This window comes from Mycolicibacter kumamotonensis (assembly GCF_002086285.1).
Taxonomy (GTDB): domain Bacteria; phylum Actinomycetota; class Actinomycetes; order Mycobacteriales; family Mycobacteriaceae; genus Mycobacterium; species Mycobacterium kumamotonense.
The window spans coordinates 112,668-170,338 of the sequence record NZ_MVHU01000003.1 but is presented as its reverse complement, the minus strand read 5'-3'; the positions used below and the strand labels follow the sequence as shown (position 1 = coordinate 170,338).

Here is a 57,671-nt window from a genome sequence, read left to right as displayed (position 1 = left end):
TCAGCATCGCTGTCCGGGTCGCCTCGATGCCCGGGTTACTCGCCACCACAACGGTTTTCGGGACGCGAGAGGAGCTTCCTGACAACCCGGGGCCGGGCACCGTCGGGTTGCTGCTGGCCGAAGGCACGGTTTCGGGCGAATCGGCGATCGGGCCGGGATACTTCGCCGGCCATCAGCCCTCGGCGCTGCTGATGCTGCACCCGCCCTCGGAGACCATTCCCTCGCTGCCGGAGTGCCGCGGCGCGGCGTCGGGATGCGTACTCCTGCCCGGTCTGCCCCATCTGGGGCTCGAACACCGGGCCGCCTGGGTCGAAGCCGAATCCGACGGCACGGTCACTTCGCTGGTGAGCCGGGTGGGCGTCGACCCCGTCAGCCACCCTGATACCGCGGTCCTGGCCATGCTCCTTGCCGCATAGGGCAATTCGAATCGGCGAATCCCGTCACCGGATCATCGGATTCGGGTGGCCGAAAACCCCGCAACGCCTGGCGGGCGGGCCGCACAGTCACTAGCCTCGGCAGCTGACGAAAGGGCGTCTCGCATGCTCGCCGCCGCGCTGATCAGCCTGGGAGTGGTCTTCCTGGCTGAACTCGGCGACAAATCCCAGCTGATCACCATGACCTACGCGCTGCGGCACCGCTGGTGGGTGGTGCTAAGCGGGGTGGCCATCGCCGCGTTCGCGGTCCACGGCATCTCGGTGACGGTCGGGCATTTCCTGGGGCTGACGTTGCCCGCGCGCCCGATCGCGGCCGCGGCAGGGGTGGCGTTCATCTGTTTCGCCGCGTGGACGTGGCGGGAGGGCACCAACGCCGCCGTCGACGACGGGCCCGTTCGGGAGCCGCGGTTCGTGCTGCTCGCGGTGGTGTCCTCGGTGCTGCTGGCCGAACTCGGCGATAAGACCATGTTGGCGACGGTGGCACTGGCCAGTGACCGCAACTGGTTCGGGGTGTGGCTCGGCGCGACGGCCGGCATGGTGCTGGCCGACGCGGTGGCGATCGCGGTCGGGATGGTGCTGCACCGTCAACTACCCGAGCATCTGTTGCACGGGGCGGCCGGCCTGCTGTTCCTGGCGTTCGGGCTGTGGATGCTCATCGACGAGGCGCTGGGCTGGCGTCCGGCAGCCATTGCGTCGATCGCCGGATTGGTCTTGGTGGCGTCCGCGGCAGCGCTTCGACGGGTCGCGCTGCGGCGGTGCGAGCAGACCGCCGGAGACGGATCTGCCGCCCGTTAGCAAATACCACCGAGCGCGCTGCCCGCGGTGCGAACTTCACTTCGCCGGACCAGCGTCCAGACCGGAGGACCGCGACCACCTCCGGATGGTTACGCGCAACCGCCGCGGGCGAGGCAATTCTGCTTGCTACACCACGTATCTGCGGTTGCAACGGTCGGTCCGGGCGGCGTACGTACGACACGCAGGCACGCCGAACTTCAAGATCGAATTTGCTCTCGAATCACCCTTGGTTGTGTGGGTATCTATGGCTACGATGATCAGCAAATCATCAGACGTGACGGCTCCCCCCCTCGCCGAGCGCCTGTCAAATGCTTGCTGACCTTCGGGAGGTCCTATAGATGAGCGCGACTTTCGCTGTCCGCTTGAACCGTCTTTTCGATGTGGTATATCCGCCAGGACGCGGGCCACACACCTCCGCGGAGGTGATCGCGGCACTCAAAGCGGAGGGCATCACGATGTCGGCGCCCTACCTGTCCCAGCTCCGTTCGGGAAATCGGACGAATCCGTCCACGGCCACCATGGCCGCGCTGGCCAATTTCTTCCGGATCAAACCGGCGTTCTTCACCGACGACGACTACTACGCCAAGTTGGATGCCGAATTGACCTGGCTGGACAGCGTCCGCGACGCCGGGGTGCGCCGTATCGCGACCCAGGCCGTCGGGCTCTCCCCGGAGGCCCAGCAGGACATCCTGGACCGCATCGACGAGCTGCGCCGCAAGGAGCACCTCAGCGCCTGAGGCGCCGGCACCGCGATTAGGGTGGCTGGATCGGTTCCAGCGAGACACCGGGAGGCGGCCGCGAATGGGCCTGTTCAGTAAACGCAAGAGCCGCGCGACCCGGCGTGCCGAGGCGCGGGCGCTCAAGGCCGGGGCCAAACTTGAGGCGCGGTTGGCCGCCAAGGGCGAGGCGAAGCGCTTCAAGGCCGCGCAGCGCGCCGACGCCCGGGCCCTGAAAGCCCGGATCAAATCCGACCGCAACCGCGACCGCGCGGCGCTCAAGGCCGCCGAAAGTCAGCTCAAGGCGGCACGTGAGGGTCGGCTGCTGTCGCCGGCCCGGATCCGCCGGACCCTGGTGGTGTCGCGGATGCTGGCGCCCATCGTGGTGCCGCTGGCGTACCGGGCCGCCATGGCGATCCGCGGCCTGATCGATGAACAGCGAGCCGCCCGGCTCGGGGTGCCGCTGGCCCGCCTGGGCGAATTCTCCGGTACCGGCAAGAGCGGAGCCCAACTCTCCGCCCGGATCGCCGGGGCGGAGAAGTCGTTGCGGATGGTGGCCGAGCGCAAGCCCAAGGATTCCGAGACCCGGCAGTTCGTCGCGGCGATCACCGCACGGTTGAGCGACCTCGCCACCGCGGTGACCGCCATCGAGACCATGCCGGTGGATCGGCGCCGCTCCGCCGCCGCCGCGATCAGTGGGCAGCTTGACGGCATCGACGCCGATCTGATGGCCCGGCTGGGGCTGCCGTCATGAGCCGCATGAGCGGCGGGGCCCGCCTGGGCGCGCTGGCCGCGATGATCGCCGCCGCCGGCTGGATCGCCGGCACCGCACCGGCCTGGGCGCATGTGCACGCCAGCAGTCCCGGCGCGGTGCGCGGCGGCGTCGCGATGGTCACCTTCGAGGTACCGAACGAGTCGCCGACCGGTTCTGCCACAACCGAACTCACCGTGACGCTGCCCGACGTGGCGTCGGCGCGCACCGAGACCAAACCGGGTTGGACCGCCCGGCTGGACCGCGACGCCAAGACCGGAGCGGTGCACTCGGTGACCTGGACGGCCGAGGCCGGTGGCATCGGCGCCGACCAGTTCGGCCTGTTCCGGATCGCGATGAAGTTGCCCGACACCGAGACGGTGGACTTCCCGTCGGCGCAGCGCTACGCCGACGGGACCGTGGTGCGCTGGGATCAGCCGCCTCCCAGCGGTGGCGGCGAGGCGGAGCGCCCGGTGCCGTCGTTGCACCTGGCGGCCGGTCCGGCGTCGGCTCCTGAACACCACGCCCAACACCCGGCCCCGGCCGTCTCCGCCGGACCGGCGGAGACCGTCGAATCCGATGCCGGTGGTTCGCACCACGCCGACAATGCGGCCCGGCTGCTGGGCGGGGCCGCGCTGCTGGTCGCCGCGCTGGCCGCCACGATCGCCGTGGGCCGGCGGCGAGCATGACGAGGGCCGTGCGCGTCGCGCTGACCGGGATGTTCGCGCTGGCGGCGCTGTTTGCCCTGGTGGCCCCCGGGGTGGCTGGCGCGCACGCGGTGTTGGTGTCGGCGGATCCGGCCGGCGGTGCCGAGCTGACGCGCGGACCGGATCGTGTCAGTGCGACCTTCAACGAGCAGCTGCAGACCAGCTTCGCGGCCATGACGGTGGTCGGGCCGGACGGGCACCTGTGGTCCACCGGTGAGACACAGGTCCGGGGCGCGGTCGCCAGCGTCGCCGTCCGCCCGCTCGGTCCGGCCGGCACGTACACCGTCAACTACCGGGTCACCTCCGCCGACGGTCATGTGGTGTCCGGTTCGTGGCCGTTCCGGCTGACGGTGGCCGGCACCGGTGAGCCCGGCCCGGCGGTGACCGATCACGGCGAGGCGCCGCCCCCGATTCCGCGCCGGTACGCCGACCCGGAAGCTGACCTGCCGATTTGGCCGTTCGTGGCCGGTGCGGTGGCACTTGTCGGGGCCGGCCTGTGGCTGAATCGGCGCCGATCCTGATTGCTGCCCCACACCTGAGCGCAGGCGGATGCTGGCATGATGGGCAACGTTGCCGGTGTCGCCGCCGAGTTGATCTGAGACGAGAACCCGCCAGAGGAGCTGCCGTATGACCGACCCGCAGGACCAGCCCGCCCAGGAACCCGCCGCCGCACCCGGACCCGCCGAGCCGGCTGGAGCCGATCGGCCCGCCGAGCCACCCGCCACTCCCGCCGAGCCGGCCGTTCCGTCCGAGCCGGCCGGAGCCGATCAGCCCGCCGAGCCACCTGCCCAGAAGGCCGCCAAGAAGGCACCGGCGAAAGCCGCCAAGAAGGCCCCGGCTAAGGCGGCCAAGAAGGCGCCGGCCAAAAAGGCGCCCGCGAAGAAGGCCGCCAAGAAGGCGGCGGCTCCCGCGCCGTCGCCACGGCCCGCCGACACCAACGGTTCGGGCCGTCTCGCCGAGGGCGCCAAGGAGACAGCCGCCCAGGCGAAGTCGACGGTCGACACGGCTCGTAACCCGCTCACCCCGTCGGTGTCACCGGCGCGCCGGTCACCGGCTGCGATGCTGGCCGCCGGCTTGTTCGGCCTACTCGGACTGTTGCTGATCCGCCGGCTGTTCCGCGCGCGCCGCGGCTGAGCCCACCGGTGACCGCACCCTTCCGGCCCACCGCCGACCTGGTCGACGACATCGGCGCCGACGTGCGCAGTTGCGATCTGCAGTTCCGCCAGCTCGGCGGTCGCACCGAATTCGCCGGCCCGATCAGCACGGTCCGCTGTTTCGAAGACAACGCGCTGCTCAAGTCGGTGCTATCCGAGCCCGGCGACGGCGGGGTGCTGGTGATCGACGGCGCCGGATCGCTGCACACCGCGCTGGTCGGTGACGTCATCGCCGAGCTGGCCCGCTCCAACGGCTGGGTCGGACTGATCGTGCACGGCGCCGTGCGTGACGCCGCGACACTGCGCACGCTCGATATCGGCATCAAGGCCCTGGGCACCAATCCCCGCAAGAGCACCAAGACCGGCGCCGGCGAACGCGACGTCGTCGTCGAACTCGGCGGTGTCGCCTTCGTGCCCGGCGAGATCGCCTACAGCGACGACGACGGCATCGTCGTGGTGTAACTCCGATGAACGACACCCTGCGGGAACGCTGGGAACGGCTGCGGGAGCGGGTGGACGACGCCTGCCGCGCGGCCGGCCGTGATCCCGGCGAGGTCACCGTGTTGCCGGTGAGCAAGACGTTCGGCCCGGACGTGATCCAGCAGGCCGCCGAAGACCTGGGATGGCGCCGGTTCGGCGAGAACAAGGTCCAGGAGATCCGGGACAAGGCGATGGCTCTAGAGGAGACCCGCCCTGAAATCGACTGGGTGATGATCGGGCACCTGCAGACCAACAAGGCGGGCGTGGTGGCGCGGTTGGCCACCGAGGTGCAGTCGCTGGACCGGCCCAAGCTGGCCGCAGCGTTGGATCGGAACCTGCGCGCGCAGGGCCGTACCCTCGACGTGCTGGTCCAGGTCAAGACCTCCGACGAGCCGAGCAAGTACGGCCTGGACCCCGAGCAGCTACTACCGTTCCTCGAGGTACTGGCCGGCTACCCCACCCTGCGCGTGCGCGGCCTGATGACGCTGGCCATCAACACCTCCGAGGCCGACGCGGTCCGCGGCTGCTTTCGCCGGCTGCACCAACTGCGGGATGCCGCGGCCGCCCACGGCCACGACCTGCCGCGGCTGTCCATGGGCATGAGCGGGGACTTTCCGCTGGCGATCGCCGAAGGCGCCACCGAGGTGCGGATCGGAACCGCGATCTTCGGCGCCCGCCCCTACCCCGACTCCTATTACTGGCCTGAGGCCTCGGATGGGCGGGGCGGGACGCCGTGACCGGTCAGGCTGCGACCGCGGCCCGGTGCTTGGAGAAGCGCAGGACGTCGTCGTCGACCTTGCCGCGCCGGATCAGCTGGAGATCCAGTAGGTAGTTCTGCTTGAGCCGCCACGGCGCGCGTGATCCGGCCTTGGGCAGGTAGTCCAGCGCCCGGAGCACGTAGCCGGGGGTGAAGTCCATCAGCGGCCGGTCTTCGATATCGGCACCGGGGCGTCCCGGCACCACCGTGTCGAATCCGTGCTCGTCCATGTAGTTGAGCAGCCGGCAGACGAACTCCGACACCAGGTCGGCCTTCAGCGTCCAGGACGCATTGGTGTAGCCGATGGTGAAGGCCATGTTCGGCAGCCCGGTGAGCATCAGGCCCTTGTAGGCCATGGTGTCGTTGAGCGAGACCGGTTCGCCGTTGCGCCGCACCTCGGCCCCGCCGAACAACTGCAGGTTCAGTCCCGTCGCGGTGATGATGATGTCGGCGGGCAACTCCGCACCGGAGCTCAACTTGATACCGGTCTTGGTGAAGCGCTCGATGGTGTCTGTGACCACGTCGGCCTGTCCGCCGCGAATGGTCTTGAACAGATCCCCGTTGGGGGCCAGGCACAACCGCTGATCCCACGGCTTGTAGCTGGGCCCGAAGTGCTTCTCGACGTCGTAGCCCTTCGGCAACCGGCGCTGGGCCATGGTCAGCAGGGTCTTGCGCATGAAGTTCGGGAAGCGCCGCGACAGCTGGTACTGGAAGGTGCTGAATCCGATCGCCTTCCAGCGGTTGGCGACGTGCGCCACGTGCGCCGGCAGCAGCTTGTTGGCCCGCTCGGCGAAGGGATCGACCAGCGGGAGCGAGCCGATGTAGGTCGGCGAGCGCTGCAGCATGGTGACGTGTCCGGCTCCGGTGTTCACCAGGCTCGGGATCAGCGTCACCGCGGTGGCACCGGATCCGATCACCACGATGCGCTTGCCCGCGTAATCCAGGTCCTCCGGCCAGTGCTGCGGGTGCACGATGGTGCCCTCGAAGTCCTCGGCCCCTTCGAACTTGGGCGAGTAGCCCTCGTCGTAGTTGTAGTAGCCGCTGCAGGCGAACAGGAACGAGCAGGTGAGCTGGCTCTGCTTACCGTCGCTCTCGACGGTCACCGTCCAGCGGTTCTCCGCGTCGGACCAGTCGGCGGCCACCACGTGCTGCCGGTAGCGGATGTGGGAGTCGATGCCGTTCTCGGCGGCCGCCTCCTTGATGTAGGCCTTGATCGAGGCGCCGTCGGCGATCGAGTGTGCCGAGCGCCAGGGCTTGAACCGGAAACCGAGGGTGAACATGTCGGAGTCCGAGCGGATGCCCGGGTACTTGAACAGATCCCAGGTCCCACCGAGGTCATCGCGACGCTCCAGGATCGCGTAACTCTTGGTCGGGCAGCGGTCCTGCAGGTGCCACGCCGCACTGATGCCGGAAATGCCGGCACCGACGATCACAACATCGAGGTGTTCAGTCATGCCGCCAGATTATCAACGTGGTGTCGAGTCAGTCAACAGTCCGTTGAGTATTTCGACGGCATGTAGATAATGGTCGTTTTGAGACGGGGAAAGCCCCACACGCACGAGGCGTATGGGGCTTCCCGACTTGTGTTCTGCAGAACTATGGTGTGGTTCCGGGCGTGCCCGAGCTGCCGTCGGTGGCACCGGTACCGCCGGTGGCGCCGGCGCCACCGTTGATCGCACCGTCGTTGATGCCGATGGAACCCGGCCCGGTGGGCAGGTTCGGGGTGACCACGGTGCCGCCGGTGCCGCCTGCACCACCGGTGCCGTTCGCCGCGGCGCCGACGCCGCCGTTGCCGCCGTTGCCGCCGGCGCCGCCGGAGACGTTGTTGACCGGGCCCGACGTGCTGGGGGTGCCGTTGCTGATCGACGACGGAGGCGTGCCGGAGCCGGTCCAGCCCCAGCGGATGTCGCTGCCGTCGCCACCGTTGCCACCGGCACCGCCGTCGCCGCCGGTGCTGCCGTCGCCGACACCGTCGCCACCATTGCCACCGGCGCCGCCGCCGCCACCGTTGGAGCCTGCTGCGAAGTCGTCGCTGCCGCCGTTGCCGCCGGCGCCACCGTTACCGGCGACGTAGCCGTCGCCGCCGTCACCGCCCGCGCCGCCCGCGCCGATAATGTCGGCCGGGTTGCCCCGGCTGGTGTTCCCGGCGCTGTCGATGTAGCCGGTGCTCGTGAGGTCGCCCCCGCTGCCGCCGTTACCACCGCTGCCGCCTTGGCCACCGTTACCCGCGTTGCCTCCGGCACCGTTGGTCGTGCCGGCGCCGGCCGCGCCGCCGCTTCCGCCGTCACCGCCGTCACCGCCCTGGCCGCCGAGACCGATGTTGTGCACCTGCTCCGGGTGGCCCAAGTCGTCGGTGTGGGTGGTGTAGCCGCCGACGCCGCCGTCGGCGCCGTTGCCGCCGGCCGCACCGTTACCGCCGTTGCTGCCGACACCGTTCTCGCCGCCGCCGGCGCCACCGTTGCCACCGCTGCCACCCTGGCCGCCGCTGCCGCCGGCCTGGCCGTTGGACGCACCGTCGAAGGGAGCCGTCGTGGGAACACCGTCGGTGCCGGCCGCGCCGTCACCGCCGATGGCACCGTTACCGGCCACCCCACCGTCGCTGTCGGTGCCCGCCGTGCCGTTGGCCGACGAACCGCCGGCAGCGCCGTCACCGGCGTTACCGCCGCCACCGCCGTTGCCGCCGTTGCCGCCCGGGTCCACCGCGTTGGCACCGGCGCCGCCGTCGGCGCCATTGCCGGCCAGACCCGCGTTACCGGCGGTGTTGGCCGCCAGCTCACCGGAGTCACCGCCGTCGCCGGCGTTGCCGCCGTTGCCGCCGGAGGTGCCGTTGCCGCTACCGCCGCCCGCGAAGCTGCCGGCGGCACCCTGGACGCCGCTGCCGCCGGCCCCGCCGTCGCCGCCGTTGCCCCACTTGCCGCCGTTACCACCGGCGCCACCGTTGCCGCCGCTGGTACCGGCAGCCGCGCCGGTGTCGGCGGCCGCGTTGTAACCGGCACCGCCCTGGCCGCCGTTACCCGAGACGATCGGGGTGATGGTGCCATCGGCGCCGGCCTGGCCATCCGCACTGTCACCGGCGCCCTGGCCGCCCGCGCCGCCGAGGCCCGCGGTGTCACCGGGGTCACCGCCGTTACCGGCGTCGCCGCCATCGGGGTTGGCCGCGGTGCCGGCCGCGCCATTGCCGCCGTCGCCACCGAGGCCGACGTCGCCACCGGCACCGCCGTTGCCACCGACGCCCCCGGCACCGTCGGCGCCGCTGCCGTCGTGGTCCGCAGTACCGGCAGCGCCACCGGTGCCACCGACTCCACCGTTTCCGCCGGCACCGCCGTTGCCGCCGTCGGTCCCGTTGCCGTTGTTGACTGCCCAATCGCCGTCGACGCCGTCCGCGCCGGTACCACCGGTGCCGCCCTTGCCACCCACGCCGCCGGCACCGCCGTTACCGCCGTTGCCAAAGATCTCGCCGCCGTTACCGCCGACACCGCCGTTACCGCCGGCGGCGCCATCGCTGCCGGCCGTACCGTTCCCGTTGGCGCCGGTAAGGCCCTGCAAGCCCTGGCCGCCGACACCGCCGGTGCCACCGTTGCCGCCGTTGCCGGTGTGCGGCCCGGCGTTACCTCCGTTACCACCCAGACCGCCGGCAGTGGCCGCGTGGACGTCGGTCGCGTCCAGGCCGTGCCCGCCGACACCGCCGTCACCGCCGTTGCCGATACCGAGCTGGCCCATGCCGTCGCCGCCGTTGCCACCGGCGCCCGCCTGGATCACGTCGCCGTTGCCGTCGACATAGGCGTCGCCGCCGTTACCACCGGTTCCGCCGTATCCCATGAGACCGCCGCCGGCACCGCCATCGCCGCCGGAGCCCGCGAAGGTGACCCCGTCGATCGTGACCGTCGCGTTCATCGCCGCATCGCCGCCGGTACCGCCGTTGCCGAACAGGCCGGCCGCGCCGCCGTCGGAACCGTCGATGCCGTTGCCGCCGTCACCGAACCAGAGACCACCGTCTTGGGCCTGAACCAGGTCGCCGTCGCCGTTGTAGTACGCATCCGAGCCGTTGCACAGCACCCCACAAGCGTCACCGGTGGCGAACACCTGGTTCAGCGGGTCCAGCCACCAGTCATTGGCCGGGTTGTCGATCATCGCCTGCATCGGGTCATAGAACGCCAGGTACACCTGGTCGTCAAAGGCCAACCACGCATCCGGGTCGCCACTGAGCAAGCCGCCCCAATCGCTGAAGGAGAAGTCGGCAGCGCCGGGCAGGTCCGCCCCCGGTGCGTCCGCACCGAACCACGCGAGCGGGTCCAGCCAGTCGAAGTCGATGTCGGCTTGCGCCGGCGCAGCCGCCAATGGCGACATGCCGAACGCCAGGAACGCTCCCGCCGCCGAGGCCGCGGCGTAAGCCCGCTTCCCCCGCTTCCGGCCGTTATTCCGCTGGTCGCGACGACTCATGTCAATTTCCCCCTTTGAGGCACGATAATCATCCAAAAGGTATGGTCTGAATCCATCCACCGTACCTGAAGAACGTCATAGGGAAATTACTGAAAAGCTGAGCTGCCCGCAAGTTTAGATTCGCTAATTGCGCACTCGAGTCCGCAAAGCGGGATGAGCTACCACTTATCCAGAGCGGGTGAAACGCAGGTGGCCGTCATCGAGCCTGACCCGCCTGAGCTGCGCCAAGTCCAGCAGATAGTTCTCGTGCGGGCGCCAAGGCCGGTGCGAACCCGCCCGCGGGAGGTGACTCAGCGCCCGTTGCACGTAACCGGAATCCTGCCTGACCAGCGGGCGGTCCTGCACGTGCGGTTCCGGCTCCCGCGCGACCACGGTGTCGAATCCCTGCGCGTCCAGGTAGTTGAGCACCCGGCAGACCGACTCCGATACCAGGTCGGCTTTCAACGTCCAGGACGCATTGATATACCCGACCGTAAACGCCATGTTCGGCACACCGCTGAGCATCATGCCCTGGTAAGCCACCGTGTCACACAGGTTGACCGGCACGCCGTCGCGGCTGATCTCGATGCCACCGAACAACCGCAGGTTCAGGCCGGTCGCAGTGACGATCAGATCAGCGGGTAACTCCTCGCCGGAGCTCAGCCGGATCCCAGCCGGGGTGAACGTCTCGATGTCATCGGTAACCACATCGGCCCGACCCGCACTGATGGTGGCGAACAGGTCCCCATCGGGCGCCAGGCACAACCGCTGGTCCCACGGCTGATAGCTCGGGCCGAAGTGCTTGTCGACGTCGAACCCGGCAGGCAATCGACGCTCCGCCATCATCATTAACGTCTTGCGCATCAGTTTCGGAAAGCGGCGGCTGGCCTGGTAGACGCCGACCTGACCGAGGATGTAGCTCCATCTGTTGGCCGCGGCCGCGATCCGGCTCGGCAGGATCCGGTTCAGCCGGCGGGCCCTTGGATCGACAGTGGGCAGCAAGCCGATGTAGCCGGGGGAACGCTGAACCATAGTGACGTGACCGGCACCGGAATCAGAAAGGGCCGGCACCAGGGTCATCGCCGTGGCGCCGGAGCCGATCACCACGATCTTCTTGCCGGTGTAGTCCAGATCCTTCGGCCAGTGCTGCGGGTGCACGATGGTGCCGGCAAAGTCTTCGGAGCCGGGGAATTCCGGCGAGTAGCCCTCGTCGTGGTCGTAGTAGCCGCTGCACGCGAACAGAAAGTTACACGTGATCTCGATCGTCGCGCCGTCCCGATCGACGGTGAGTCGCCACGCGGCGGCCGTCTCGCTCCAGTCTGCGGCAACCAGCCGGTGTCCGTAACGGATGTGTCGATCGATGCCGTACTCGTGGGCAGCCTCTCGCAAGTAGGCTTTGATCACCGCGCCTTCGGCGATCGTCGTGTCCCGGGTCCACGGTTTGAACCGAAAGGCAAAGGTGTACATGTCGGAGTCCGAGCGCACGCCCGGGTAGGTGAACAGGTCCCAGGTACCGCCGAGATCGGCGCGACGCTCCAGGATCGCATAGGTCTTGTTCGGGCAGTATCGCTGCAAATGCCACGCGGCACTGATGCCGGAAAGGCCCGCGCCGATGACCACGACATCGAGCTGTTCAGCCACGGGCGAGAAGTGTAGCAACGCCGAGACAGCCCGAGTCGACATCCTGTTGATTTTCTCGACACCGTGTAAACTATGTCCTGTGACTCCTCCGGGCCCGACGCGTACCCGCAGCCGACGGTCGACCCGGCCGTCCGGCGATGATCGGGAGCAAGCGATCCTGTCCACCGCCGAACGACTGCTCGAGCAGCGGTCGCTCGCCGAGATCTCGGTGGACGACCTGGCCAAAGGCGCCGGCATCTCCCGGCCCACCTTCTACTTCTATTTCAAGTCCAAAGACGCGGTGCTGCTCTCGCTGCTCGAGCCGCTGATCGCCGCCGCCGACGAGAAGTTCGTCGGAGCGGTCCAGCGACTGCCGACCGACCCGCGCCGGGTCTGGCGCAGCGGCATCAAGGCGTTCTTCACCGCGTTCAGCTCGCACCGCGCGATCGCCCGGGCAGGCACCGAGGCGCTGGCCACCAGCCCGGAGTTCCGGGCGATGTGGAACGGTTTCATGCGCAAGTGGATTGAGCAGACCGCGGCGATGATCACCGCCGAACGCGACCGCGGCGCGGCGCCGCACACCGTCCCGGCGCTAGACCTCGCGACGTCACTGAATCAGATGAACGAGCGCACGATGATGGCGGCGCTGGTCGCCGAGGAGCCGTCGGTTCACCATGATCGGGTGGTCGACACCCTGACCCACATCTGGGTCAGCAGCATCTACGGCGAAGCGTTGTAGGTCGAGTCAGAACTCACCGACGCCGAAACCGGCCAGCAGCACCGAGAAGCCCCCGATCTCGCCGATGATCAGCAACAGCATGCCCAGTCGCAAGAGCGGGCCAGCCTTCTCGAACTGGTTGGTGGTGTCGCGCAACGCGCCGTGCAGCATGTAGCTGCCGATGGCGGTGACGAAGAAGTACACCATCACCATCGCCGCGGTCATGTTCACCCAGGTGGGCCAGCCGCTGAGCTCGACGAAGACCGCGACCAGCAGCGTGGCGAAGGAGTACAGCAACGCCGCCCGGTGGGCGATGTCGACGTAGATGTGGGCCTGGTGGTTCTCCGAGGTGGCGATCTGCTGGTACTTCCAGACCCCGAGCAGCAGTGCCAGCAGGAAGATCAGCCCGGCCGCCAACAGAGTCACCTTGGTATCGATACCCAGCATCACCGTGTCCACAGCGGCAGCCTATCCGGCGGCGTGCGGCGTTTGGCGCTCCGGGCAGCGCGGACGCGCTAACGTCGGCTGAATGCGCTTCGCATTCAAGACCTCACCGCAGAACACCACCTGGGCCGACATGCTGGCCGTCTGGCAGGCCGCCGACGATATCGACGTCTACGAGTCCGGCTGGACCTTCGACCACTTCTATCCGATCTTCACCGACTCGACCGGGCCGTGTCTGGAGGGCTGGACCACGCTGACGGCGCTGGCGCAGGCCACCACTCGACTACGGCTGGGCACGTTGGTCACCGGGATCCACTACCGCCATCCCGCTGTGTTGGCCAATATGGCCGCGGCACTCGACATCATCTCCGGCGGCCGGCTGGAGTTGGGCATCGGCGCCGGCTGGAACGAGGAGGAGTCCGGCGCCTACGGAATCGAGCTGGGCAGCATCCGTGAGCGCTTCGATCGCTTCGAGGAGGCCTGCGAAGTCCTGGTCAGCCTGTTGAGCGCGCAGACCACCACCTTCTCGGGCACCTACTACCGGCTCGAGAACGCCCGCAACGAGCCCAAGGGTCCGCAGCGACCGCACCCGCCGATCTGCATCGGGGGCAACGGCGAGAAGCGCACCCTCAAGATCACCGCGCGTTACGCCCAGCATTGGAACTTCGTCGGCGGCACGCCGGCCGAATTCGCCCGCAAGCGTGAGGTGCTGGCCGGCCACTGCGCCGACCTAGGCCGCGACGCTGGCGAGATCACCCTGTCGGCGCACCTACGCCTGGACCCGGACCACGATTACCGCAAGGTCATCGACGACGCCGCGGCCCTCGGCGCCGAGGGCCTGGATCTGGCGATCGTCTACCTGCCGGTGCCCTACCGCCCGGCGGTGCTCGAGCCGTTGGCCGAAGCGGTCCGCGATTCCGGCCTTTGGACCCCGGTCGCGACTGAAGTCACGCCTTGATAACGTCGCAGCAAACTCCGCCACGCGCCAACAGGTCCGGGCCCCTACATCGCGTAGCGCATCAACTCATCGGCCGTGATCAGACGCTCGTGTTTGGCCGGAAACTCCCGGCTCCTGCGGGGATGGCGCAGCAGTGACCAGGCTATTCGGCCCATCCGGTATCGGTATAGGGGGTTGAAGTGCACGGTGAAAAACCTCCGCCCCGATTCAGACCAGATTGGAATTACGCGGACCAGGTTAACGCATCCGTTGACGCGACACCCATTACCGACTATTAGACACCGGACAGGTGGCAAACAACACATGACGCGCCGCATTGTGATACAGAAGTTATTGAAGTGACTATTGCGGTTTGGGCGTCGCTCTGATCCGCACGGAGCCGGGTCAGTGGATCGGCGCCGCCGTCGGCTTGACCGGGAACGGCAGCGCCGTCTTGCCCATCAGATACCGGTCGACGCCCGCCGCGGCGGCACGCCCCTCGGCGATCGCCCAGACGATCAGGGACTGCCCGCGCCCCATGTCGCCGGCGACGTAGACGCCCGGCACGCCGGTGGCGAACTCCTCGTCGCGTGCCACGGTGCCCCGGCCGGTGAACTCCACGCCCAGGTCATTGAGCAGCGCCGACCGTTCCGGGCCGACGAACCCCATCGCCAGCAGCACCAGGTCGGCTTCCAGCTCGAAGTCGGTCCCGTCCACCTTTTCGAACGCGCCGTTGCGGCGGCGCACCTCGTGGGCCCGCAGCCCGGTGACATGACCGTCGCGGCCGAGGAATTGCTCGGTGTTGACCGAGAACACCCGGTCACCGCCCTCCTCGTGTGCAGCCGAGGTCCGCATCACCAGCGGATACATCGGCCACGGCGTGGACGGGTCCCGGGTCTCGGGCGGACGCGGCATGATCTCGAACTGGTGCACGCAGGTGCCGCCCTGGCGGTGCACGGTGCCGAGGCAGTCCGCACCGGTGTCGCCACCGCCGATGATGACCACCTTCTTGCCGTGCGCGGTGATCGGCGGCTCCGACAGGTCCCCGGCCTGCACCCGGTTGGCCCACGGCAGGTATTCCATCGCCTGGTGGATGCCGTCGAGCTCCCGGCCGGGGATCGGCAGGTCACGCCATGCGGTGGCCCCGCCGGCCAGCACGACGGCGTCGAAGTCGTTGCGCAGTTGTTCGGCCGTCACGTCGACGCCGACGTTGACTCCGGTCCGGAACTCGGTGCCCTCACCGACCATCTGCTCCAGCCGCCGGTCGACGATGCGCTTCTCCATCTTGAATTCCGGTATGCCGTAGCGCAGGAGTCCACCGATGCGGTCGTCTCGCTCGAACACCGTCACCGCGTGCCCCGCCCGGGTGAGCTGTTGCGCGGCGGCCAGCCCAGCCGGCCCCGAGCCCACCACCGCGACCGACTTACCGGTTGTGACCGACGGCGGGATCGGTTGTGCCCAACCCTCTTTGAAGCCGCGCTCCACGATCTCGTACTCGACCTGCTTGATCGTGACCGGCGGCTGGTTGATGCCGAGTACGCAGGCCGGCTCGCACGGCGCGGGGCAGAGCCGGCCGGTGAAGTCCGGGAAGTTGTTGGTGGCATGCAGCCGGTCGAAGGCTTCCCGCCAGCGCCCGGTGCGGACCAGGTCGTTCCATTCCGGGATCAAGTTGCCTAGCGGACAGCCGGTGTGGCAGAACGGGATACCGCAGTCCATGCAGCGGCCCGCCTGCTGGCGCAGCGTGTCCTCGGAGAACTCCTGGTACACCTCGTTCCAGTCCCCCACCCGCTCCGAGACGGGGCGCCGCGACGGCAGAACGCGCAGCGGGAATTTGAGAAAGCCTCTCGGGTCAGCCATGAGCCGCCGCCATAATCGCCTCGTTCGCATCGGTGCCGCTCGCCTTCGCCTCGGCCACCGCGTTGAGCACCCTTCGGTAGTCGCGCGGCATCACCTTGACGAAGTGACGGCTGTGCTTTGCCCAGTCGGACAGGATGGTTTGCGCCGGTGCCGAGTCGGTGGCGTCGGCATGGGCGGCCAGAATGCCGCGCAGCCAGCTGACATCTTCGGCGTCGAAGTCGTCGAATGAATCCAGCTCCACCATCTCGGTGTTGAGCCTGCCCGGCAGTTCGGCGTTCGGGTCGTAGACGTAGGCGACCCCACCGGACATACCGGCGGCGAAGTTGCGTCCGGTGTGCCCGAGCACCACGACCTTGCCGCCGGTCATGTATTCGCAGCCGTGGTCGCCGACGCCCTCGACCACCGCGACGGCCCCGGAGTTGCGGACCGCGAACCGCTCGCCGACCACCCCGCGCAGGAACACCTCACCGCTGGTGGCGCCGAACAGGATGACGTTGCCGCCGATGATGTTGTCCTCGGCGATGTATCCGTCCGGAGCGTCTTCCGGTGGCCGGATCACGATCCGGCCGCCGGACAAGCCCTTGGCCACATAGTCGTTGGCGTCACCGAGGACCCGCAGGGTGATCCCCGGCGGCAGGAAGGCCCCGAAGCTGTTGCCGGCCGAACCGGTGAAGGTGATGTCGATGGTGTCCTGCGGTAGGCCTTGGGCACCATAGGCTTTGGTGACCTGGTGACCGAGCATGGTCCCGACGGTCCGGTTGACATTGGAGATCGCGGTCGAGAACCGCACCGGAGTGCCGGAGTCGAGCGCCTCGCGGCTCATCACGATCAACTGCTGATCCAGCGCCTTGTCCAGCCCGTGGTCCTGGCCGGAACTGCAATACAGGTCCTGGTTCATGAACGCGGACTCCGGTTCGTGCAGCACCGGGCCCAGATCGAGCTTGTGGGCCTTCCAGTGCGCACGGGCCAAGGTGGTGTCCAGCGCGTTCACCTGCCCGACCGCTTCGTTGATGGTGCGGAAGCCCAGCGCCGCAAGGTATTCACGAACCTCTTCGGCAATGAACCAGAAGAAGTTCTCCACGAACTCGGGCTGGCCGTTGAATCGGCTGCGCAGCTCCGGGTTCTGGGTGGCGACCCCGACCGGGCAGGTGTCCAGGTGACAGACCCGCATCATGATGCAGCCCGACACCACCAGTGGTGCGGTGGCGAATCCGAATTCCTCCGCGCCCAGCAGCGCGGCGATCACCACGTCGCGGCCGGTCTTGAGCTGCCCGTCCACCTGCACCACGATCCGGTCCCGAAGACCGTTGAGCAGCAACGTCTGCTGGGTCTCGGCCAGCCCCAGCTCCCACGGCGCACCGGCGTGCTTGAGCGAGGTCAGCGGCGCCGCTCCGGTACCGCCGTCGTGCCCGGAGATCAGCACCACGTCGGCGTGCGCCTTGGACACCCCGGCGGCCACCGTCCCGACACCGTTCTCCGCGACCAGCTTGACGTGGATGCGGGCGTCGGGGTTGGCGTTCTTCAGGTCGTGGATCAGCTGTTTGAGGTCCTCGATGGAGTAGATGTCGTGGTGCGGCGGCGGCGAGATCAGCCCGACGCCGGGGGTGGCGTGCCGAACCTCGGCGATCCAGGGATACACCTTGTTACCCGGGAGCTGGCCGCCCTCACCGGGTTTGGCGCCCTGCGCGATCTTGATCTGCAGATCCGTGCAGTTGACCAGGTAGTCGCTGGTGACACCGAAGCGGGCCGAGGCGACCTGTTTGATCGCGCTGCGCCGCCAGTCGCCGTTCTCGTCGGGCAGGTAGCGGTCGGCGTGCTCACCGCCCTCACCGCAGTTGGACCGGCCGCCGATCCGGTTCATCGCGATCGCCAGGGTCTCGTGCGCCTCGGCGGAGATCGAGCCGTAGCTCATCGCGCCGGTCGCGAACCGTTTGACGATCTCGGTGGCCGGTTCCACCTCCTCGATCGGAACCGGCGGCCGTGCCCCGGTTTTGAACTTCAGCAGGCCGCGCAACGTGGCCAGTCGCTCACTCTGGTCGTCGACCAGCTTGGTGTACTCCTTGAAGACGGCGTACTGCCCGGTGCGGGTGGAGTGCTGCAGTTTGAACACCGTCTCGGGGTTGAACAGGTGGTACTCCCCCTCGCGGCGCCACTGGTATTCACCGCCCACCGGCAGCTGCCGGTGCGCACGCTGCTCGGGCCGGTCCAGGTAGGCCAGCCCGTGGCGAGCGGCGACGTCGGCGGCGATGTCGTCGAGGGTGATGCCGCCGATCGGGCAGTACAGGCCGGTGAAGTATTCGTCGAGGACGTCCTGAGCGATACCGATCGGCTGGAACAGTTGCGCACCGGTGTAGGAGGCCCGGGTCGAAATGCCCATCTTGGACATGACTTTCAGCACACCCTTCGCGGCGGCCTTGGCGTAGTTGGACAACGCCTTCTCGCGGTCGAGCCCCTCGATCAGACCTTGATCGAGCATGTCTTCGACGGACTCGAAGGCCAGGTAGGGGTTGATGGCGGCGGCGCCGAACCCCAGCAGCGCCGCGAAGTGGTGCACCTCCCGGGCATCTCCGGACTCGACCACCAGACCCACTTTGGTGCGGGTGCGCTCGGCGACCAGATGGTGATGCACCGCCGAGGTGGCCAGCAGCGACGGGATGGGCGCCAGCGTCTCGTTGGATTCGCGGTCGGAGATCACGATGAAGCTGGCGCCGTCCTCGATCGCCGCCGAAACCCGGGCGCACACCTGCTTGAGCGCCGCGCGCAACCCGGCGCCGCCCTCGGCCACCGGATACAGGCAGCTGATGACGGCCGTGGACAGGCCATGCGGGCGCCGGGAACCGATCTGCTGATCGGGGCGCAGGTTGACCAGCTTGGCCAGCTCCTGGTTGCTCAGGATGGGCTGGGGCAGCACGACCTGCCGCCAGGTCGGTTCTCCGGTGTTGAGCAGGTCGCCCTCCGGACCGACGGCGCCCTGCATGCTGGTGATCACCTCTTCGCGGATGGCGTCCAACGGCGGGTTGGTGACCTGGGCGAACATCTGCTGGAAGTAGTCGAACAGCAGCCGGGGCCGCGACGACAGCACCGCCACCGGGGTGTCGGTGCCCATCGACCCGATCGGCTCGGCGCCGGCGCGGGCCATCGGAGCGAGCAGCAGGTTGAGCTCCTCATAGGTGTAGCCGAACATCAGCTGGCGCAACAGGATCCGGTGGTGTTCCATGCGCGGTGCGTCGCCGGGCGGCAGCTCTTCGATGCCGATCAGCGCCTCGTCGATCCACTGCTGGTAGGGGTGTTCGGCCGCCAGCGTCGACTTGATCTCGGCGTCGGAGATGATCCGGCCGGCGGCGGTGTCCACCAGGAACATCCGGCCGGGCTGCAGCCGTTGCCGGTGCACCACGGTGGCCGGATCGAGGTCGAGCACCCCGGCTTCGGACGCCATCACCACCAGTCCGTCGTCGGTGACCCAGATCCGAGAGGGCCGCAGGCCGTTGCGGTCCAGCACCGCACCCACCAGGGTGCCGTCGGTGAAGGTCATCGAGGCCGGGCCGTCCCAGGGCTCCATCAGCGAGTCGTGGTACTCGTAGAAAGCCCGGGTGGCCGGGTCCATGCTCTCGTGCCGCTCCCAGGCTTCCGGGATCATCATCAGCACCGCGTGCGGCAGGCTGCGGCCGCCCAGATGCAGCAGTTCGAGCACTTCGTCGAAGCGCGCCGTGTCGGAGGCGCCCGGCGTGCAGATCGGGAACAGCTTGTCGGCGGTGTCTTTCCTGGTCGGGTGGCTCCCGTCCCCGAAGACGTCGGTGCGGATCAGCGCCTCCCGGGCCCGCATCCAGTTCTCGTTGCCGGTGACCGTGTTGATCTCGCCGTTGTGCGCGATGCGCCGGAACGGGTGCGCCAGCGGCCAGGACGGAAACGTGTTGGTCGAAAACCGGGAGTGCACGATGCCCAGCGCGCTGTGCAGTCGCTCGTCGGCCAGGTCGGGATAGAAGGCCTTGAGCTGCGGGGTGGTCAGCATGCCCTTGTAAACCATCGTCCGCCCGGAAAGGCTTGGGAAATAAACGGTTTCCCGGCCCGGCCCGTCCTGGCCGGGTCCCTTGCTGCCCAGCTCGTGCTCGGCGCGCTTGCGGACCACATAGGCGCGCCGCTCCAAGGTCATACCCGAGGCCCCGCCGATGAACAGCTGCCGGAAGGTCGGCATCGCGTCGCGGGCCAGAGCGCCCAGCGACGAATCGTCGATCGGCACGTCGCGCCAACCGAGCACCTGCAGTCCTTCGGCTTCGACGATCTTCTCGACAGCGGCGCAGGCGTTCGCCGCGTCTTTGGCCGACTGCGGCAGGAAGGCGATACCGGTGGCGTAGGACCCTTCCTCCGGCAGGCCGAAATCGACTACCGCACGCAGGAATTGGTCCGGCACCTGGATCAGGATGCCGGCACCGTCACCGCTGTGCGGTTCGGCCCCGGCGGCGCCGCGGTGCTCGAGGTTGAGCAACGCGGTGATCGACTTCTCGACGATGTCGCGGCTACGTCGACCGTGGATATCGACGACCATGGCAACCCCGCACGCGTCGTGTTCGAACGCGGGGTTGTAGAGCCCGACCCGACTGGGTGCCATCAGCACTTGACCCTTCGCACTTCGGCCTCGATTCGTCTGCATAGCTGATCGATCGAGGGTTGGTCCGTGCGACATTGAACGGCGGTTCGCCTGAAATTCCTCACAGGCACCGTCACGATATACCCGGATCTACGCAGCGTGCCACCTGCTGAGCAAATGGCCCGCGGTGAGCTTCGTGTTACCTGTACGCAATAACTGGATGATGTTCAGGAAATGTTGACTGCCTATCGTTCGGCTGTCTGCACGCAAAGGAGACCAGTATGGCGGACGATATTTTCAAGCTTGTCGCTGACGAGTCGGTCGAGTATGTCGACATTCGATTCTGCGATCTGCCTGGGGTGATGCAACATTTCTCCATCCCGGCATCGGCGCTGGATGAAAGCCTGTTCGAGGACGGATTGGCCTTCGACGGCTCCTCGATCCGGGGTTTCCAGTCCATCCACGAGTCGGACATGCTGCTGTTGCCCGACCCGGCCACGGCATGGATCGATCCGTTCCGGTCGGCCAAGACGCTGAACCTGAACTTCTTCGTGCACGACCCGTTCACCCGCGAGCCCTACTCGCGCGACCCCCGCAACGTCGCCCGCAAAGCCGAGAACTACCTCGCCAGCACCGGGATCGCCGACACCGCCTATTTCGGCGCCGAAGCCGAGTTCTACATCTTCGACTCGGTGAGCTTCGACTCACAGATCAACGGCTCCTTCTACGAGGTGGATTCGGTCGCCGGCTGGTGGAACACCGGTCGCACGGCCGAGTCCGACGGCAGCCCCAACCTCGGGTACAAGGTTCGTCCGAAGGGCGGCTACTTCCCGGTGGCGCCCAACGACCAGTACGTGGACCTGCGCGACGCCATGACCACCAACCTCACCAACGCCGGCTTCGCGGTCGAGCGCGGGCACCATGAGGTCGGCACCGGCGGCCAGACCGAGATCAACTACAAGTTCAATACGCTGCTGCACGCCGCCGATGACCTGATGCAGTTCAAATACATCATCAAGAACACCGCGTGGGCGCACGGCAAGACCGTCACCTTCATGCCCAAACCGCTCTTCGGTGACAACGGCTCGGGTATGCACGTGCACCAGTCGGTCTGGCAGGACGGCGAACCGCTGTTCTACGACGAGGCCGGCTACGCCGGGCTGTCCGACATCGCCCGGTATTACATCGGTGGCATCTTGCACCACGCCCCGTCGCTGCTGGCGTTCACCAACCCCACCATCAACTCCTACAAGCGCCTGGTGCCGCACTACGAGGCTCCGATCAACCTGGTCTACAGCCAGCGCAACCGCTCGGCGTGCGTGCGCATCCCGATCACCGGCACCAACCCGAAGGCCAAGCGACTGGAGTTCCGCTGCCCGGACTCCTCGGGTAACCCCTATCTGGCGTTCGCGGCCATGCTGATGGCCGGTATCGACGGCGTCAAGAACAAGATCGAACCGGCCGCCCCGGTCGACAAGGACCTCTACGAACTGCCGCCCGACGAGGCGGCCGCCATCCCGCAGGCACCCACCCAGTTGTCCCACGTGATCGATAACCTGGAAGCCGACCACGAATACCTCACCGAAGGCGGGGTTTTCACCCCCGACCTGATCGAGACCTGGATCAACTACAAGCGAGAGTACGAGATCAACCCGGTCAACCTGCGCCCGCACCCCTACGAGTTCGCGCTGTACTACGACTGCTGAGGCGTGCTGACCCGGCATCGGCTCCGCCGAGGTTAAGCTGCAGGATTGTTGGGCCACCCCGGCCATGCCGCTGCCGTATGCCTCGAGGAGCCGATGAACGCAGACGACGAGTTCTTGCGGGGCGACTTCCCGCGGAGCGACTTTCCCCGGGGCGCCGCGCCGCAGTCACACCAGCAACCCCCGCCACACCAGCCCTGGGGCCAGCCACCGCCGCGACAACCGGCCGGGCAGATGCCCTACCCGTATCCGGGCCCGCTGCCGCCGATGCGGCCACGCCCGGCCCGCGGCTGGCGTCGCGTGGTGTTGTCGGCCACGCTAGGGCTGGTCAATCTGGGTCCCTCACCGGCCGAGCGTGAGGAGGCCGCCTACGAGGCGGCCATCCGCTCCATGCCGAACGGCATCTACAAGGTCGGCGTCCTGGGCAAGGGCGGTGTAGGCAAGACCACGGTGGCGGCCAGCGTCGGTTCGGTGTTCGCCGCGCTGCGCCGGGCCGACCACGTGGTGGCCGTCGACGCCGACACCGCGTTCGGCCGGCTCGGCAGCCGGATCGACCCGCGCGCCACCAGCTCCTACTGGGACCTGGCAGCCGACCAGAGCATGCAGTCGTTCGCCGACATCAGCAGCCGGGTGGGCGCCAACGCCGCGGGGCTGTACGTGCTGATCGGCGAGCCGGCCGCCGGAGGGCGCCGGGTCCTGGACGCGGCGCTGTACCGGGAGGCGGCGCTGCGCCTGGACCGGCACTTCACCATCTCGATCGTCGACTGCGGTTCCACGATGGACTCGGCGGTCACCCAGGAGGCGCTACGCGATCTGGACGCGTTGATCGTGGTGTCCTCGCCGTGGGCGGACGGGGCCGGCGCGGCCGCCAAGACCATGGAGTGGCTGGCCGACCGCGGCCAGGGCGGCCTGCTGCAGCGCAGCGTGGTGGTGCTCAACGATTCCGACGGTCACGCCGACAAACGGACCCGCTCCGCGCTCACCGCGCAGTTCCTGCAGCACGGTCAGGAGGTGGTCGAGGTGCCGTTCGACCCGCACCTGCGGCCCGGCGGGGTGATCGACGTGGTGAGCGAGATGGCGCCGGCCACCCGCCGCCGCTTCCTGCAGATCGCGGCGATCGTCGCGCGCCACTTCTCCGCTCGCCCCGGCGGCCGGACCGCCAGGCGCGGCCCGAATCAGAGCATGTAACGCACGACGCTCTCGGCGACGCACGCCGGTTTCGCACTGCCGTCGATGGCCACCGTGGTCGAGTAGGTCACCTGGTGGGCGCCTCCGCCCACATCGGCGACCTCGACCACGGACGTCTCGGCCCGGATCTTGGAGCCGACCGGCACCGGAGCCGGGAAGCGCACCTTGTTCAGCCCGTAGTTGATCGCCAGCTTGACCCCGTCGAGGCGGCTGATCTGCGCCATCAGCTGCGGCAGCATGGCCAGGGTCAGGTAGCCGTGGGCGATCGTGGTCCCGAACGGACCGTTGGCGGCCCGCTCGGGGTCGACGTGGATCCACTGGTGGTCACCGGTCGCGTCGGCGAACAGGTTGACGGCGTCCTGGGTGATGGTCACCCACTCGCTGTGACCGATCGACTCGCCCTGGCACGCCGCGAGTTCCTCGATCGATTGGAAGGTACGCATAGGGTTCCTGCCTCCTTTGTCTAATCCGTTGCTACCGTGCCACTTCGACGCAGTCGGTCGATCTCGTCGGTGGTCATTCCCAGGTCGGTCAGCACCTGCACGGTATGAGCACCCAGGTCCGGTGCCGCGACCGCGGGTGGGTGGGCTCCGTCGAGGGACGCCGGCAGCCCGGCGGCCAGGTAGTCGCCGACCCGGGGCTGATGCAGTTTGGTGAACATCGCGTTATCGCCCAGCCGCTCGTCTGCGGCCACGTCGGCGAAGCTGCGGTAGCGGTCCCACAGCAGCGAGGTGCCGGCAAGGGCCGCCTCGATCTGCGCCCCCGTCCGCTCGGCGAACCAGCCGCTGAACAGTCCGGTGAGCACGTCGCGGTGGCGGTAGCGCTGCCCCTCATCGGTGAAGTCGATGTCGCGCGCTTCGGCAAGTGCGGCAATTATTTTCGTGGTACCGGTCAGTTCGGTCAGGTCACGGAAGTGGCGGTCGGTCAGTGTGACGATCATGAAGCACGCGCCGTCACTGCCGGTGAAGGTCTGCCCGTACTGACCGTAGAGCGCGTTGCCGATGCGCTCCCGCCTGGTGCCGTTGATCATCGCCTCGGTCAGGAAGCCCAGCGCGCTGGCGGTGCCCAGCGCCACGTCCTCCAACGCCAGCCGCACCCGGCAGCCCTCGCCGGTGCGGTCTCGGCGGTGCAGCGCGGCCACCACCGCCAGCGCGCCGTGCAGCCCGCAGGCGATATCCCACGCCGGTAACACGTGGTTGATCGGTGCGCTGTACTCCGCCGGCCCGGTCACCAGCGGAAAGCCGGTGGCGGCGTTCACCGTGTAGTCCACAGCCGTGGAGCCGTCGGCGCGTCCGACCACCTCGAGGTGGATCAGGTCGGCGCGTTCATTCACCAGTGTGTCGAAGGAAAGCCATTGCCGGCCTGTCATATTCGTCAGCACCACGCCGCTTTCGGCGATCAGGCGCTGCACCAGGCGCTGCCCTTCCGGCGCGCGCAGGTCGGCCACCAGGGAACGCTTTCCCCTGTTGAGCCCGGTCCAGTAGATGGACGTGCCGTCCTCGGTGACCGGCCAGCGGCGATAGTCGGCCGCCCCGCCGACCGGGTCGATCCGGACCACGTCGGCGCCCAGCTGTGCCAGAGTCATTCCGGCGAGCGGTACCGCCACGAAACTGGCGATCTCGATGACCCGCACCCCGGCCAGCGGTCGCAGCGCAGTCGGCTGCATGAACTGCTCCTTGCCTCGATGAACACGTCGACTATATGCCCACCGGCGATAGCGGCCCCGCGGGGAGCGAGTCCTGCCCGAATCTCAATCGTTGCCGAACCGCGATATGAAAACCCGTGGCGGCGAACAGGACACAGGCCTGCACCGTGTTTGACTTCCCGCAGTAGGACAAGACCAGGCATCATTCCGCAGCTTGCGGAGCGACCAGTGGGATGGGAAACAGGCTATGAAGAGCGTAGGAAAGTTGCGTCACGCGGCGAGTCGGCTACCGCGCCGGCTGATGGTCGCGGCGGTGGGGGCCGCACTGCTGGGCGGCCTCGTCGGGGTCGTGGGCGGTTCGGGCAACGCCTCGGCGTTCTCCCGCCCGGGCCTGCCGGTGGAGTACCTGCAGGTGCCCTCGCCGTCGATGGGCCGTGACATTAAGGTGCAGTTCCAGCCGGGTGGCGCCCACGCGGTGTACCTGCTGGACGGCCTGCGTGCCCAGGACGACTTCAACGGCTGGGACATCAACACCCCGGCGTTCGAGGAGTACTACCAGTCCGGCCTGTCGGTGATCATGCCGGTGGGCGGGCAGTCCAGCTTCTACTCCGACTGGTACCAGCCCTCCCAGGGCAACGGTCAGAATTACACGTACAAGTGGGAGACCTTCCTGACCCGGGAGTTGCCCACCTGGCTGCAGGCCAACAAGAGCGTCTCGCCCAACGGCAACGCCGTGGTGGGGCTGTCGATGGCGGGCGGTTCGGCACTGATCCTGGCTGCCTACTACCCGCAGCAGTTCCCCTACGCCGCAGCGCTTTCGGGCTTTTTGAACCCGTCTGAGGGCTGGTGGCCGACGTTGATCGGGCTGGCCATGAACGACGCCGGCGGTTACAACGCGAACAGCATGTGGGGTCCGTCGTCCGACCCGGCCTGGAAGCGTAACGACGCCATGGTGCAGATTCCCCGACTGGTGGCCAACCGCACCCGTATCTGGGTTTACTGCGGCAACGGCACGCCCAGCGACCTGGGCGGCAACGACCTGCCCGCCAAGTTCCTGGAGAGCCTGACGCTGCGCACCAACCAGACGTTCCAGCAGAACTACATCGCCGCCGGCGGCAACAACGGGGTGTTCAACTTCCCGGCCGACGGGACGCACGCCTGGCCGTACTGGAACCAGCAGTTGGTCGCGATGAAGCCCGACATCCAGCGGGTGCTGGGTGTGGGTGTCGACCCGACCTGATCGACCCGTCCCCCCGAGACCGGCGTTGTGCAGCCACCGCGAGAGCGGGTCTGCATGACGCCGGTCTCGGCGTTTCAGCCGGGCCGGTGCGCGGTCATTGCCACACCCCGCGGCGGTCGACGTAGCGGTAGGTGTACCAGGTGGCCAGCACACAGACGACCGTGGCGATACCCAACATCCAGGTGCCACCCGCGAACAGGCTGATGCAGCCGCCGGCGACCGCCCCGGAGGTGTAGGCGGCGAAGAGCATGAAGTGCCCGAGCCAGTCACGGAAGGTTCCGCCGCTGAGGTGGCGTTCGATGCCCTGCCCGAGCTTCACCACGGTGCCGGTCACATAGCTCAACGGAATCGACACTTCGCCGTCGCGCACGAAGGTGGTGTTCAGCGCGCCGACTCCGAACGCCACCAGCAGGATCGGTAGCAGCGGCAGGGGCAGCGTCGGCCCGCCCTCCACGATCCAGTCGACCAGGGTCGCCGACAGCAGCGCGGTCGCGGTCACCGGCAGCGCGCCGTGCGGATGGTCGGGCCAGACGTGGCGCCGGCCCAGCGACGCGGTCACCACGCCGGCCAGGAACGAGACCAGCAACGCCGCCGCCGAGATCGACAACCATTGATTGCCGTCGAACACCCCGAGCACGGCGCGCCCGGCGTTGCCGGTCATGAACGTGACGAAGTAGCCCTCGGAATGGGTGTAGGCGGTGGCCGCCAGCACCCCGGCAAGACCGGCGAGTACCCACGACAGCTTGGTCTCACTGTCGTAGTGCCGGCGTATCACGTGCGCCTGCTACCGACGGGCGTTACCTCAGCCGACCGGGCCCGGAACCAGAGTCACGTCGGCGCGGTGCTCACCGCCCATGGGGCTGCGCCAGGTCAACGTGACGGTGTCGCCCGGGTGGCGCTGGTCGAGCACGTCGGTCAGATCGGTGGCCGAGTTCACCGGACGGCCGTCGACCGAGGTGATGATGTCGTCCTTGGCGATACCGCTCGCGGCGGCCGGAGTCCCGTCGAGCACCTGGGCGACCCGTGCCCCGCCGTTGCTGTCCACCACGCCGACACCCATGAACGCCGTCTCGCCGATGTGCACGGTGGGCGAGGAGACGCCGGCCCGGATCTGGTTGGCAATGGCCATCGCCTGGTTGATCGGGATCGCGTAGCCCTCGCCGCCGGGCTGGGCGAACTTGTAGTTGTCCGACGCGGCGGTGTTCATCCCGATCACCTCGCCGGCCGCGTTGACCATCGGACCGCCCGAGTCGCCCGGGCGGATCGCGGTGTCGGCCTTGATCATGTTGCTCAGCGTCTCGGTGCTGCCGGTCAGCTCATCGGCGGCCGAGACCGTCTGGTTCAGCCCGATCACGGTCCCGGGCACCGCACTCGGCGTCCCGCCGTGGCCGCCGGCGTTGCCCATCGCGACCACCGGGTCACCGACGGCGACCCGGGACGAGTCGCCGATGTTGGCGGTAGGCAGGCCGGCGGCGCCGCGTAGCTGCAGCACCGCCACGTCGTGGCTGCGGTCGAAGCCCAGCACGTCGACCTCGTAGCTCTGCCCGGTGCCGACCGACACCACCGTCAGCCCGGTGGCCCCGGCGATGACGTGGTTGTTGGTCAGCACAATGCCGTTCGGATCCAAGACGATGCCGGTTCCGGCGCCGACCGCGCTCTGGTAACCCATCTGGGTGTCGATGTTGACCACCGCGGGACCGACCTGGGCGACCATCGCCGACGGGTCGAGCGGGGGCTTGGGCATCGTGGGCGCCGCCTCAACCGGCGCGGCCACGAGGCCCAGACCGACTGCGCTCACAGCAGCCGCCGTCACGCTGAGCCGCCGCCACCGGCTAGGGCGATGCGGTCCGCTCATCGGGTTACCTCCTGCGGTCGGTCACGATGCGGGCCCCGAGATCCGGCACGTCCGAGCACGTCCAGGACGGTGAATCCGGGAAACAAACACCGCAAGCTTACCGGAACCGCCGGTACGGTCCGAAAAAGGCAGCCATCAGCTGGGCGGACACCGGGCCGCCGAAGGGGTTGTGCTCAGCCTCCGTTGAAGGGAGGCTGAGCAAGCAGGAGGACGCCATGTCAGACAAGACCGGGACCTCACGGGGCACGGGTGCCGCCCCTACTGCGGCCAGTCCGGCCGCCATCCGCAATGTCGTGCTGGTGGGTCCGCCCGGCTCCGGCAAGACCACTCTCATCGAGGCGATGCTGGTCGCCTCCGGGGTGTTGCCCAGGGCCGGCTCGGTCACCGGTGGCAGCACGGTCTGCGACTACGACGACGCCGAGATCCGTCAGCAGCGTTCCGTCGGGGTGGCCTGCGCTTCGCTGGCACACGGCGGGATCAAGGTCAACCTGATCGACACCCCGGGCTACGCCGATTTCCTCGGCGAGCTCCGGGCCGGGCTGCGGGCCGCCGACGCCGCGCTGTTCGTCGTCGCGGCCAATGAGGACATCGACGACGCCACCACCGCGCTGTGGCAGGAATGCAGCCGGGTCGGCATGCCGCGCGCGGTGGTCGTCACCAAGCTGGATCATGCCCGGGCCGACTTTCCCGCCCGGGTGGCCGCGGCCCGGACGGCTTTCGGCGACAAGGTGTTGCCGCTGTATCTGCTGTCACCGGCCGAGCCAGGCGGGCCCGCCGGCCTCATCGACCTGCTGGCACCGGAGCACGACGCCTCCGCCGACGTCGAACAGCAGCGCAGCACGCTGATCGAAGCGATCATCGAGGAGTCCGAGGACGAGTCGCTGCTGGACCGCTACCTGGGCGGGGAGCAGATCGACCGGGCGGTGCTCACCAACGACCTCGAGCGCGCTGTCGCTCGCGGTTCGTTCTTCCCGGTCGTTCCGGTCTGCGCCGGCACCGGGGCCGGGGTTCCCGAACTGCTGGAGGTCATCACCGCCGGTTTCCCCGCCCCGCCCGAGCACCTGCTTCCCGAGGTGTTCACCCCCGACGGCGTGGCGCGCCCAGGCCTGAGCTGCGATCCGGCCGGGCCGCTGTTGGCCGAGGTGGTCCGCACCACCTCGGACCCCTATGTGGGCCGGGTCAGCCTGGTGCGGGTGTTCTCCGGAACCATCAAGCCCGACAGTGGGATTCATGTGAGCGGTCATTGCACGGGGTTCTTCGGCCAGGACAGTGGCCACGCCGACCACGACGAGGACGATCGGATCGGGGCGCTGGCGTTCCCACTCGGCAGGCAACAGCGGCCGGCGACCGCGGTGATGGCCGGAGACATCTGCACGATCGGCCGGCTCAGCCATGCCGAGACCGGAGACACACTGTCGGACAAGGACGATCCGCTGGTCTGCAAACCCTGGCCGATGCCCGACCCGCTGCTGCCGGTCGCGGTCGTCGCGCACGCCAAGACCGACGAGGACAAGCTGGCGGTCGGGTTGGCGCGGCTGGCCGCCGAGGACCCGAGCCTGCGGATCCAACGAAATCCGGAGACCCACCAGACCGTGCTGTGGTGCATGGGCGAGGCGCATTCCGGCATCGTTCTCGACGCGCTGGCTGACCGTTACGCGGTGGCGGTGGACACTGTCGCGCTGCGGGTGGCGCTGCGGGAGACGTTCGCCGCCAAGGCCAAAGGCCACGGCCGGCATGTCAAGCAGTCCGGCGGGCACGGCCAGTACGCGGTCTGCGATATCGAGGTCGAACCGCTGGCGCAGGGTTCGGGGTTCGAGTTCGTCGACCGCGTGGTCGGCGGAGCGGTCCCCCGCCAGTTCATTCCCAGCGTGGAGAAGGGGGTGCGCGCGCAGATGGAGCGCGGACTCACCGGTGAGGCCGGGGAGGGCTATCCGGTGGTCGACATCCGGGTCACCCTGCTCGATGGCAAGGCCCACAGCGTCGACTCGTCGGACTTCGCGTTCCAGATGGCGGGGGCGGCGGCGCTACGCGACGCGGCCGCGGCCGGCCGGGTGCGGTTGCTCGAGCCGATCGACGACGTCACCGTGCTGGTTCCCGACGATCTGGTCGGTGCGGTGATGGGCGATCTGTCGGCCCGCCGCGCGCGCGTACTGGGCACCGATAAAGTCGGTGCGGACCGTACCTGTGTGAAAGCCGAAGTGCCCCAGACCGAGCTGATCCGGTATGCGGTGGACCTGCGGTCGCTGACGCACGGGGCCGGTTCGTTCACCCGCGGCTTCGCCCGTTATGAACCGCTGTCGGAGTCCGCGGCCGCGCACGCCGGCAGCAACGCATGACCCACGCCGGAAACGGCGAGGCCGAATCGAGAGGACACAGATGTCGACAATCGCCGGGCTGCCCGCACACGTCCTGCTGCTGCACGCGGTGGTGGCCTTGGTGCCGCTGACCGCGATCCTGCTGATCCTGTGCGCGGTCTGGCCTGCGGCACGCCGCCGGCTGGTCTGGCTGGTCGCGACACTGGCCGGCCTCACGCTGCTCGTCACGCCGGCGACGGTCACCGCCGGCGAATGGCTGGCCGACACCGGGAAGATCGACGGGTCACCCGACCTCGACAGGCACATGGCCGCCGGCGAGTACGGCCTGTATATGGCGCTGGGACTGGCCCTGGCGGCGGGACTGCTGGCCGGCCTGCACGTGGCACTGTCACGCGGCGGCGGTGTGGCGCCGCTGGTGCGGTTGGGAATCGCCGCGGTGGTGATCGCCTTGGCCGGCGGGTCGATGTTCGCCATCCACACCATCGGCGAATCCGGGGCCAAGGCGGCCTGGGGCGGCCTGCTGGCGCAATCGGAGAATCACTAAATCTGCGCAGCACCCGCACGCTTGGCACAATGGATGCCATGTACAGCGTGTGGCGGGGAATAGTGGCGATGGCCGGATCGGTCGCACTGGTGATGACGGCGTCTACCGGCATCAGCCAGGCGGCGCAGACATCGCCGGCGCGGGGATTCGCCGTCGCGGAGATCGAGCCGGCAGCCGGTTCGGTGGTGGGGGTGGCCTACCCGGTGATCGTGCGGTTCGCCGCTCCGGTCGGTGACCGGGCGGCTGCCGAGCGTGGCATCCACATCGCGGAGTCCGGAAAAGCGGCGTCAGGCACCCCCGCCGGCCATTTCGAATGGGTCAGCGACGATGTCGTGCAGTGGGTGCCCGAGGCGTACTGGTCACCGCACAGCACGATCAGCGTGGATGCCCACGGCATGTCGACCGGGTTCGAGACCGGCGACGCGGTGCTCGCGGTCGCCGACATCTCCGACCACACCTTCACCGTCAGCATCAACGGCGAGACCGTGCGGGTGATGCCGGCATCGATGGGGAAGCCCAAGCGCCCCACCCCGATCGGTTCGTTCGCCGCGTTGTCGAAGGAGCGCAACATCAAGTTCGACTCGCGCACCATCGGCATTCCGCTCAACGACCCGGAGGGCTACCTGATCGACGGCCAGTACGCCGTCCGGGTCACCTGGAGCGGCGTCTATGTGCATTCGGCGCCCTGGTCGGTGGACTCGCAGGGGTATTCGAACGTCAGCCACGGCTGCATCAACCTCAGCCCGGACAACGCGGCGTGGTATTTCGACACCGTGCACCTGGGCGACCCGATCGTCGTGCAGACCTAGGCGACCCCCAGCGCAGCCAAGCCGGGGCCGGCCTTCAGCAGGCGCCCAGCACCGCCGTCGGCATGTGCGCCACGTAGCGCTCGGCACGCTGCTGCGGGCTCATCTCCAGCGGAGCGCCCAGGAGGCGCAACCGGCCGACCACGCGGCGGCTCGCCTGGCGAACAGCTGAGCCGTGAATCGCCGAAATACGGGGGGTGACAACAAAAGCCATGATTTTCTCCTGCCGGGATGCCCGACACGACCCTTGCGGGCCGGCGGAATTCGCGGTTCAGGCCGCGGCGGAGACGCCGGGGCCGGTGAGGGACAGACGAATCATCGAACACGGATAAGGTCCGTCACTGGGACTCACTTCGCCCTCACCTCCTTCCGGCCAAGACATACGGGGATGTCGACGTAATCCCCACCATGGTGGCATCGAAATGCGGGACCGTCAAACGCTGACCGGTTTGTTTACCGGACCGTCAGAGCCCGATGAGCCGCTGCCACAACGGGTTCGGCCTTCGGGCAGCGTCAGGTAATCGGCCGCGCAACGCCGTCGGTGGCGGGCCGAAATCATCGGCCCGCCACCGTGGTACGCCGGGCTAGAGCAGCCCGAGCAGCTGCAAGTCGGTGATGTACTTGACGATCACCGCCGGAGTGACATGCGGGATGTCGTGCTCAGCACCGATCTCGGCCGCCTGCACGGCCGCCCGGAACCGATCGGTCGGCGCGATCGACCCGCGGATCGGCGACTGCGGCTTCTGATAGTTGTGCAGCAGGGGCAGCAGCGAGGCCTGGCGCTGCCGTTCCGGCAGCGCGCGCAGGGTGGTCTCGAACCGCTGCAGCCAGTCGCCGTAGTCGGAGATCCGCCGGATCGGGTAACCGGCCTCGATCAGCCAGTCCACGAACTCGTCCATGCCCAGACCGTCGTCGTAGGGGTTCATCACGTGGTAGGTGGCGAACCCGTCACCCGCAGCGGCGCCCAGGGTGGTGGACGCCTCGGCGATGAACTCCACCGGCAGGCCGTCGTAGTGGGCCCGCTGGCGGTTGCCATCGGCATCCGGTTCGTAGAACGAAGCGGGTGCGACACCGGCGGCGACCAGACTGAACATCATCCGGGTGAACATGTCCGGCACGTTGAGCTGGCCGGCGTAGCTGGTGTCGGCCAGGATCATGTCGCAACGGAACACCGCGACCGGCAGGCCGCACAGGTCGTGGGCCTCGCGCAGCAGCACCTCGCCGGCCCACTTGCTGTTGCCGTAACCGTTGGCATAGCCGTCGTTGATCGCCCGCACCGGACTCATCACCCGCACGTCGGCGTCCTCGGTGAACTTGCCCTGCGGGATCTGGTCACCGACACCGATGGTCGAGAAGTAGGTGAAGGGCTTGATCTTGCCGGTCAGTGCCACGCGGATCAGCTCGGCGGTGCCGACGGCGTTCGGGCCGAACAACTCGCTGTAGGGCAACACGTGGTTGACCAGGGCCGCCGGGTCGACGATCACGTCGACGGTGTCCGCCAGGCGCTGCCAAACATGTTGCTCCAGGCCGAGATTCGCCTCGCCCTTGTCGCCGGCGATGACTTCCAGGTGCTTGGCGGCCAGTTCGGTGTAGCGGGCCAGCAGTTTCGCGTCGCCGCTGTCGAAGACGTCGTCGAGGCGGTGGCGGGCGTCCGCATCCGACTTCGCCCGCACCAGACAGATCAGCGTGCCGTCCACCGGCGCCAACCGCTCCAGCCACTCCAGTGCCAGGTAGCGCCCCAGGAAGCCGGTCGCTCCGGTCAACAACACGGTGCGCACCTGCTCGGACGGTCCTGGCAGGGACGGTGCCGCCGCCAGGGTGGCCTCGTCCAGGAACTTGTCCAGGGTCAGGTCGGCGGCGGCCACCTCGGCGGCATCCCGCCCGTGCACCGAGGCGAACGTCGGTCGTTTCGACCCGAGCCGCTGCTGCTGGACGTAGGCCGCGATCGACGCCAGATCGTTTGCCGGGCTGACGATCACGCCGACCGGAACGTCGACATCGAAGATGTCGCGCAGCAGGTTGCCGAAGGTCAGCGCCGACAGCGAGTCACCACCCAGGTCGGTGAAGTGGGCGTCGGGGGCCAGGTCGGCGGCCGACGCGCCCAGCAGTGCGGAGGCGGCCCGGCTGACGGTCTCCAGCGCCGGGCGCTGGGCGCCGTGGTGGCGCAGGTCGCTCAACTCGTTGGCCTGCCCCTGCGCCAAGTCGGCGTAGAGCTGTTCGAGGCGATCACCGTAGTGCGCCTTCAGCTTCGGCCACGCCAGCTTGCGAATGCCGGTGAGCAAACCGTTCTCCAGGGTGAACGGTTCGGTCTCGACGATGAAGTCACGCGGCACCTCGTAGGACTGCAGGCCGGCGTCGCGGGCCACCTGATGAAGCGATTCGGTGATCGCCGCCTTGAGCTCGGCGGGGACAGCGAAGCGCTGCTGTGCTTCTGAGGTGGGCACCACCACGGCCAGCAGGTAGGGCTGGGCACTGTTGCCGTAGACGTAGATCTGGCGCACCAGCGGGCTGTTGCCGAACTCCGCCTCCAGCTTCGCCAGGGTGACGAACTCACCCTGGGCCAGCTTGAGCACGTTGTTGCGCCGGTCCACGTAAACCAGTTGGTCGGGGCCGACCTCGGCGACGACGTCGCCGGTGCGGTAGTAGCCGTCGGCGTCGAACACCTCGGCGGTGATCTCCGGGCGCTTGTAGTAGCCGGGGAACAGGTTCTCGGTCTTGAGCAACAGCTCGCCGCGAGGGTGGGGCTTGTCGGTGCCGAAGTAGCCCAGTTCGGGCACGTCGACCAGCTTGTAGTCGAGCACCGGCGGCCGCTGCACCACACCGTCGGAGAGCACCATGCCGGCTTCGGTCGAGCCGTAGCCGTTGAGCAGGTGCAGCCCGGTGAGCCGCTCGACCCAGTTGCTCAGCTCGTCGGAGATCGGCGCCGAGCCGGTCATCGCGTAGATGCACCGCCCTCCGAGCAGATCGCGGTGCATGCGCGCCAGCACCTCGGCCTCGGCGGCCGGGTCCCCGTTCAGGCCGTCGACCTCGCTCTGGAAGTGCTGGTAGAGCATCTCCCAGATCCGGGGCACGAAGTTCAGCTCGGTGGGCCGCACCAGCGCGAGGTCCTCCAGGAACGTGGAGAGGTCGCTGCGGGCGCTGAAGTAGGCGGTGCCGCCGTTGCCCAAGGTGCCGTAGAGGATGCCGCGGCCCATGATGTGGCTCATCGGCATGAAGTTGAGGGTGATCGAGGCTGCGGTCGCGACGAACCAGTTCCTGGCCGACCGCACCCACATCCGCTCCACGTTGCTCTGCGGGTACATCGCACCCTTGGGTGCGCCGGTGCTGCCGGAGGTGTAGACCAGCAGGGCCAGCGGGTCGGTGTCCTCGCCGCCGCCGGGGGCGGGCAGGTTTGCCGGATCCGCCGGGGACAGCGCCCGGCCGCGCGTGAGCATGTCGCCCAGCGGCTCGACGGCGACCTCGAGGCGGGCCAGCTGCGCGCGGGCGTCGGCCAGCGCTTCGCGGTGGTCGTCGACCTGCTCGTGGTAGTCGAAGACCACCAGGCGGGTGGGGGCGGGACCGGCCTGCACCAGCGCGACCGCGTCGGCCAGCGAGTCGACGCTGGCGGCGATGACGCGGGGCTCGGTCTCGGCCACGATCGGGGTCAGGGTGCTGACCGCCGCGGAGGTCTGCAGCGGCACCGAGACCGCGCCGATCTGACCCAATGCCACATCGATGACGGTGTAGTCGACGCTGGTGAACCCCAGCACCGCGACCCGGTCTCCGGGTCGGACGGCGGCGGCGACGAGGGCACTGGCCAGGGCGCGGACCCGCTCGCCCACCTCGCGGTAGGTGATGGTGTCGTAGCGGGGCTGCAGCCGGGCGACGGTGCGGCCGGTTGCCGGGTCGGCAACGAATTCGACGGCGCGCTGGCCCAGGGCGGGCCGGTCGGCGTAGCCGGTCAGGACGGTCTGCACCAGCTGCGGCAGCCGGAGTCCGGGCTGGGCGGCGGCGTCGGCGACGGTGGGGTCGGGCTGGGCGGCGGCGAATTGCGGGTCGGCGGCGGCCAGTTCGGCAACGCGGTGGGCCTGCTCGTCGTCTGAGGCAAATGCAGAAGCAGCGGTCATAACGGAACCTCGGAAGGAATAGCTCGGAGAAATGATTTTTGAGGGGCGCGGCGCTGTGCCGATAAATACTATGTTAGCAAAACTAAATTTATTCCGGCATCCGGAAGCCCTGTGACGTTGCCCTCAAGCGGCGGGTCTCGAGCGGGTCGTCACCCGGGTCAGCTGATCGATTCCTCCAGCCACGGCAGCAGCCACTTGACCCCTTCGGGAGTGAGGTGAATGCCGTCGCTGCGCACCCTGATGCCGTCGACCTTCGCGGTATAAGCGCCGTTGGGCCCGAGCTTCTTGTTCAGGTCCATCAGTGTCACGGCGTCGCGCCCGGCGACCACCCGGCGCAACAGGGCGTTCCATCGGTCGACACGCTTGGGATCGTCCTCGGGCCACAGGCTGCCGTCGGGCCGCTCGCCGTAGCGGCTGTAGGGCACGGTCGTCACCACCACCCTGCTGCCGGCGGACTCCAGCACGTCGAGCGCATGCCGCAGCTCCGCGGTCAGATACGCATCGAAAGTCGGGTCACCGATGTGGGTCCACTGGCCCTCGTTGACGCGGTCCACGGTCTCCCAACGGCCGGCGAACAACAGCACCACGTCGGGCTGGTCGGCCTTGACCTGGCGCGCCCACCGGGCCGGCCACCCGTCGCACTCCTTGCCCTGATCGATGGTCTTGCCGGCCCAGCGGTAGGGCCCGGCCCGCACGATGCTGCAGCCGACGACGGTGTGATCGATGAAGTCGTAGCCGGGGGTGGGCGGCAGGTAGTGCATCACGGTCCACCCGATCGAGTCGCCGAACACCGAGACGGTGCGCGGCCGGTTCGGGTCGTGGCGCACCGGTGCCGGACGCTTGCGGCTCGGCGGCGACGGGGAGACCGCCGCGGCTGCGGCCACATCCGGGGTCAGGCCGGTCTCGGCGGTGGGCCGCTCGACGACCGGGACCACGAACACCGTGACAGCCACCGCGGTGGCGCTCACCGCCGCCCCGAGCGGCAGCAATGAAATTTGCGCCGGCCGCCAGTGGCGGATCGGCTCCTCGATGATCCACCACGACACCGCGGCCACCGACAGCGTGGCGGCACAGCGCAGCGCGAACAGCGACCATCCCGACCACCCGGTGCGTTCGCCGTTGAGCACCAGAAAGATCGGCCAGTGCCACAGGTACACGCCGTAGGAGATGGTTCCCAGCCATACCAGCGGAGTCCAGGCCAGTGCCCGCCCCACCAGCCCGCTCTGGTGCAGCGCGACCGGGGCGATCACCGCGATCGCAGCGACGGCGACGATGGTCAGCAGGCCGCCCCGGAACTCCGCCGCGCTGCCGGTGGCGCGGTGCGAAGCCAGCGCCAGCACGACCAGCCCGGCCGGCGGCAGCAGCCGGGCGACCCAGCGGCCCCGGCGGGTGCGGATCACCGACCAGCCGGCGGTCAGTGCGGGCCAATCCCCCACCAACAGTGCCGCCGCCGCGGCGCCGATCAGCAGCGCCTGCGCGCGGGTGTCGGTGCCGAAGTAGACGCGGTCGCGGGTGGCGTCAAACCCCGGGGAGGCCAGTACCTCGGCTACCGTCGCCGATACCGCGGCACCGGCGCTGGCCAGCAGAAAGACGGTCAGGCGCACCCCACCGACGGTGGCCAGGCGACCGCGCCGCCGGGCACGGAACGCCAGCAGCATGACGATCGCGATGAGCAGCAACGGCCAGAGGAAGTAGTACTGCTCCTCGACCCCCAGCGACCAGGTGTGCTGCAGCGGCGACGGGGTCCCCGCCTCGGTGAAGTAGTCGGTGTGTTGGGCGACGAACCGCCAGTTGGCCACCCAGAAGAACGCGGCGATGGCGTCCTCACGCAGGCCCACCGCCGCGTCAGGGGGCAGCAGCTCGTGAGCGATCGCCACGGTCAGCACCATCAGCACCAGGGCGGGCAGCAGCCGACGGCCACGGCGGATCCAGAACGCGGTGAGGTCGATCCGTCCGGTCCGGTGCAACTCGTCGATCAGCAGCGAGGTGATCAGGAATCCGCTCAGCACGAAGAACAGGTCCACCCCGATGAACCCGCCCGACACCCCGGGGATCCCGCCGTGGTCGGCCAGCACCAACGCGACGGCGACGGCGCGCAGGCCGTCCAGGGCGTGAATGCCCGGCCGTCGCCGCTCCCGCCGAATCCGGTCCGCGGCACGTGCAGTGGCCAACCGGGCGGCACGCGGGGCCGGCGCAACCCAGCGGGCTTTGCCCGAGGTGCGCATCGAGGTGGCCCGGCGAGTCCGGCTCCCGGCCGGTCGACTCATCTCATCCTGGTCGCCGTTGGCGCCGATTGGTCGATCCTCTCGCTGGTGGACCACCGAAAGCTTAGGGGGCTACCCACCGTCGGACCGGGAGGACACGCTCGAGGTCAGGAGACCAATTCGGCAGTGCGCCACCAGATCAGCGCAACGAACAGCACCAGCAGCGCGATGCTGGCCACGATCTGGATCCGGTTGCGCTGCGCCGGCGCCGGATACACGTAGGCGCACGCCACCAGCAGCCCGGCGATCAGCCCGCCGACGTGTCCCTGCCAACTGATCCGCGGGATGGTGAAGGTGAAGACCAGGTTGATCCCGATCACCGCGACGACCCAGCCGACATCCATCCGCAGCCGTCGCCCGACGATCAGTGTCGCGCCGAACAAGCCGAAGATGGCACCCGAGGCGCCGGCGGTGGCGGTGTCCAGCGGCGCCAGCAGATAGACGGCGACCGAACCTCCCAACGCGCTGAGCAGGTACAGCGCGCTGAACCGCGCCCGGCCGAGCAGGCCCTCCAGCGACGGGCCCACCACATACAGCGCCCACATGTTCAGCAGCAGATGCATCGGGCCGTAGTGCAGGAACGCCGACGTCAGCAGGCGGTAGATCTGCCCGTCGGCCACCGCCGGCGACCACAGCACCAACTCGGAGTCCAGTTCGCCCGACGAGATCTGCCCGATGAACGCCAGCACATTCAGTGCGATCAGCCCGTAGCTGACCACCGGCGCCCCCGAGGCGCCCCGGACCAGCGGGCGCGTCCGCGGCTGCACGGCGCCCTCCTGCGCACAGTCCACACAGTGCTGCCCGACGGCGGCACCGCGCATGCAGTCGCCGCAGATGTAGCGTCCGCACCGGGTGCAGCGCAGCGCGGTGGCCCGGTCGGGGTGCCGGTAGCAGACGGTCATGGGTACACCCTCTCATCGCCGCGGCGGTAGATTTCACGCCGTGGCCACTCCGATTCCGCGCAGAGGGTTCAACGACGCGATCACCCGGTTCTGGAGCTGGGCCGCTCCCCTCTACGACGCCCGCTATCTGCAGCGGTTGGTCTACCGGCCGGCCCAGGACGAGCTGATCGCCGCGCTGCGCGCCCATCAGCCGGCCCGGGTCGCCGATATCGCCTGCGGCACCGGCATCCTCGCCGACCGCATCGAACGCGAACTGCAGCCCGAAGCCGTCTACGGGGTGGACATGTCCACCGGCATGCTCGACGAGGCCCGGGCGCGCTCGACGCGGGTGCAGTGGCTGACCGGCCCGGCCGAGCAGCTGCCGTTCGACGACGGCGCGCTCGACGCGGTGGTGACCAGCTCGGCTTTTCACTTCTTCGACCAGCCGGCGGCGGTGGCGGAGTTCTATCGGGTGCTGGCTCCGGGCGGGATGGCGGCGGTCACCGCGCTGAGTCCGCGCCATCCCGTTCCGCTGCGCCGGCTGCTGGGCGGCCGCTGGAATCCCGCGCACCAGCCGACGCCGGCCGAGATGCGGACGCTGTTCACCGATGCCGGGTTCACCGTCGCCGACCAGCATCGGGTGGCGCGGCCGGCCTGGACGCTGTTGGTGTCGGACTTGATCACAGTCGGCGTCAAGCCGTCCGGTCGGTAACCTCGCGTGGTATGAGACCGATGAAGCCGGCCGGGACGGTGACCGTCGTGCTGGCGGCCGCGCTGGCCGCGGCGTGGACGGCCGGCGGCCTCGCCGGAGCCGAGCCGACTCCCCCGCCCGCGCCCAAACAGGTGATCGACACCGACGGTACCTTCGCGGTCGGGACCGACATCCTGCCGGGCACCTACCGCTCCGACGGGCCGCGCGAGGGCAACGCCTGCTACTGGCGCCGGATCAGCGGCGGCAAGACCGTCGACAGTGCGATGACCAAGAAGCCGCAGGTGGTGCTGATCGAGCCGACCGACACCGCGTTCCGGACCGACCGCTGTGCGCCATGGCAACTGACCCCATGCCCACCCACCTGCGCACCGGTGCCCCAGCAGTCGGCGGGCCTGCCCGACGTGTTGAAGGGCTTTGTGCCGCAGCCCCGGCCACCGGCCCCGGCGCCCGCTCCCAGCGGCGGCTAGCTGAAAGTGGGCGGGAAAGAGTCCTCGGGTCCGGCCGTCACTTCTTCGTGAGCTGGTGCGGGCAGTAGGTGTTCGCGGCGATGGCGGCGAACTGCGCCGCGGCGTCGGTGGTGAAGCCGGGATTGTTGGCCTTCAGGTCGGCGATCACCTGCAGGCCGGGTTCGCCGCGGTCGACCAGACCGCAGACCGCGTGGGCGGCCGCGATGACCTGGCCGGAGCTGCTGTAGGTGATACCGGCGGCCTGCAGCGACTCCAGGAAGGCCGCGTTGTGAACAGCGCCGCCGGCATCTTCGGCGTCGGGCGCGGCGACCGGCTCCGGATCGGCGTTCCCGGGAGCGGCCCCGGCCAGGCAGAGGCCGACCGCAACGGCCAGCACCGGTAGCGATCTCACGGGATTGCCGTCGTCGCGGCGACGGAGCCGGCGTTCTTGGCGGCCTTCTTCAGGTGAACCGCGTGGAAGCCGGGCTTCTTCGACAGTTCCTCGAGCAGGTCGTCCAGGCCGGCCTCGTCGATCTGCCAGTGCTGGACGGCGTCCTTTTGTTTCTGCAACTGGGCCAGGACCCGGTCCAGCTGAACCGGCGCCTGGCCTTGACCGCTCTTGGCGGACCCGCCACGGATATTGGCGCCGTTGATCAGCTGAGAACCGGGAGCGCCCAGCGCACCTCCGGTCAAGGCACCCAATGCGGCCGGGTTGAGCAGGCCGGTCGCCCCGGCCATCGGCGCCCCGCCGGTGCCGGCCGCCGGCAACGAGGTCGCGGCCAACCGGATGGCGGGGGTGGCGGTCGCCCAGCCCTGCGGCACCGACAGCGCCCCGACCGAGGGCGCGGTGCCCGCGGCGGCCGTCACCGCCCGGATCGTGCCGGCGGAGGCCGCCGACGTGGCGCCGCCGCGCAATCCGGCGCCCAGGGCGTTCAGCCCGTTCCCGCCCAGCCCAGCTATCTCTCTCCCGCCCAGCCCGGCTATCTCTCTCCCGCCCAGCCCAGCCCCGAGCGCGGACTTGGGGACCTCCGGCAACAACGCCTGCGGCTTGTAGAACGTCTTGAACTGGACCATGCCGAAGTTGGGCCCGCTCAGCACGAAGTTGCCGAGGCCACCGAATTTCATGAGCCCCCCGAGGGCGCCGAACAGGCCCTCGTAGATCCCCGCGATCTCGGTCGCGTCCCCGGCCGCGGCCAGGCCCGGCTCGGTTCCGCCGGCCGGGTTGGTCGCCTGCGGCGGTGCGGCGAACGGTGTCAGCCGGGCGGCGGCCCCAGCCGCGGCCTGGTAGGCGAACATCGCGCCGGCGTCCTGCGCCCACATCTGGGCGTACTGGGCGTCGGCGGCCGCGATCGCCGCGGTGTTCTGTCCGAAGGTGTTCGTCGCCAGCAGCGCCGCCCGGATGCTGCGGTTGGCGGCGATCACCGGCGGCGGCACCACGGCGGCCAGCGCCACCTCGAACGCGTTCGCCGCGGCCCCGGCCTGCGCCGCCGCCTGGGTGGCCTGTGCGGCAGCGGTCGACATCCAGTCCACGAAGGGTGTCGCCGCGGCGATCATGGCCGTCGCCGAGCCGCCCACCCACGACTCGGCGGTCAGGGTGGTCAGCACCGAGCGGTAGGAGGTCATCGCCGAGTGCAGATCGGCGGCCAGTCCCTCCCACGCGGTGGCCGCGGCCAGCAGCGATTCGGCGCCCGGTCCGGCATACATCTGGCCTGAGGTGACCTCGGGAGGGATCAGGGCGAAATCGATCACGGCGTTCCCCCGTCCTCGGGCACCGGGATGACAAGGATGGTGGCGGTGGTCAGCGCCTCGGTGTCGGGCGCCTTGTCGATCACCCGGGTGGCGCCGCCCACGACGGACTGCACCGCGGTGCCCCCGACCGCACGGCCGGCCAGGCTCGACAGCGCCATCTCGTTGAACATCGCGCTCGAGGAGCCCTCGACGGCGAACGCCGAGGCGCTGGAATTGACCGAGCTACCCGACAGCACGGCCGGCAGTGTTTTGCCGGCCGGCGCCGAGGTGGACCAGCTCGCCGGGACCGACAGCGACCCGACCAAGCTCGCCTGCCCGGTGCTCGCCGCGACGGTGGTGGCACCCGCCGAGAGCGGCGCCTGGTAGGAGATGTATCCGCCCGAGAGCGGACCCAGGGCACCGGTGATCGGGGCCGGACCGCTGAGCAGGCTGACCACGCCGGGCGGGTTCTGGGCCAAGCCCACGAGCTGCCCGGCGATCAGCCACCCGCTGCCGAGGTTGGCGAGATGGCCGAGCGGCGAGTACGGCCCTGCCAGGTCGCCCAGGAACTTGGCGAAATCCTTGAGTCCGGCCCCGATATCGGGCGCCGTCGGCTGCGCCGGGGAGGAGGTGAAGTCGCTCAGAGCCCTCGGCACCGCCGACAGTAGCTGCGAGACCTTCGACGGCGCGGCCGAGGCCGTCCTGACGCCGGTGGCCTCGGCGGCGGTGACCAGCTGGGTCGTATCAGCGGTCAGATCGGTGGCTTCCGGAGCCGGGTCGAATACGCCGAGCCGGGTGGCCGCGGCCGCCGAGCCCGCGTAGCCGTACATCGCGGCGGCGTCCTGCGCCCACATCTCGGCGTAGAGGGCCTCGGTGGCCGCGATCGCCGGGGCGTTCTGGCCCAGCAGGTTGGTGGCGACCAGGGTCATCAGCAGACTGCGGTTGGCCGCGATCACCGGCGGCGGAACATGTGCGGCGAACGCCGCCTCGTAGGCCGCGGCCGCCGAGGAGACCTGCACGGCGGCGTGTTCGACGCGCGTAACGGTAACCCCGATCCACTCCGCGTAGGGGGTGGCCGCCGCGGCCATCGCCAGGGCGGACGGCCCATGCCAGGCACCGCCCAGGTCGGCGATCACCGATCGGTAGGCCGCGGCCGCGGTGTGCAATTCTCCGGCGAGGGCCTGCCACGCGGCGGCGGCGGCCAGCAGCGGCCCGGGTCCGGCCCCGGAATACATTAGACCGGAGTGGACCTCCGGCGGCGTCGCTCCAAAATCCATCTCACCCGGCCTCTGTACGTGGACTTTATGACCACCAAAGTGGCTAGGGGATGAATGTAGGGTGACATGCTGGAAGGTGGCCGGGAGTAACCTGTGAGCGAAATGGCCTCGAATGTGGGGCCGATCACATCCGCCCTGCAGGGGCAGGCTCAGCCGCGGGCCGGGTCGCTCAGTAGCAGGGTCGCGGCATCGACCAGGGTTCGGATCACCTCGTCGGTGCTGAAGTCGCTGAGCCACAGGTTCGGGGCATCGCTGCGGTGCAACATGGCGACGCCGTGCAACGACACCGATAACGCCGCGGCGATCCGTTCGGAGTCCGGGTCCGCCCCCGCGTCCGGCGGTTCAGCGTGGCTCGATCCCGGGGCCTGCGCCCGGCAGGCCAGCAATCCCCGGGTGACCACGGCGAGCGCCTGACGCGCGGCCGGCGGCGCGTGGCCGTCCTGGGTCATCAGTGCGTAGCGCAGCGGGTGGCGTTGCGCGAACGAGACGTACACCCGGCAGCCGATCAACAGGCGCTCCCGGGGATCGGTGGCCGCCTGAACATGTTCGGCGATCTCCTCGGAGACCTGCACCCAGCTCGACTCGGCGACCGCCTCGAGCACCCGGTCCCGGTCCGCGAAGTGCGCATACACCGACGGCGCGGCGATTCCGGCCTCCCGGGCGATGCGCCGCAGCGAGACCTCGCCCTCACTGTCCGCGCCGTCGATCACCCGGGTGGCCGCCGACAGGATCTCCTCGCGCAGCAATGCGCCGTGACCTCGCAGATTGCGCCGGCGAGTGGAACTGGGCACGTCCTCATCCTAACGACCGTTAGCCGATACGGCGGCTGCGTGCTGGGCAACACCGCCGGCACCGGTGTGAGCCGCCACAATCTAACTTTACAGGTGTTTCCTTATGGTCGTAAGGTTAGCGGCCATGAGCGCAATGCGAAAGCTCCGGGCGTCCCTGGAGCGGCTGTGGATCGTGCTGGTGATCGTCCCCGTCGCGGCGGTGGGCGCACTGGTGATCTACCGGTTTCACGGGGTCTTCGGCGCCGACCAGGCGGCGGCCGCCGGCGGTGCGGGCGGTGAGATCGTGTCCACCGTCCCGAAGTACGTCACCTACGAGGTCTACGGCCCCCGCGCCACCACGGGGATGGTCAGCTACGTCGACGAACGCGCCCAGCCCCGAGAGGCGACGTTCCAGTCCCTGCCGTGGTCGCTGACCTTGACCACGACGCAGCCCAGCGTGTTCGCCAATGTCATGGCGCAAGGCGACGGCGACGAGCTGGGCTGCCGGATCACCGTCAACGGCGAACTGCGCGACGAGCAGCAGACCGACGGCCACAGCGCGGCGACGTTCTGCGTGGTGAAGGCCGCATGAGCGGCCAGCACAGCACGCCGCCGCCCGGGGCCACGCCGCCGCTGTATCCGCGGCTGATCCGTGCCCTGGCCATCCCGATCATCCTGTTCTGGCTCGCCGCGGCGGCCGCGACCAATCTGCTGGTGCCGCAGCTGGAGATCGTCGGCGCGAAAAACGCCGTCTCGCTCTCGCCGCAGGATGCGCCGTCGGTGATCGCGATGAAGCACATCGGGGAGAAGTTCGGCGAGTTCGGTTCCGATTCGGTGCTGATGATCGTGCTGGAAAGCGACACCGAACTGGGCCAAGACGCCCACCACTACTACGAGCGGCTGGTGGCGGACCTGCAGGCCGACACCGCCCACGTCGAGCACGTGCAGGACTTCTGGGGCGACCGGGTCACCTCGGCGGGCTCACAGAGCGAGGACGGCCGGGCCGCCTACGTCCAGGTTCACCTGGCGGGCAATCAAGGCTCGGCGCGGGGCGTCGAGTCCGTCGACGCGGTCCGTGACATCGTGGAGCACTCCGATCCCCCGGCCGGCCTGCGCTCCTATGTGACCGGCCAGGCCGCCCTGGTAGCCGACACCAACGAGGCCGGCGACGCGTCCATGATCAAGATGACCGGGATAACCCTGGCCGTCATCACGGTGATGTTGCTGGTGGTGTACCGCTCGATCGCCACCACCGTGATCGGGCTGCTCGTCGTCGTCACCGAGATGAGCGTGGCCCGCGGGCTGATCGCGGTACTGAGCCACTTCGGTGTCTTCGCGATCTCTACCTTCGTGGTCAGCATCCTGACCGCGCTGGCGATCGCGGCCGGAACCGACTACTGGATCTTTCTGATCGGGCGCTACCACGAGGCCCGCGGCGCGGGCGAAGACCCCGAAACCGCCCAGCGCACAACACTGTCCAGCGTCAGCCACGTCATCCTGGGTTCCGGGCTGACCATCGCCGGCGCAATGTTGTGCCTGCATTTCACCCGGCTGAACTACTTCAACACCCTGGCGGTGCCGTGCGCGCTGGGCATGTTCACCATCCTGGCGATGGGACTGACCTTCGCGCCGGCGGTGCTCGCGGTCAGCAGCCGGTTCGGGCTGCTCGATCCCAAGCGGGTCACCAAGACCGGCGGCTGGCGCAAGGTCGGGACGGCCGTGGTGCGCTGGCCGTTGCCGATCCTGGCCGCCGCCACCGCCGTCGCGGCGGTGGGCGTCTTGGTCCTGCCCGGCTACCGGACCAGCTATGACAACCGGCATTACATTCCGCCCGACGTGCCGTCCAACATCGGCTATGCCGCCGCGGAGAAGCACTTCAGCACGGCGCGGATGAACCCGGACATGCTGATGGTCGAGTCCGATCACGACATGCGCAACCCACGCGACATGCTGGTGCTGGATCGCATCGCCCGCAACATCTTCCGGGTGCCCGGCATCGAACGGGTGCAAAGCATCACCCGGCCGTTGGGGCCGCCGATGGAACACGGCTCGGTGCCGTTCCAGATCAGCGCCCAGGGCGTCACGGTGGCCGAGAACCTGCAGTTCCTCAAGGCCCGCCTCGACGACACCGCCACCATGGCCGATCAACTGTCCTCGATGGTCGAGGTGATGGATCGGCTGCACGGCCTGACGGTGCAACTGTCCGACGCCACCCACGGGACCGACCAGGCCACCCATGACATGGAGGGCACCATGGCCGAGGTGCGCGACCGGATAGCCGACTTCGACGACGAGGTCCGCCCGCTGCGCAACTATTTCTATTGGGAACCACACTGTTTCAACATCGGCGTGTGCAATGCGTTCCGGTCGATGTTCGACGCCGCCGACGGCTTCGACAAGCTGGCCGAGAACACCACGGTCCTTGCTGATCAGCTGGACCGGGTCGACGGCATCACGCCGGAGATCGCCGCCCAGATCCCGCCGATGATCGCCATCACCACCAACATGCGCGATCTGATGCTGACGATGCACAGCAGCTTCAGCCAGGTGGTCACCCAGCTCGAGCAGATGACCGACACCGCCGCCGTGATGGGCCAGGTGTTCGACGACGCGAAGAACGACGACATGTTCTATCTGCCGCCGGAAGCGTTCGACAGCCCGGACTTTCAGCGCGGGATGGCGCTGATGATGTCACCGGACGGCCAGGCCGCCCGCATCTTGATCACCCACGCCACCGACCCGGCCACCGTTGAGGGCATCTCGCACGTCGGCGCCGAACTGCAGGCCGCCAAGGAGGCCGTCAAGGGCACCCCGCTGGCCAAGGCGAAGTTCTACCTCGGCGGCACCGCCGCCACCTACGCCGACATCCAGACCGGCGCCCACTACGACCTGCTGATCGCGGCGATCGCCGCCATCGTGCTGATCTTCGTGGTGATGCTGCTGATCACCCGGTCATTGGTCGCCTCGATCGTGATCGTGGGAACCGTGGTGCTGTCGTTGGCCTCCTCCTTCGGTCTGTCGGTGCTGTTGTGGCAGTACGTGTTCGGCATCGAGCTGCAGTGGCTGGTGATCGCGATGAGCGTGATCGTGCTGCTGGCGGTGGGTTCGGACTACAACCTGCTGGTGGTCTCCCGGATGAAGGAGGAGATCGGCGCCGGCGCCAACCCGGGCCTGAAGACCGGGCTGATCCGCGCGATGGGCGCCACCGGCAAGGTCGTGACGGCGGCCGGCATGGTGTTCGCGTTCACCATGATCGCCATGATCGCCAGCGACCTGCGTTCGGTCGGCCAGATCGGCACCACCATCGGGCTGGGCCTGCTGTTCGACACCTTCATCGTCCGCAGCCTGATCACCCCGTCGGTCGCGGCGCTGCTCGGCCGGTGGTTCTGGTGGCCGATCAACGTGCACCGGCGGACGGCTCCGCCACCGGCCGAGCGTGCGGGGGACTCCCCGCCCGCGGCGGTGACGGCCGCGGCGGCGCCGGCCGCGGCGGCGCCGGCAGCAGCGCCGGCCCCGGCGGGCTAAAAATCTTACTGTTACGCCAAGATACTCTTATTTTTCTTAATTTGTCTGTATCGTGGGTCCCTCGCGTCGGGAGAGGGGCTTACGTTGGGCGAATCGAGAACGGCTGCGGTGGTGCTGGGTGCCGGGATGGCCGGGCTACTGGCGGCTCGGGTGGCATCGGAGTTCTACGAGTCCGTCACGGTGGTGGATCGCGATCGGCTGCCGGATCAACCGGTCCACCGACGGGGGGTACCGCAGGGCCGGCACCTGCACAGCTTCCTGTCCCGCGGTACCGGCATCCTCGGTGAGTTGTTTCCCGGGATCCTCGACGACCTCGCCGCCGCCGGCGCGGTGGTCATCGACAACGCCGATCTGTCCGGGCGGTACGCCCGGATCGGCCGTCACGAGCTGAATCGGACCGGGCGGCTTGCCGATCCCCGGGCCCTGGCGGTCTACAGCGCCAGCCGGCCGTTCGTCGAGTTTCACCTGCGCCGGCGTGTCGACAAACTCGGCAACGTCGCGTTTCTCGACGGCCACGAGGCGGTCGCGCCGGTGGTCGCATGCGGGATCGTCAGCGGCGTGCGAATCACCAACCGGCGCAACAGGCTGACCCAGAATCTGCACGCCGATCTGCTCATCGACGCGACGGGACGAGCGGCCCGGACCACCGAATTCATTGCCGGCCACGGCTTCGGCTGCGTGCCCGAACAACGTCTCGATGCCAAATGGGGCTACTCCAGCCAGCTGTTGCGCATCCCGCCGGGACGAATCGCCGACCGGTTCGTCTTCATCGACCAGGGCCGGGCCGAGCCGGGCCTGCTGATGGTCGCCTACGAGCAGGACACCTGGATGCTGTCCGTCGCCCGCCACGGCGACTATGGCTCTCCCCCAGCTGATTTCACCGCCATGCTGGCCGCGGCCAAGCAAATTCTGCCGCCGGCCGTCATGGCCGCCTTGCGCGAGGCCACACCGGTGGGCGACATCGCGGTCTCCCGCGACACCGGGGCACTGTGGCACCGCTACGACCGAATGCCCCGCTTTCCCGCCGGACTGGTAGTGATCGGCGACGGACTCTGCCGGCTCAATCCGCTCCACGGCCAAGGCATGACGATGGCCGCGCTTGAGGCGCTCGCCCTGCGCGACTGCCTGCGGCAGCACGGACCGGACCTGCCGCACCGGTTCTTTCGAGCCGCAGCCGATCAGGTCGCACCGATCTGGGTGATGAACGCCGCCCACGATTCGCCTTCCGATCGCCGGCACCCGGTTCGCCACCGACTGAACCGGTGGTTCGCCGACGCGGCGGCAACCGCCGCCAGCCGCGACATCGCCGTCACCGAACGCTTCCTTCGGGTGCGCAACCTCCTCGACCCGCCGTCGCGGCTCCGTGATCCGGTCCTGCTGTGGCGGATCCTGCGCGCCAATCTGCCCGCCGCGCGAAAAACCGCCCGCCGTGCCCGCGCCCGAACGCAGCTGGCCGCACTGGCTCCGGTCCCCACTGCAGGAGGTTCGCATGCTTGACGCGATCTACCGCGCCGCTCGCGGCCGGATCAAGGCGTTGGCCGCCGAACTCGGCGACCACCAGCTGCGCACCCCGGTCCCCGCGACACCCGGCTGGACGGTGCACGACGTGCTGGCGCACCTGGCCGGTGGTGCCGCCGACGTCTCGGCCGGCCGGCTCGACGGCGCGCCGTCGGACTCCTGGACCTCCCGGCACGTCGCCGAACGTCGCGACCGCCCCGTCGATGCGTTGCTCGCCGAGTGGGAACACGCGGCCCCGGCGGTCGAATCGACTCTGCCGGAGCAGCCTGCCGGCCCGAATCTGGCCGCGGACGCGATCTGCCACGAAGCAGACCTGCACGAGGCGCTGGGCCTGCCGCGCACCGGACGCGAACACTGGCAGCCGTTCCTGGATGTGATGGGCTATTTTCCCGGCCGGCGGTTGGGTGACGCCGCGACGCTGGTGATCACCGACGAGCTGGGCCGCCAATGGCGTTGCGGTTCAGGAGAATCCGTGTGGCACTTGCGTGCCGATGGCTACGAACTGCTACGGGGCCTGTTCAGCAGGCGTTCGCGCCGCCAGATCGCCGGGTGGGACTGGTCACCGCAACCACCCAGCCGACTGGTCGACGGTTTCGGCGCCTTCGGCCACCGCGACGACGACCAACCGGTCCCGAGCGCTTGAGCTCACCGGGCACAGGAGGCCAGCCGCGGCGGGGAGAACGTCACCGAGCCGACCCCGCCGGCCAGCATTTCATTCTCGGCGAGTTTTATGGCCGTGCGGTAGGTGCAGGTCTGGATCTCGCTCACGCCGTTGAGATAGACCACGTTGTAGGTGTAGTCGAACGACCGGACCAACTGGCCCGCCGTCCACGGCACATCCAGGACGAAACCGAGCGACGAATCCGACCGCACCCAGATCGGCCGCGGATCGCGCTCACCGATCGACGGGGCCAGCGAGAACGGGGTGCCGTCACGCTTCCTGCCGGCGATGTTGAGGCTGTCGATGCGGTAACCGGTGGCCGCTGCCGGCACCGGCGGGCCGGGCGTGATCCTGGTGTTGAACAGGATGGAGTAGTTGGTGCCCCCCGCAACGGCGGTGGTGGAGAAGCTGGTCCAGCTGAACTCCTCGGGCAACTGCACGGCACAGTCGTCGACCAGCCCGGCGGGGTCGGCGCAGGAGTCGGCGCCGGGTTCGGCCGGCGCAGCCGGGACCGCCAGGGCAGCGCCGATCAACGGCACCGAGCAGGCGGCACCGCGCAAGAAGGTGCGCCGGGAGAGGGATTCGGTCGGCACGTCCGGCACGGGCGGTTCTCCTTCGGCACGCGAGCGCAGTCTTCACTGCGCAAAGGCAGAAATTACCTGCTTTCCGAATTCTGCGATCGTCTCCGGCGCAGCGAAATCGGAGAACCATACGTAGAACCGCTGTGCGCCCCGGCCGCGCAGGCCGGCGAAGTAGTCGACCAGTTCGTCGGCGCGGCCACAGACCAGCCCGGGGCCGAGCTGGCCGAACCGGCGTTGCGCCTTGGAGATCACCGCAGCGCCTTCAGCGTCGCCGGCGCCGCCGGGGACGAAGCCGACCATCTGTTGCACCGACACCCGCGCGGAGCCGATCTTGGCCGACAGCTCCGGAAGCATGTCGACGTTGGGGGCCGGTAGATTCCACCAATCGGCGTGGCGGGCAACGAGTTCCAGCATCCGGGGCCCGCGGCCGGCCAGCAGCAGCGGGATCGGGCTGCTCGGCGTGGGCAGCTGGGTGTCCGCACCGCCGGCCCAGTAGCGCTTGATCGCGGTCACCGTCTGTTCCAGGGCGCTGACCCGCTGGCCGGCGGTCGGCGCACCGAGGCCGAAGCGGGCCAGCTCGTCGGGCATGGACCCCGACCCCAGGCCCAGCTCGAAACGCCCTCCGGAGGCCTCGGCCAATGTCACCGCCTGTTTGGCCAGCACGGCCGGATGCCGAAAGGCGTCGCAGAGCACCAGGTGTCCGATCCGCAGCCGTTCGGTGTGCGCGGCGACCCAGGTGGCGATCGTCATCGCCTCCCAGATCGGGGCGTCCGGCGCCATCGGGGTTTCCAGGTGATCGATGAACGCCACCCCGGCGAAACCACTGGCCTCGGCGGTGCGTGCCCGCAGCACGACGTCGTCGATGCCCAGCCTGCTCTGGGGCAGGAACAGGAACCACTCGGTCATCGCCGCCCCCTGTCAGCGCTACAGCGCCGCCCAGATCGACTTGGTCTTCAGGTAGGCATCGATGCCCTCGTAGCCGAACTCCTTGCCCAGGCCGGATTGCTTGTAACCGCCGAAGGGCACGTTGTGGTCGAAGGTCAGCTGGCAGTTCAGCCCCACCATGCCGGCCTGCAGCCGCTTGCCCAGGTTGTGTGCGCGGGCCAGATTGGTGGTCCAGGCGGTGGCCGCCAGGCCGTAGCTGGTGTCGTTGGCCATCGCGACAGCCTCGTCGTCGTCGTCGAACGGCAGGATCGTCACGACCGGGCCGAAGATCTCCTCCCGGTACAACCGGGAAGTGGCCGGGTCGACGCCGGTGACCACGGTGGGCTTGATGAAGTAACCCTTGCGGTCGAGTCGGTAACCGCCGCTGACGATCTCGACGCCGTCCTTGCGGCCCTGGTCGATGTAGCCCATGACGCGGTCGAGCTGCTTCTGGCTGACCAGCGGGCTGATCATGGCGCCCTCGTCCTTGGGGCCGCCCAGCACCAGGTTGTCTCCGATCATCGCGATGCCGGCCACCACGCGCTCATAGACGCTGCGCTGCACAAAGACTCGCGAACCGCACACACAGCCCTGCCCCGAGTGCACGAAGATGCCCATCGAGGCCATCATGATCGCCATGTCCAGATCTGCGTCGTCGTAGATCAGCACCGGCGACTTGCCCCCGAGCTCGAGGGTGACCTTCTTCAGGTTGTCCGCGGAGTTACGCATGATCTGCTTGCCGACCTCCGTCGAACCGGTGAAGGCGACCTTCTCGACATCGGGGTGGGCGGTGATCGCGGCGCCGGCGGTGGCGCCGTAGCCGATCACGAAGTTGGTGACACCGTCGGGAACCCCGGCCTGGGCGATCAGCTTCTCCAGCAGCACCGCGGACAGCGGGGTCTCCTCGGCCGGCTTGACCACGCTGGAGCAGCCGGCGGCCAGGGCCGGGGCGACCTTGGCGCAGGCGTTGAACAGCGGGCCGTTCCACGGGTAGATCAGGCCGACGACGCCGTAGGGCTCCTTGTGGGTGTAGGCGTGGAAATTGGCGTGGGTGCTGTTGACCCCGCCCTCCATCTGGACCTGGTAGCTGTTGCCGTTGATCTTGGTGCACCAGCCCGCGTAGTAGCGGAAGAACTCCGCGCAGGTGGACACGATCATCTCGGCCTGCGCCGGCGGCATGCCGGCGTCCAGCGATTCCAGCTCGGCGAACTCCTTGGCGTGCTCGTCGATCAGATCGCCGAGTTTCCACAGCACCTTGGCGCGCTGGCGGGCCGGGATGTCGGTCCACGCCCCGGACTGGTAGGCCGCCTTGGCGCGGGCCACCGCCTCGTCGACGGCTTCCGGACCGGCGTCGCGGAACTCGGTGATCTGTTCCTCGGTGGCCGGGTCGATCACCGGGATCACCTCGCCGGTGCCGGGGCGCTTCGCCAGATCATCGATTACCGACTGCAGTGCCATGGGTGGACCCTTCTTACGACAGCGGAGGTGTGCTGTGCATCTGCTTAGCACCCGGCGTGCGGTCGGGTCAACAGTGAGACATTCTATTTACAGTTTGTAACGCTGTGGTATGTGCTGGCGCTGGTCAGAACGACGCGCGGGTAAGGACACCGAAACGGGGTGCCTTCACCGTGCGGCTACCGGCTGATCGCGGTGGGTACCGTTCCCGCTATGAAGCGGCGCCGACCCCTGGCACGGAGGTTCTGATGCGCACTCGCGGTTGGGGCGGCAACGTGCCCGCCAGCGACGAGGAGGCGGTCGCGCGGATCCTGGCGGCGACCCGGCGCACCATCGACCGGCGCGGCGAGCAGACCAGCATCGCCGACGTGGCCCGCACCCTCGGCGTGACCCGACAGACGGTCTACCGCTATTTCCCCAGCACCGAGGAGTTGCTGTCGGCCACCGCGATCGACGGGGTCGGTGACTTCCTGGATCAGCTCGCCGCGGCCTTGGCCGGCATGACCGACCCCGGCGACGCGGTCGCGGAGGGGGTGGCGCTGACCCTGGAACGACTTCCCGACGATCCCTACGTCGGGCTGCTGCTGCGCGCCCAACAGCCCAGTGCCTTTGCCGTCACCGTTACCACCGACACCGGCCGCGCCTTCGGGCACTCCCTGCTCGAGAGACTCGATGTCGACTGGAGCGGATACGACGACCAGGCCATCGACGACATCATCGAGATGGTGCTGCGCACCCTGCAGTCGTTCATCCTGGCCCCGCCGCCCGCGCCGGGGGAGGAGTTGCGGCGCCTGCTGCGCCGGTGGATCGCACCGGCGGTGACGGCCGCGCGTGGCGCTACGAAGGTTCGCGGGTCAGCGGGTAGGTGACGCCGGTGAGTTCTTCGGCGATCGTCCAGAGCCGTTGTTGTGCTTCGGCGTCGTGGGCTCGCCGTGGCGCCCGGACCAGCACCGGCGGGCCGATCTGCTCGAAACGCCCACCGGGGCCGTAGAACTGGCCTCCGGTGGCCGCCGGGTCGGTAGCCGCCCGCAGCATCGCCAACGCCCCGTCGGCGGGCCCCTGGGTGAACCAGCCCGTCAGGTAGCGAAACCGGCGGTTGAACACCCAACGGACCGCGCGGGACTGCTCGCGCAGGATCCCCGTGCGGCTTCCGCCTGGGTGTGCGGCGAGCGAGATCGCCTCACTGCCCAGCGAATCCAGCCGCCGCTGCAGTTCGTAGGTGGCCATCAGCTGGGCGAGCTTGGACTGTGTGTAGGCCACCGTCGGGGTGAACGACTTGGTCAATTGCAAGTCGTCGAACGCGATCCGCCCGCCCCGGCTGGTTTTACTGTTCACCGCGACGATCCGTCCCGAACGGGAAGCGAGAACGCGGTCGAGCAGCAGTCCGGTCAGTGCGAACGGCCCGAGGAAGTTCGTGCCGAGGTCGCCCTCGAAGCCGTCGACGGTCAGCTGCCGCGTCTGGTGCATGACGCCGGCGTTGTTGACCAGGACATCGATGACGGAATAGCCGGCCCGCAACTCCTCCGCGCAGGCCCGCACCGACGCCAGGTCACTGACGTCGAGGTGCACCACATCGACTCGGGCGTCCGGCGCGGTCCGGAGAATGTCGTGACGAGCCGCGTCCGCCGCGTCGCGGTTGCGGCAGGCCAGCACCACGGTGGCTCCCAGGCCGGCCAGTCCTCGGGCCACTTCGAGACCGACACCGGTGTTCGCCCCGGTCACGACGGCTGTGCGGCCGTGCTGCGGCGAACCCTTCGCCAAGGTCCATGCGGTGGCACTCACACGCCGAACAATAGACGGGACAGTGTGATCTATGGGTAGGGTCCTGATCTGATGCACGACGACATCGACCTCACCGATCTGGACCGGTTCACGTCCGGATTCCCGCACCACGTGTTCGACGTGCTGCGCCGCGAATCGCCGGTCTGGTTCCATCCGGCCACGGCTCATTCCCCGGGCGGAGAGGGATTCTGGGTGCTCAGCCGCTACGCCGACATCGTGGCCGCCGCCACCGACGCCGAGACCTTCTCCTCGGAGAGCGGAGGCGGGCGCGACGGCGGCGGCACCACGCTGGAGGACATGCCGCTGGGTTTCGCCGTCGGTGCGCTGTTGAACATGATGGACGATCCGCGGCATGCGAAATTCCGAAAGCTGCTGATGCCCAGCATGACTCCGCGGGCACTGCGCGGGATCGAGCAGGATCTGCGCCGGCGTGCCGTGACGATCGTGGACGCCGCGTTGGCCAAGCGGGACTGCGATTTCCTGGTCGATGTCGCCGCGGAGTTGCCGTTGCAGGCGGTGGCGGAGCTGGTGGGCGTTCCCCAGGAAGATCGCCATGAGCTGATGAACTGGGCCAACGTCACGCTGGACTACGAGGATCGGGAGGTCGGCGAGGTCAACGACCGGCTGGTGCAGGCCCAGGCCCGGATGTTCGTCTACGGCGCGGATCTGTTGGAGCGCAAACGCGCCCAGCCCGCCGACGACCTGCTGTCGGTGGTGACGCACGCGTTGATCGATGGCGAGCCGCTCACCGACAACGAACAGCGGATGTTCTTGAGCCTGATCATGGCCGCGGGCAGTGAGACGACCCGCAATTCGATCGCGATCGGGATGGCCGCGCTCAGCGAACATCCCGAGGCGTGGGAGCGGTTGCGCCAGGACCCGGCGCTGCTGCCGGTCGCGGTCGAAGAGCTGCTGCGCTGGGCGTCGTCGACGCCGTACAACCGGCGGACCGCCACCCGCGATGTGCAACTGCACGGCCGGCTGATCCGCGCCGGTGACAAGGTGAGCCTGTGGTGGGCCTCGGCCAACCGCGACGAATCGGTGTTCACCGATCCCCATACTTTCGATATCACCCGCAACCCCAACCCGCATTTGACGTTCGGCCGCGGCGTGCACTTCTGTCTCGGTTCGACGCTGGCCCGCCTCGAGATGAGGGTCATCTTCGACGTGTTGCTGGACCGGGTGCGCACGGTCTCGTTGACCGGGCCGATCGAGTATGTCCGCAGCAACAAGCACGCCGGCGTCCGGCACATGCCGGTGACCATGACCCCGCGCTAGGGTTCCAGCCGCCGCGCTAGGGTTCCACCTGCCCAGCGTGCGTGTCTGTACGCGACACACCGACGTCAGGCGTACAACTACGCACGCTCGCGTCGGCGGTGTTATCCGCGCGGCGCCGTCGCGAACCGCCTGTCCGTGTAGCGGCGCAGGTTGGCCAGGAAGCGACGAAACGCCAGATTCATCAGCGGCGCGCTCAGTGGCGAAAAGAGCCTGGCCGCTCCGGTCAGCCGATTGGCCAGGGTCCAGGTGAGCCGGCAGCCCGCCGCCGTCGCGTCGATACGGTATTCCTCGACGAACACCGCCAGCGCCGACGTCGAGCTCTCGTTGAACCGAAACGCCATGTGCCGACCCGGTTCCCAGGCCAGGAACTCCTCGCTGCCGACTATGCCGCCGCGCATGTCGACGACCCGGGTGGTGCCGACACCGTGCGGCTCCGGGCTGGTCCAGGTCACGTTGGTGATGACCGACGCCCAGTGCGGCCAGGCCTCGGCGTCGGCCAAGACCTCCCAGACCTGGTCGGGCGTCACGGCCAGATCGACGCTGTTAGTGAACCGTTGTGGTGCCCGCTCGAGGAAATCGAGGCCGACCTGCTCACACGGATACATCCGGGACACTGCTGATTCCTTTCCGGTCCGACGCGCTCCGCACGCCGCCGTATCGCGAAGGGCGAACCTGGTCAATCCCTGCGCCGGACGGTGCTTCGTGTGCGAGCATATCGTCGCTGAGCTGAGCGGAGGCCACCGTGACCGATCCCGAACCATTGCTGCTCGCCGTCAGCGATGCCGAGCTCGATGACCTGCGCCGGCGACTCGGCAATACCCGCTGGCCGGCCGAGCTCGACGCAGCCGACTGGGATTACGGCACCGACCAGAGGTTCCTCAAAACCGTTGTCGATCACTGGCTGCACTACTACGACTGGCGCCGGGTCGAAGCCGAGGTCAACGCCGCCGGCTCGTTCGTGACTGAGGCCGCCGGGCAGCGGGTGCATTTCCTGCATCACCGGTCGGAGGATCGCAACGCCATCCCCCTGGTACTCATCCATGGCTGGCCCGGGTCGATCGTCGAATTTCTGGACGTGCTTCCGCTGCTGCAGCACCGATTCCACGTCGTGGTGATCTCGATACCCGGGTACGGGTTCTCCGGGCCGACCCGGCGGCGCGGTGTTGACGCCGCGACGGTGGCCGCTGCGGTCGCCGACGTGATGGCGCAACTGGGCTATCGCCGATACGTCGCGCAGGGTGGTGACTGGGGCGCCATCGTCACCCGCCACCTCGGCGAGCACTACTCCGACCGGGTCGCCGCCATCCACACCAACATGCTCTTCGCGCCGCCCGACAAGAACGACCCGGAGCTGCTGGCCGCAATCACCGAGACCGAGCAGGCCGCAATCGTCGATGCAGCGCAACGGATGACCGGCGGCATGGCCTACTTCAATCAGCAAGCCACTCGCCCGCATTCGCTGGGTTTCGGTCTCGATGACTCCCCGGTGGGTCTGGCCGGCTGGATTCTGGAGAAGTTCCACGCCTGGTGCGACACCCGTGAAGGCATACCGATCAGCACCGATCGACTCATCGACAACCTGATGTTCTACTGGCTGACGGCGACCGCCACCTCTGCGGCGCGGCTGTACTGCGAATCCGCCCGCGGCGGTAACGGCGCGCTGAGCACATGGACCGGCCGGGTCGCGGTGCCCACCGGCTACGCGGTCTACCCCTACGAGATCCTGCAGACACCACGGGCGTGGGCCGCTCATCGCTACAACCTGGTCCACTACAGCGTCGCAGACCGTGGCGGGCACTTCGCCGCGTTCGAGCAGCCCGCGATCTTCGCCGCCGACCTGGCGGCGTTCGCCGATGTGCTCGTGGAAAAGAAGGTGTTCTAAATCGGTCCGGGCGGCCTTGCGGTCACCCGCTGCCGCGGCGGGCGCTGACGCACGAGCGTCGGCCACCAGAACCACGGCCCGTAGATCCGGACCAGGCACGGGACGATGAACGACCGCACGATCAAGGTGTCCAGCAGCAGCCCGATGCAGACCGTGGAGCCGAGCTGGCCGATGGTCCGCAAGTCGCTGGCGAGCATCGCCAGCATGGTGA

General features: G+C 68.7%; 50 protein-coding genes (2 of these 50 cut by a window edge). 26 read left to right on the top strand and 24 right to left on the bottom strand.

Annotated elements, in window-relative coordinates:
- The 9 genes from BST28_RS03665 to BST28_RS03625 form a co-directional block, all read left to right on the top strand.
- Positions 1–416: the 3' portion of a hypothetical protein gene (locus BST28_RS03665; RefSeq protein ID WP_019736850.1), read on the top strand. It extends 121 nt beyond the left edge of the window; only the last 416 of its 537 coding nucleotides appear in the window; the start codon falls outside the window, past its left edge; it ends in the stop codon at positions 414–416.
- A 123-nt stretch (positions 417–539) separates the two neighbouring features.
- A complete protein-coding gene (locus tag BST28_RS03660; protein WP_083079975.1) occupies positions 540–1,229 on the top strand; it encodes a TMEM165/GDT1 family protein in 690 nt (229 codons plus the stop codon).
- A gap of 338 nt (positions 1,230–1,567) precedes the next feature.
- Positions 1,568–1,966, top strand: coding sequence for a helix-turn-helix domain-containing protein (locus BST28_RS03655; protein ID WP_019736848.1), 399 nt, complete (start codon positions 1,568–1,570; stop codon positions 1,964–1,966).
- A 64-nt stretch (positions 1,967–2,030) separates the two neighbouring features.
- Positions 2,031–2,699 (top strand): DUF6474 family protein, encoded by a 669-nt coding sequence (locus BST28_RS03650; RefSeq protein ID WP_019736847.1) that lies wholly within the window; start codon positions 2,031–2,033, stop codon positions 2,697–2,699.
- On the top strand, positions 2,696–3,385 hold the full coding sequence (locus BST28_RS03645; RefSeq protein ID WP_083079974.1) for a YcnI family protein: 690 nt from the start codon (positions 2,696–2,698) through the stop codon (positions 3,383–3,385). The genes BST28_RS03650 and BST28_RS03645 overlap by 4 nt, the downstream gene beginning before the upstream one ends.
- Positions 3,382–3,924, top strand: coding sequence for a copper resistance CopC family protein (locus tag BST28_RS03640; protein ID WP_083079972.1), 543 nt, complete (start codon positions 3,382–3,384; stop codon positions 3,922–3,924). The genes BST28_RS03645 and BST28_RS03640 overlap by 4 nt, the downstream gene beginning before the upstream one ends.
- A 106-nt stretch (positions 3,925–4,030) precedes the next feature.
- Positions 4,031–4,537, top strand: coding sequence for a hypothetical protein (locus BST28_RS23615; RefSeq protein ID WP_083079971.1), 507 nt, complete (start codon positions 4,031–4,033; stop codon positions 4,535–4,537).
- 8 nt (positions 4,538–4,545) lie between these two features.
- The gene (gene rraA / locus BST28_RS03630) at positions 4,546–5,019 is read left to right on the top strand and encodes a ribonuclease E activity regulator RraA (RefSeq protein ID WP_019739076.1); all 474 of its coding nucleotides are present in this window, start codon (positions 4,546–4,548) and stop codon (positions 5,017–5,019) included.
- A 5-nt stretch (positions 5,020–5,024) separates the two neighbouring features.
- Complete coding sequence (locus BST28_RS03625) at positions 5,025–5,774, top strand: YggS family pyridoxal phosphate-dependent enzyme (RefSeq protein ID WP_083079969.1); 750 nt, start codon at positions 5,025–5,027, stop codon at positions 5,772–5,774.
- A 4-nt stretch (positions 5,775–5,778) separates the two neighbouring features.
- On the opposite strand, the gene BST28_RS03620 is transcribed toward BST28_RS03625, so the two are convergent.
- The 3 genes from BST28_RS03620 to BST28_RS03605 form a co-directional block, all read right to left on the bottom strand.
- Positions 5,779–7,248, bottom strand: a complete 1,470-nt coding sequence (locus tag BST28_RS03620; RefSeq protein WP_065287081.1) for a flavin-containing monooxygenase — start codon at positions 7,246–7,248, stop codon at positions 5,779–5,781.
- A 142-nt stretch (positions 7,249–7,390) separates the two neighbouring features.
- Positions 7,391–10,234 carry a hypothetical protein gene (locus BST28_RS25025; protein ID WP_165758046.1) on the bottom strand — a complete coding sequence of 948 codons (2,844 nt, stop codon included), beginning with the start codon at positions 10,232–10,234 and terminating at the stop codon, positions 7,391–7,393.
- 165 nt (positions 10,235–10,399) lie between these two features.
- Positions 10,400–11,854: a flavin-containing monooxygenase gene (locus tag BST28_RS03605; RefSeq protein WP_065287079.1), complete on the bottom strand. Its 1,455-nt coding sequence runs from the start codon at positions 11,852–11,854 to the stop codon at positions 10,400–10,402.
- A 79-nt stretch (positions 11,855–11,933) separates the two neighbouring features.
- On the opposite strand from BST28_RS03605, the gene BST28_RS03600 reads away from it, so the two are divergent.
- Positions 11,934–12,572 (top strand): TetR/AcrR family transcriptional regulator, encoded by a 639-nt coding sequence (locus BST28_RS03600; RefSeq protein ID WP_019736805.1) that lies wholly within the window; start codon positions 11,934–11,936, stop codon positions 12,570–12,572.
- A 6-nt stretch (positions 12,573–12,578) separates the two neighbouring features.
- On the opposite strand, the gene BST28_RS03595 is transcribed toward BST28_RS03600, so the two are convergent.
- Positions 12,579–12,998: a hypothetical protein gene (locus BST28_RS03595; protein ID WP_083080044.1), complete on the bottom strand. Its 420-nt coding sequence runs from the start codon at positions 12,996–12,998 to the stop codon at positions 12,579–12,581.
- A gap of 82 nt (positions 12,999–13,080) precedes the next feature.
- Between BST28_RS03595 and BST28_RS03590 the strand changes: the two genes are divergently transcribed.
- Positions 13,081–13,953 (top strand): LLM class F420-dependent oxidoreductase, encoded by an 873-nt coding sequence (locus BST28_RS03590; RefSeq protein WP_083079967.1) that lies wholly within the window; start codon positions 13,081–13,083, stop codon positions 13,951–13,953.
- A 384-nt stretch (positions 13,954–14,337) separates the two neighbouring features.
- On the opposite strand, the gene gltD is transcribed toward BST28_RS03590, so the two are convergent.
- Positions 14,338–15,789: a glutamate synthase subunit beta gene (gltD, locus tag BST28_RS03585; RefSeq protein ID WP_083079966.1), complete on the bottom strand. Its 1,452-nt coding sequence runs from the start codon at positions 15,787–15,789 to the stop codon at positions 14,338–14,340.
- A complete protein-coding gene (gene gltB, locus BST28_RS03580; protein ID WP_083080043.1) occupies positions 15,782–20,395 on the bottom strand; it encodes a glutamate synthase large subunit in 4,614 nt (1,537 codons plus the stop codon). The genes gltD and gltB overlap by 8 nt, the downstream gene beginning before the upstream one ends.
- Positions 20,396–20,655: 260 nt before the next feature.
- Between gltB and glnA the strand changes: the two genes are divergently transcribed.
- Positions 20,656–22,080 (top strand): type I glutamate--ammonia ligase, encoded by a 1,425-nt coding sequence (gene glnA / locus BST28_RS03575; RefSeq protein ID WP_065287076.1) that lies wholly within the window; start codon positions 20,656–20,658, stop codon positions 22,078–22,080.
- A gap of 93 nt (positions 22,081–22,173) precedes the next feature.
- Positions 22,174–23,265 carry a MinD/ParA family ATP-binding protein gene (locus tag BST28_RS03570; protein ID WP_207570025.1) on the top strand — a complete coding sequence of 364 codons (1,092 nt, stop codon included), beginning with the start codon at positions 22,174–22,176 and terminating at the stop codon, positions 23,263–23,265.
- Here BST28_RS03570 and BST28_RS03565 read toward each other — a convergent pair.
- Both BST28_RS03565 and BST28_RS03560 read right to left on the bottom strand, forming a co-directional pair.
- A complete protein-coding gene (locus BST28_RS03565; RefSeq protein ID WP_019738882.1) occupies positions 23,253–23,708 on the bottom strand; it encodes a MaoC family dehydratase in 456 nt (151 codons plus the stop codon). The two genes, BST28_RS03570 and BST28_RS03565, sit on opposite strands and share 13 nt — an antisense overlap.
- A gap of 20 nt (positions 23,709–23,728) precedes the next feature.
- The gene (locus BST28_RS03560; protein WP_083079965.1) at positions 23,729–24,931 is read right to left on the bottom strand and encodes a CoA transferase; all 1,203 of its coding nucleotides are present in this window, start codon (positions 24,929–24,931) and stop codon (positions 23,729–23,731) included.
- Between the two features lie 226 nt (positions 24,932–25,157).
- Between BST28_RS03560 and ag85C the strand changes: the two genes are divergently transcribed.
- Entirely contained in the window at positions 25,158–26,150 is a 993-nt protein-coding gene (gene ag85C / locus BST28_RS03555; protein ID WP_019735734.1) for a diacylglycerol acyltransferase/mycolyltransferase Ag85C, read from the top strand.
- 94 nt (positions 26,151–26,244) lie between these two features.
- Here ag85C and BST28_RS03550 read toward each other — a convergent pair whose 3' ends face one another.
- A complete protein-coding gene (locus BST28_RS03550) occupies positions 26,245–26,925 on the bottom strand; it encodes a YoaK family protein (protein WP_109560624.1) in 681 nt (226 codons plus the stop codon).
- Between the two features lie 27 nt (positions 26,926–26,952).
- Positions 26,953–28,005: a S1C family serine protease gene (locus BST28_RS03545; protein ID WP_065287073.1), complete on the bottom strand. Its 1,053-nt coding sequence runs from the start codon at positions 28,003–28,005 to the stop codon at positions 26,953–26,955.
- A gap of 215 nt (positions 28,006–28,220) precedes the next feature.
- On the opposite strand from BST28_RS03545, the gene BST28_RS03540 reads away from it, so the two are divergent.
- The 3 genes from BST28_RS03540 to BST28_RS03530 are packed head-to-tail and all read left to right on the top strand — an operon-like array spanning position 28,221 to position 31,673.
- Positions 28,221–30,341 (top strand): elongation factor G-like protein EF-G2, encoded by a 2,121-nt coding sequence (locus BST28_RS03540; RefSeq protein WP_083079963.1) that lies wholly within the window; start codon positions 28,221–28,223, stop codon positions 30,339–30,341.
- 40 nt (positions 30,342–30,381) lie between these two features.
- Positions 30,382–30,864 carry a hypothetical protein gene (locus BST28_RS03535; RefSeq protein WP_083079962.1) on the top strand — a complete coding sequence of 161 codons (483 nt, stop codon included), beginning with the start codon at positions 30,382–30,384 and terminating at the stop codon, positions 30,862–30,864.
- Between the two features lie 38 nt (positions 30,865–30,902).
- A complete protein-coding gene (locus BST28_RS03530) occupies positions 30,903–31,673 on the top strand; it encodes a L,D-transpeptidase (protein ID WP_165758045.1) in 771 nt (256 codons plus the stop codon).
- 34 nt (positions 31,674–31,707) lie between these two features.
- Here BST28_RS03530 and BST28_RS23970 read toward each other — a convergent pair whose 3' ends face one another.
- The 4 genes from BST28_RS23970 to BST28_RS03515 form a co-directional block, all read right to left on the bottom strand.
- On the bottom strand, positions 31,708–31,884 hold the full coding sequence (locus BST28_RS23970; RefSeq protein ID WP_165758044.1) for a hypothetical protein: 177 nt from the start codon (positions 31,882–31,884) through the stop codon (positions 31,708–31,710).
- 370 nt (positions 31,885–32,254) lie between these two features.
- Positions 32,255–35,776, bottom strand: a complete 3,522-nt coding sequence (gene car / locus BST28_RS03525; protein WP_083079960.1) for a carboxylic acid reductase — start codon at positions 35,774–35,776, stop codon at positions 32,255–32,257.
- 158 nt (positions 35,777–35,934) lie between these two features.
- Complete coding sequence (locus BST28_RS03520; RefSeq protein WP_109560622.1) at positions 35,935–38,001, bottom strand: SGNH/GDSL hydrolase family protein; 2,067 nt, start codon at positions 37,999–38,001, stop codon at positions 35,935–35,937.
- Positions 38,002–38,147: 146 nt separating this feature from the next.
- Positions 38,148–38,942, bottom strand: a complete 795-nt coding sequence (locus BST28_RS03515; RefSeq protein WP_083079958.1) for a rhomboid family intramembrane serine protease — start codon at positions 38,940–38,942, stop codon at positions 38,148–38,150.
- Between the two features lie 40 nt (positions 38,943–38,982).
- On the opposite strand from BST28_RS03515, the gene BST28_RS03510 reads away from it, so the two are divergent.
- Positions 38,983–39,633 (top strand): class I SAM-dependent methyltransferase, encoded by a 651-nt coding sequence (locus BST28_RS03510; protein ID WP_234808184.1) that lies wholly within the window; start codon positions 38,983–38,985, stop codon positions 39,631–39,633.
- Between the two features lie 11 nt (positions 39,634–39,644).
- Positions 39,645–40,100: an Rv1352/Rv1906c domain-containing protein gene (locus BST28_RS03505; protein WP_420093420.1), complete on the top strand. Its 456-nt coding sequence runs from the start codon at positions 39,645–39,647 to the stop codon at positions 40,098–40,100.
- A 37-nt stretch (positions 40,101–40,137) separates the two neighbouring features.
- Here the strand turns inward: BST28_RS03505 and BST28_RS03500 are convergent, their stop codons facing one another.
- From BST28_RS03500 to BST28_RS03485, 4 genes are all read right to left on the bottom strand, one after another.
- Positions 40,138–40,491 carry a DUF732 domain-containing protein gene (locus BST28_RS03500; protein ID WP_083079954.1) on the bottom strand — a complete coding sequence of 118 codons (354 nt, stop codon included), beginning with the start codon at positions 40,489–40,491 and terminating at the stop codon, positions 40,138–40,140.
- Complete coding sequence (locus BST28_RS03495) at positions 40,488–41,825, bottom strand: PPE family protein (RefSeq protein ID WP_083080037.1); 1,338 nt, start codon at positions 41,823–41,825, stop codon at positions 40,488–40,490. Before BST28_RS03495 ends, BST28_RS03500 begins: the two co-directional genes overlap by 4 nt.
- Positions 41,825–43,084 (bottom strand): PPE family protein, encoded by a 1,260-nt coding sequence (locus tag BST28_RS03490; RefSeq protein ID WP_083079952.1) that lies wholly within the window; start codon positions 43,082–43,084, stop codon positions 41,825–41,827. The genes BST28_RS03495 and BST28_RS03490 overlap by 1 nt, the downstream gene beginning before the upstream one ends.
- A 149-nt stretch (positions 43,085–43,233) precedes the next feature.
- Complete coding sequence (locus BST28_RS03485; RefSeq protein ID WP_234808182.1) at positions 43,234–43,875, bottom strand: TetR/AcrR family transcriptional regulator; 642 nt, start codon at positions 43,873–43,875, stop codon at positions 43,234–43,236.
- A gap of 124 nt (positions 43,876–43,999) precedes the next feature.
- On the opposite strand from BST28_RS03485, the gene BST28_RS03480 reads away from it, so the two are divergent.
- The 4 genes from BST28_RS03480 (at position 44,000) to BST28_RS03465 (ending at position 49,540) form a co-directional block, all read left to right on the top strand.
- Positions 44,000–44,446, top strand: a complete 447-nt coding sequence (locus tag BST28_RS03480) for an MmpS family transport accessory protein (protein WP_234808181.1) — start codon at positions 44,000–44,002, stop codon at positions 44,444–44,446.
- Positions 44,443–47,379 carry an MMPL/RND family transporter gene (locus BST28_RS03475; protein WP_083079949.1) on the top strand — a complete coding sequence of 979 codons (2,937 nt, stop codon included), beginning with the start codon at positions 44,443–44,445 and terminating at the stop codon, positions 47,377–47,379. The genes BST28_RS03480 and BST28_RS03475 overlap by 4 nt, the downstream gene beginning before the upstream one ends.
- An 84-nt stretch (positions 47,380–47,463) precedes the next feature.
- Entirely contained in the window at positions 47,464–48,876 is a 1,413-nt protein-coding gene (locus tag BST28_RS03470; protein WP_083079947.1) for an FAD-dependent oxidoreductase, read from the top strand.
- Positions 48,869–49,540 carry a maleylpyruvate isomerase family mycothiol-dependent enzyme gene (locus BST28_RS03465; RefSeq protein WP_083079945.1) on the top strand — a complete coding sequence of 224 codons (672 nt, stop codon included), beginning with the start codon at positions 48,869–48,871 and terminating at the stop codon, positions 49,538–49,540. The genes BST28_RS03470 and BST28_RS03465 overlap by 8 nt, the downstream gene beginning before the upstream one ends.
- A 2-nt stretch (positions 49,541–49,542) precedes the next feature.
- Here the strand turns inward: BST28_RS03465 and BST28_RS03460 are convergent, their stop codons facing one another.
- Genes BST28_RS03460 through BST28_RS03450 form a run of 3 tightly spaced genes read right to left on the bottom strand, consistent with a single transcriptional unit; the run spans position 49,543 to position 52,521 of the window.
- Positions 49,543–50,160 (bottom strand): hypothetical protein, encoded by a 618-nt coding sequence (locus tag BST28_RS03460; RefSeq protein ID WP_083079944.1) that lies wholly within the window; start codon positions 50,158–50,160, stop codon positions 49,543–49,545.
- 33 nt (positions 50,161–50,193) lie between these two features.
- On the bottom strand, positions 50,194–51,045 hold the full coding sequence (locus tag BST28_RS03455) for an LLM class flavin-dependent oxidoreductase (protein WP_083079942.1): 852 nt from the start codon (positions 51,043–51,045) through the stop codon (positions 50,194–50,196).
- A gap of 18 nt (positions 51,046–51,063) precedes the next feature.
- A complete protein-coding gene (locus tag BST28_RS03450; protein WP_083079941.1) occupies positions 51,064–52,521 on the bottom strand; it encodes an aldehyde dehydrogenase family protein in 1,458 nt (485 codons plus the stop codon).
- A 245-nt stretch (positions 52,522–52,766) separates the two neighbouring features.
- On the opposite strand from BST28_RS03450, the gene BST28_RS03445 reads away from it, so the two are divergent.
- Positions 52,767–53,387: a TetR/AcrR family transcriptional regulator gene (locus tag BST28_RS03445; protein WP_083079939.1), complete on the top strand. Its 621-nt coding sequence runs from the start codon at positions 52,767–52,769 to the stop codon at positions 53,385–53,387.
- Here BST28_RS03445 and BST28_RS03440 read toward each other — a convergent pair.
- Positions 53,356–54,300, bottom strand: coding sequence for an oxidoreductase (locus tag BST28_RS03440; RefSeq protein WP_083079938.1), 945 nt, complete (start codon positions 54,298–54,300; stop codon positions 53,356–53,358). The genes BST28_RS03445 and BST28_RS03440 overlap by 32 nt on opposite strands.
- Before the next feature lie 51 nt (positions 54,301–54,351).
- Here BST28_RS03440 and BST28_RS03435 point away from each other — a divergent pair, with 51 nt between their 5' ends.
- Entirely contained in the window at positions 54,352–55,578 is a 1,227-nt protein-coding gene (locus BST28_RS03435) for a cytochrome P450 (RefSeq protein WP_083079936.1), read from the top strand.
- A 101-nt stretch (positions 55,579–55,679) separates the two neighbouring features.
- Here the strand turns inward: BST28_RS03435 and BST28_RS03430 are convergent, their stop codons facing one another.
- Complete coding sequence (locus BST28_RS03430) at positions 55,680–56,183, bottom strand: SRPBCC family protein (protein ID WP_083079935.1); 504 nt, start codon at positions 56,181–56,183, stop codon at positions 55,680–55,682.
- Between the two features lie 137 nt (positions 56,184–56,320).
- Between BST28_RS03430 and BST28_RS03425 the strand changes: the two genes are divergently transcribed.
- Positions 56,321–57,460, top strand: coding sequence for an epoxide hydrolase family protein (locus BST28_RS03425; RefSeq protein WP_083079933.1), 1,140 nt, complete (start codon positions 56,321–56,323; stop codon positions 57,458–57,460).
- Here the strand turns inward: BST28_RS03425 and BST28_RS03420 are convergent.
- A protein-coding gene (locus BST28_RS03420) for an MMPL/RND family transporter (protein ID WP_109560621.1) crosses the window boundary here: on the bottom strand, positions 57,457–57,671 show its final stretch. It continues 2,626 nt past the right edge of the window; only the last 215 of its 2,841 coding nucleotides appear in the window; its start codon lies off the right edge, out of view; the stop codon is at positions 57,457–57,459. The two genes, BST28_RS03425 and BST28_RS03420, sit on opposite strands and share 4 nt — an antisense overlap.

Bases quoted from the DNA above. Each gene is read 5' to 3' on its own strand.
- BST28_RS03430 (WP_083079935.1), bottom strand. From the start codon at position 56,183: ATGTATCCGTGTGAGCAGGTCGGCCTCGATTTCCTCGAGCGGGCACCA.
- BST28_RS23615 (WP_083079971.1), top strand. From the start codon at position 4,031: ATGACCGACCCGCAGGACCAGCCCGCCCAGGAACCCGCCGCCGCACCC.
- BST28_RS03445 (WP_083079939.1), top strand. From the start codon at position 52,767: ATGCGCACTCGCGGTTGGGGCGGCAACGTGCCCGCCAGCGACGAGGAG.
- BST28_RS03540 (WP_083079963.1), top strand. From the start codon at position 28,221: ATGTCAGACAAGACCGGGACCTCACGGGGCACGGGTGCCGCCCCTACT.
- BST28_RS03595 (WP_083080044.1), bottom strand. From the start codon at position 12,998: ATGCTGGGTATCGATACCAAGGTGACTCTGTTGGCGGCCGGGCTGATC.
- car (WP_083079960.1), bottom strand. From the start codon at position 35,776: ATGACCGCTGCTTCTGCATTTGCCTCAGACGACGAGCAGGCCCACCGC.
- BST28_RS03480 (WP_234808181.1), top strand. From the start codon at position 44,000: ATGAGCGCAATGCGAAAGCTCCGGGCGTCCCTGGAGCGGCTGTGGATC.
- BST28_RS03645 (WP_083079974.1), top strand. From the start codon at position 2,696: ATGAGCCGCATGAGCGGCGGGGCCCGCCTGGGCGCGCTGGCCGCGATG.
- BST28_RS03650 (WP_019736847.1), top strand. From the start codon at position 2,031: ATGGGCCTGTTCAGTAAACGCAAGAGCCGCGCGACCCGGCGTGCCGAG.
- BST28_RS25025 (WP_165758046.1), bottom strand. From the start codon at position 10,234: ATGAGTCGTCGCGACCAGCGGAATAACGGCCGGAAGCGGGGGAAGCGG.
- glnA (WP_065287076.1), top strand. From the start codon at position 20,656: ATGGCGGACGATATTTTCAAGCTTGTCGCTGACGAGTCGGTCGAGTAT.
- BST28_RS03455 (WP_083079942.1), bottom strand. From the start codon at position 51,045: ATGACCGAGTGGTTCCTGTTCCTGCCCCAGAGCAGGCTGGGCATCGAC.
- BST28_RS03505 (WP_420093420.1), top strand. From the start codon at position 39,645: ATGAGACCGATGAAGCCGGCCGGGACGGTGACCGTCGTGCTGGCGGCC.
- BST28_RS03620 (WP_065287081.1), bottom strand. From the start codon at position 7,248: ATGACTGAACACCTCGATGTTGTGATCGTCGGTGCCGGCATTTCCGGC.
- BST28_RS03655 (WP_019736848.1), top strand. From the start codon at position 1,568: ATGAGCGCGACTTTCGCTGTCCGCTTGAACCGTCTTTTCGATGTGGTA.
- BST28_RS03490 (WP_083079952.1), bottom strand. From the start codon at position 43,084: ATGGATTTTGGAGCGACGCCGCCGGAGGTCCACTCCGGTCTAATGTAT.
- BST28_RS03545 (WP_065287073.1), bottom strand. From the start codon at position 28,005: ATGAGCGGACCGCATCGCCCTAGCCGGTGGCGGCGGCTCAGCGTGACG.
- BST28_RS03625 (WP_083079969.1), top strand. From the start codon at position 5,025: ATGAACGACACCCTGCGGGAACGCTGGGAACGGCTGCGGGAGCGGGTG.
- BST28_RS03520 (WP_109560622.1), bottom strand. From the start codon at position 38,001: ATGCGCACCTCGGGCAAAGCCCGCTGGGTTGCGCCGGCCCCGCGTGCC.
- BST28_RS03560 (WP_083079965.1), bottom strand. From the start codon at position 24,931: ATGCAGCCGACTGCGCTGCGACCGCTGGCCGGGGTGCGGGTCATCGAG.
- BST28_RS03475 (WP_083079949.1), top strand. From the start codon at position 44,443: ATGAGCGGCCAGCACAGCACGCCGCCGCCCGGGGCCACGCCGCCGCTG.
- gltD (WP_083079966.1), bottom strand. From the start codon at position 15,789: ATGGCTGACCCGAGAGGCTTTCTCAAATTCCCGCTGCGCGTTCTGCCG.
- BST28_RS03660 (WP_083079975.1), top strand. From the start codon at position 540: ATGCTCGCCGCCGCGCTGATCAGCCTGGGAGTGGTCTTCCTGGCTGAA.
- BST28_RS23970 (WP_165758044.1), bottom strand. From the start codon at position 31,884: ATGGCTTTTGTTGTCACCCCCCGTATTTCGGCGATTCACGGCTCAGCT.
- BST28_RS03640 (WP_083079972.1), top strand. From the start codon at position 3,382: ATGACGAGGGCCGTGCGCGTCGCGCTGACCGGGATGTTCGCGCTGGCG.
- BST28_RS03530 (WP_165758045.1), top strand. From the start codon at position 30,903: ATGTACAGCGTGTGGCGGGGAATAGTGGCGATGGCCGGATCGGTCGCA.
- BST28_RS03570 (WP_207570025.1), top strand. From the start codon at position 22,174: ATGAACGCAGACGACGAGTTCTTGCGGGGCGACTTCCCGCGGAGCGAC.
- ag85C (WP_019735734.1), top strand. From the start codon at position 25,158: ATGAAGAGCGTAGGAAAGTTGCGTCACGCGGCGAGTCGGCTACCGCGC.
- BST28_RS03450 (WP_083079941.1), bottom strand. From the start codon at position 52,521: ATGGCACTGCAGTCGGTAATCGATGATCTGGCGAAGCGCCCCGGCACC.
- BST28_RS03565 (WP_019738882.1), bottom strand. From the start codon at position 23,708: ATGCGTACCTTCCAATCGATCGAGGAACTCGCGGCGTGCCAGGGCGAG.
- BST28_RS03535 (WP_083079962.1), top strand. From the start codon at position 30,382: ATGTCGACAATCGCCGGGCTGCCCGCACACGTCCTGCTGCTGCACGCG.
- gltB (WP_083080043.1), bottom strand. From the start codon at position 20,395: ATGGCACCCAGTCGGGTCGGGCTCTACAACCCCGCGTTCGAACACGAC.
- BST28_RS03465 (WP_083079945.1), top strand. From the start codon at position 48,869: ATGCTTGACGCGATCTACCGCGCCGCTCGCGGCCGGATCAAGGCGTTG.
- BST28_RS03435 (WP_083079936.1), top strand. From the start codon at position 54,352: ATGCACGACGACATCGACCTCACCGATCTGGACCGGTTCACGTCCGGA.
- BST28_RS03590 (WP_083079967.1), top strand. From the start codon at position 13,081: ATGCGCTTCGCATTCAAGACCTCACCGCAGAACACCACCTGGGCCGAC.
- BST28_RS03515 (WP_083079958.1), bottom strand. From the start codon at position 38,942: ATGACCGTCTGCTACCGGCACCCCGACCGGGCCACCGCGCTGCGCTGC.